General features: G+C 52.1%; 46 protein-coding genes (1 of these 46 only partly in view). 26 read left to right on the top strand and 20 right to left on the bottom strand.

Annotation, left to right across the window (positions count from 1 at the left end; translation table 11 throughout):
- From K7G70_RS14230 to K7G70_RS14215, 4 genes are all read left to right on the top strand, one after another.
- Positions 1-1,092, top strand: the 3' portion of a protein-coding gene (locus K7G70_RS14230) for an MBL fold metallo-hydrolase (protein WP_223789326.1). It extends 180 nt beyond the left edge of the window; only the last 1,092 of its 1,272 coding nucleotides appear in the window; its start codon lies beyond the left edge, outside the window; the stop codon is at positions 1,090-1,092.
- Positions 1,089-2,411, top strand: coding sequence for a virginiamycin B lyase family protein (locus tag K7G70_RS14225; RefSeq protein ID WP_223789325.1), 1,323 nt, complete (start codon positions 1,089-1,091; stop codon positions 2,409-2,411). The genes K7G70_RS14230 and K7G70_RS14225 overlap by 4 nt, the downstream gene beginning before the upstream one ends.
- A gap of 557 nt (positions 2,412-2,968) precedes the next feature.
- The gene (locus K7G70_RS14220; RefSeq protein ID WP_223789324.1) at positions 2,969-3,256 is read left to right on the top strand and encodes a GIY-YIG nuclease family protein; all 288 of its coding nucleotides are present in this window, start codon (positions 2,969-2,971) and stop codon (positions 3,254-3,256) included.
- Positions 3,257-3,512: 256 nt separating this feature from the next.
- Positions 3,513-4,061, top strand: a complete 549-nt coding sequence (locus tag K7G70_RS14215; RefSeq protein ID WP_223789323.1) for a hypothetical protein — start codon at positions 3,513-3,515, stop codon at positions 4,059-4,061.
- Positions 4,062-4,112: 51 nt separating this feature from the next.
- On the opposite strand, the gene K7G70_RS14210 is transcribed toward K7G70_RS14215, so the two are convergent.
- A complete protein-coding gene (locus tag K7G70_RS14210; protein WP_223789322.1) occupies positions 4,113-4,544 on the bottom strand; it encodes a SufE family protein in 432 nt (143 codons plus the stop codon).
- Complete coding sequence (gene cysS, locus K7G70_RS14205) at positions 4,541-5,920, bottom strand: cysteine--tRNA ligase (protein WP_223789321.1); 1,380 nt, start codon at positions 5,918-5,920, stop codon at positions 4,541-4,543. Before cysS ends, K7G70_RS14210 begins: the two co-directional genes overlap by 4 nt.
- 184 nt (positions 5,921-6,104) lie before the next feature.
- On the opposite strand from cysS, the gene K7G70_RS14200 reads away from it, so the two are divergent.
- Positions 6,105-7,031 carry a chorismate transformation FkbO/Hyg5 family protein gene (locus tag K7G70_RS14200; protein ID WP_223789320.1) on the top strand — a complete coding sequence of 309 codons (927 nt, stop codon included), beginning with the start codon at positions 6,105-6,107 and terminating at the stop codon, positions 7,029-7,031.
- Positions 7,032-7,134: 103 nt separating this feature from the next.
- Positions 7,135-7,863, top strand: a complete 729-nt coding sequence (crp, locus tag K7G70_RS14195) for a cAMP-activated global transcriptional regulator CRP (RefSeq protein WP_223789319.1) — start codon at positions 7,135-7,137, stop codon at positions 7,861-7,863.
- 73 nt (positions 7,864-7,936) lie between these two features.
- Here the strand turns inward: crp and K7G70_RS17955 are convergent, their stop codons facing one another.
- Positions 7,937-10,747 (bottom strand): Rne/Rng family ribonuclease, encoded by a 2,811-nt coding sequence (locus K7G70_RS17955; RefSeq protein ID WP_255590320.1) that lies wholly within the window; start codon positions 10,745-10,747, stop codon positions 7,937-7,939.
- A gap of 512 nt (positions 10,748-11,259) precedes the next feature.
- On the opposite strand from K7G70_RS17955, the gene K7G70_RS14180 reads away from it, so the two are divergent.
- Complete coding sequence (locus tag K7G70_RS14180) at positions 11,260-12,162, top strand: RluA family pseudouridine synthase (protein ID WP_223789318.1); 903 nt, start codon at positions 11,260-11,262, stop codon at positions 12,160-12,162.
- Positions 12,163-12,286: 124 nt separating this feature from the next.
- Entirely contained in the window at positions 12,287-14,872 is a 2,586-nt protein-coding gene (locus tag K7G70_RS14175) for a G8 domain-containing protein (protein ID WP_223789317.1), read from the top strand.
- Positions 14,873-14,882: 10 nt separating this feature from the next.
- Here the strand turns inward: K7G70_RS14175 and K7G70_RS14170 are convergent, their stop codons facing one another.
- Positions 14,883-16,340: a choice-of-anchor Q domain-containing protein gene (locus K7G70_RS14170; RefSeq protein ID WP_223789316.1), complete on the bottom strand. Its 1,458-nt coding sequence runs from the start codon at positions 16,338-16,340 to the stop codon at positions 14,883-14,885.
- Positions 16,341-16,611: 271 nt separating this feature from the next.
- On the opposite strand from K7G70_RS14170, the gene K7G70_RS14165 reads away from it, so the two are divergent.
- Positions 16,612-18,228, top strand: a complete 1,617-nt coding sequence (locus K7G70_RS14165; RefSeq protein ID WP_223789315.1) for a M28 family metallopeptidase — start codon at positions 16,612-16,614, stop codon at positions 18,226-18,228.
- A gap of 9 nt (positions 18,229-18,237) precedes the next feature.
- On the opposite strand, the gene K7G70_RS14160 is transcribed toward K7G70_RS14165, so the two are convergent.
- The 3 genes from K7G70_RS14160 to fabR form a co-directional block, all read right to left on the bottom strand.
- Positions 18,238-19,332, bottom strand: a complete 1,095-nt coding sequence (locus K7G70_RS14160) for a fatty acid desaturase family protein (RefSeq protein WP_223789314.1) — start codon at positions 19,330-19,332, stop codon at positions 18,238-18,240.
- Positions 19,332-20,435: a flavin reductase family protein gene (locus K7G70_RS14155; RefSeq protein WP_223789313.1), complete on the bottom strand. Its 1,104-nt coding sequence runs from the start codon at positions 20,433-20,435 to the stop codon at positions 19,332-19,334. Before K7G70_RS14155 ends, K7G70_RS14160 begins: the two co-directional genes overlap by 1 nt.
- 181 nt (positions 20,436-20,616) lie before the next feature.
- Positions 20,617-21,231, bottom strand: coding sequence for an HTH-type transcriptional repressor FabR (gene fabR / locus K7G70_RS14150; RefSeq protein ID WP_223789312.1), 615 nt, complete (start codon positions 21,229-21,231; stop codon positions 20,617-20,619).
- 396 nt (positions 21,232-21,627) lie between these two features.
- Between fabR and K7G70_RS14145 the strand changes: the two genes are divergently transcribed.
- The 9 genes from K7G70_RS14145 (at position 21,628) to K7G70_RS14105 (ending at position 30,480) form a co-directional block, all read left to right on the top strand.
- Positions 21,628-22,884, top strand: a complete 1,257-nt coding sequence (locus K7G70_RS14145; protein ID WP_223789311.1) for a M12 family metallo-peptidase — start codon at positions 21,628-21,630, stop codon at positions 22,882-22,884.
- Positions 22,885-23,032: 148 nt separating this feature from the next.
- Positions 23,033-24,049, top strand: coding sequence for an alpha/beta hydrolase (locus K7G70_RS14140; protein ID WP_223789310.1), 1,017 nt, complete (start codon positions 23,033-23,035; stop codon positions 24,047-24,049).
- On the top strand, positions 24,046-24,621 hold the full coding sequence (locus K7G70_RS14135) for a NifU family protein (RefSeq protein WP_223789309.1): 576 nt from the start codon (positions 24,046-24,048) through the stop codon (positions 24,619-24,621). Before K7G70_RS14140 ends, K7G70_RS14135 begins: the two co-directional genes overlap by 4 nt.
- A 14-nt stretch (positions 24,622-24,635) precedes the next feature.
- Entirely contained in the window at positions 24,636-25,463 is an 828-nt protein-coding gene (locus K7G70_RS14130; RefSeq protein WP_223789308.1) for a tetratricopeptide repeat protein, read from the top strand.
- A gap of 24 nt (positions 25,464-25,487) precedes the next feature.
- Positions 25,488-26,003: a protein tyrosine phosphatase family protein gene (locus K7G70_RS14125; RefSeq protein WP_223789307.1), complete on the top strand. Its 516-nt coding sequence runs from the start codon at positions 25,488-25,490 to the stop codon at positions 26,001-26,003.
- A 37-nt stretch (positions 26,004-26,040) separates the two neighbouring features.
- Positions 26,041-27,444, top strand: coding sequence for a glutamate--tRNA ligase (gene gltX / locus K7G70_RS14120; protein WP_223789306.1), 1,404 nt, complete (start codon positions 26,041-26,043; stop codon positions 27,442-27,444).
- Positions 27,445-27,455: 11 nt separating this feature from the next.
- Positions 27,456-27,938, top strand: coding sequence for an AAC(3)-I family aminoglycoside N-acetyltransferase (locus K7G70_RS14115; RefSeq protein ID WP_223789305.1), 483 nt, complete (start codon positions 27,456-27,458; stop codon positions 27,936-27,938).
- Positions 27,939-28,077: 139 nt separating this feature from the next.
- Entirely contained in the window at positions 28,078-28,818 is a 741-nt protein-coding gene (locus tag K7G70_RS14110; RefSeq protein WP_223789304.1) for an SOUL family heme-binding protein, read from the top strand.
- A 90-nt stretch (positions 28,819-28,908) separates the two neighbouring features.
- Positions 28,909-30,480, top strand: coding sequence for a winged helix-turn-helix transcriptional regulator (locus K7G70_RS14105; RefSeq protein WP_223789303.1), 1,572 nt, complete (start codon positions 28,909-28,911; stop codon positions 30,478-30,480).
- On the opposite strand, the gene K7G70_RS14100 is transcribed toward K7G70_RS14105, so the two are convergent.
- Positions 30,477-31,556 (bottom strand): serine hydrolase domain-containing protein, encoded by a 1,080-nt coding sequence (locus K7G70_RS14100; RefSeq protein WP_223789302.1) that lies wholly within the window; start codon positions 31,554-31,556, stop codon positions 30,477-30,479. The genes K7G70_RS14105 and K7G70_RS14100 overlap by 4 nt on opposite strands.
- 384 nt (positions 31,557-31,940) lie before the next feature.
- On the opposite strand from K7G70_RS14100, the gene K7G70_RS14095 reads away from it, so the two are divergent.
- The 3 genes from K7G70_RS14095 (at position 31,941) to K7G70_RS14085 (ending at position 37,047) form a co-directional block, all read left to right on the top strand.
- Entirely contained in the window at positions 31,941-34,001 is a 2,061-nt protein-coding gene (locus K7G70_RS14095; RefSeq protein WP_223789301.1) for a TonB-dependent receptor plug domain-containing protein, read from the top strand.
- A 108-nt stretch (positions 34,002-34,109) separates the two neighbouring features.
- Positions 34,110-34,574 (top strand): YfiR family protein, encoded by a 465-nt coding sequence (locus tag K7G70_RS14090; protein WP_223789409.1) that lies wholly within the window; start codon positions 34,110-34,112, stop codon positions 34,572-34,574.
- 37 nt (positions 34,575-34,611) lie between these two features.
- Positions 34,612-37,047 (top strand): bifunctional diguanylate cyclase/phosphodiesterase, encoded by a 2,436-nt coding sequence (locus K7G70_RS14085; RefSeq protein ID WP_223789300.1) that lies wholly within the window; start codon positions 34,612-34,614, stop codon positions 37,045-37,047.
- A 56-nt stretch (positions 37,048-37,103) separates the two neighbouring features.
- Here K7G70_RS14085 and K7G70_RS14080 read toward each other — a convergent pair whose 3' ends face one another.
- From K7G70_RS14080 to K7G70_RS14065, 4 genes are all read right to left on the bottom strand, one after another.
- The gene (locus K7G70_RS14080; RefSeq protein ID WP_223789299.1) at positions 37,104-37,592 is read right to left on the bottom strand and encodes a hypothetical protein; all 489 of its coding nucleotides are present in this window, start codon (positions 37,590-37,592) and stop codon (positions 37,104-37,106) included.
- Positions 37,589-38,638, bottom strand: coding sequence for a threonine aldolase family protein (locus K7G70_RS14075; protein WP_223789298.1), 1,050 nt, complete (start codon positions 38,636-38,638; stop codon positions 37,589-37,591). Before K7G70_RS14075 ends, K7G70_RS14080 begins: the two co-directional genes overlap by 4 nt.
- Positions 38,639-38,664: 26 nt before the next feature.
- Positions 38,665-40,128 (bottom strand): S8 family serine peptidase, encoded by a 1,464-nt coding sequence (locus K7G70_RS14070; protein WP_223789297.1) that lies wholly within the window; start codon positions 40,126-40,128, stop codon positions 38,665-38,667.
- A 126-nt stretch (positions 40,129-40,254) separates the two neighbouring features.
- Positions 40,255-40,542 carry an ion channel gene (locus K7G70_RS14065; RefSeq protein ID WP_223789296.1) on the bottom strand — a complete coding sequence of 96 codons (288 nt, stop codon included), beginning with the start codon at positions 40,540-40,542 and terminating at the stop codon, positions 40,255-40,257.
- A 294-nt stretch (positions 40,543-40,836) separates the two neighbouring features.
- Between K7G70_RS14065 and K7G70_RS14060 the strand changes: the two genes are divergently transcribed.
- Genes K7G70_RS14060 through K7G70_RS14050 form a run of 3 tightly spaced genes read left to right on the top strand, consistent with a single transcriptional unit; the run spans position 40,837 to position 47,427 of the window.
- Positions 40,837-43,206, top strand: a complete 2,370-nt coding sequence (locus K7G70_RS14060) for a TolC family protein (RefSeq protein ID WP_223789295.1) — start codon at positions 40,837-40,839, stop codon at positions 43,204-43,206.
- The gene (locus K7G70_RS14055; RefSeq protein ID WP_223789294.1) at positions 43,203-44,303 is read left to right on the top strand and encodes an efflux RND transporter periplasmic adaptor subunit; all 1,101 of its coding nucleotides are present in this window, start codon (positions 43,203-43,205) and stop codon (positions 44,301-44,303) included. The genes K7G70_RS14060 and K7G70_RS14055 overlap by 4 nt, the downstream gene beginning before the upstream one ends.
- 1 nt (position 44,304) lies before the next feature.
- The gene (locus K7G70_RS14050) at positions 44,305-47,427 is read left to right on the top strand and encodes an efflux RND transporter permease subunit (protein WP_223789293.1); all 3,123 of its coding nucleotides are present in this window, start codon (positions 44,305-44,307) and stop codon (positions 47,425-47,427) included.
- Positions 47,428-47,459: 32 nt separating this feature from the next.
- On the opposite strand, the gene K7G70_RS14045 is transcribed toward K7G70_RS14050, so the two are convergent.
- Together K7G70_RS14045 and K7G70_RS14040 are read right to left on the bottom strand one after the other, a co-directional pair.
- Positions 47,460-47,612, bottom strand: a complete 153-nt coding sequence (locus tag K7G70_RS14045; RefSeq protein ID WP_223789292.1) for a hypothetical protein — start codon at positions 47,610-47,612, stop codon at positions 47,460-47,462.
- 201 nt (positions 47,613-47,813) lie between these two features.
- On the bottom strand, positions 47,814-48,545 hold the full coding sequence (locus tag K7G70_RS14040) for a DNA-3-methyladenine glycosylase I (RefSeq protein WP_223789291.1): 732 nt from the start codon (positions 48,543-48,545) through the stop codon (positions 47,814-47,816).
- 93 nt (positions 48,546-48,638) lie between these two features.
- On the opposite strand from K7G70_RS14040, the gene K7G70_RS14035 reads away from it, so the two are divergent.
- Positions 48,639-49,049 (top strand): hypothetical protein, encoded by a 411-nt coding sequence (locus K7G70_RS14035; protein WP_223789290.1) that lies wholly within the window; start codon positions 48,639-48,641, stop codon positions 49,047-49,049.
- Here K7G70_RS14035 and K7G70_RS14030 read toward each other — a convergent pair whose 3' ends face one another.
- Together K7G70_RS14030 and K7G70_RS14025 are read right to left on the bottom strand one after the other, a co-directional pair.
- Positions 49,050-49,511, bottom strand: coding sequence for a DUF3429 domain-containing protein (locus tag K7G70_RS14030; protein ID WP_223789289.1), 462 nt, complete (start codon positions 49,509-49,511; stop codon positions 49,050-49,052).
- Positions 49,512-50,188: 677 nt separating this feature from the next.
- A complete protein-coding gene (locus K7G70_RS14025; protein WP_223789288.1) occupies positions 50,189-51,013 on the bottom strand; it encodes a hypothetical protein in 825 nt (274 codons plus the stop codon).
- A 206-nt stretch (positions 51,014-51,219) separates the two neighbouring features.
- Between K7G70_RS14025 and K7G70_RS14020 the strand changes: the two genes are divergently transcribed.
- Complete coding sequence (locus K7G70_RS14020; protein ID WP_223789287.1) at positions 51,220-51,747, top strand: tetratricopeptide repeat protein; 528 nt, start codon at positions 51,220-51,222, stop codon at positions 51,745-51,747.
- A gap of 21 nt (positions 51,748-51,768) precedes the next feature.
- Here the strand turns inward: K7G70_RS14020 and K7G70_RS14015 are convergent, their stop codons facing one another.
- The 4 genes from K7G70_RS14015 to K7G70_RS14000 all read right to left on the bottom strand — a co-directional run bounded on the left by K7G70_RS14015 (position 51,769) and on the right by K7G70_RS14000 (position 57,539).
- Positions 51,769-53,376, bottom strand: a complete 1,608-nt coding sequence (locus K7G70_RS14015) for a cation:proton antiporter domain-containing protein (RefSeq protein ID WP_223789286.1) — start codon at positions 53,374-53,376, stop codon at positions 51,769-51,771.
- Positions 53,377-53,385: 9 nt separating this feature from the next.
- Complete coding sequence (locus K7G70_RS14010; RefSeq protein ID WP_223789285.1) at positions 53,386-54,255, bottom strand: universal stress protein; 870 nt, start codon at positions 54,253-54,255, stop codon at positions 53,386-53,388.
- Between the two features lie 145 nt (positions 54,256-54,400).
- Positions 54,401-57,244 carry a golvesin C-terminal-like domain-containing protein gene (locus tag K7G70_RS14005; RefSeq protein WP_223789284.1) on the bottom strand — a complete coding sequence of 948 codons (2,844 nt, stop codon included), beginning with the start codon at positions 57,242-57,244 and terminating at the stop codon, positions 54,401-54,403.
- A gap of 61 nt (positions 57,245-57,305) precedes the next feature.
- On the bottom strand, positions 57,306-57,539 hold the full coding sequence (locus K7G70_RS14000; RefSeq protein ID WP_223789283.1) for a hypothetical protein: 234 nt from the start codon (positions 57,537-57,539) through the stop codon (positions 57,306-57,308).
- Between the last annotated feature and the right edge of the window lie 132 nt (positions 57,540-57,671).

Raw genomic sequence — 57,671 nt, 5'->3', positions numbered from 1 at the left:
TTCGACATCAATGATGATTTGGGTTTTGTGTTTGCTGCTTGGTTCACCTATGATCCAGAGCCAGCAAGCGCCTCGAAGTCAGTGGGGGCAGAGGAGCAATTTTGGCTCACTGTTTATGGCCCTTATGATGGGGTCAGCGCTGATTTAACAGTGGGACTCTCATCCGATGGTTTGTTTGCCAGTTCAGTGGCAACTGGGTTATCCGAAGTGGGTACCGCACAACTGTCATTCAGTGACTGTTTCAATGGTTCAATGAGCTACAGTTTCAGACTGCCCAATGGGGCAGAACAGTCCGGAGTCATGCAGTTGAGCCGATTGACTCCTGACAGTTTCTGCCAACCTTTTGTGGCATCGCAACCCATCACCGAAGTCAAAGTGCTGTATTTGGGTAACGAAGGGGTGCTGGTCACTGACGGCAATGAATCGGTTGTTTTGGATGGGATTGGAAATTATTCGAACCCCTGGATCAATGTGCCGGTGTCGACCCAAAACACCATCAGAGACATGAATGAGCCATTCGATCAGGTGGTGGCCGTCACCATTTCTCACCAGCACTCAGATCATTTCAACATCGCTCCAGTGGCTGACTTCATCAATCAGAACAGTGCCAGTACTTTGTTCGTGCCGGAAGACACAAGGTCTTTTTTCACGGCACTGGGCAGCCAAGTGGACGGCACCAGCCTGAATCGGTTTGAGTCCAGTTCCAGACAACTGGGTGGCATCAAAATCACCACCATCGAAACCCGGCATTTCAATCAGTTTGGGTTTGATTTTTCTGGGATCGAAAACAACGTCTATGTGGTGGAAATGGCAGGAAAGCGGATCATACATATGGGTGATGTGGATTATGCAGCGGATAACTTTCAAGCCATTGTTGACGCATTTGAAGGTCCTGTGGATGCGATCATATTACCCATGTTCAATACATTGGTGAGTCAAGCCAATGCGGCGTTGGTGGCCGAGTTTTTTCCCGACGCCTTGATCATCGCATCGCATATCAGGGCTGGCAACCAGTCGGATTTGAACAACATCCAAGTTCATTTCCCTGACGCCATTGTCTTTGACCAACCATTGATGGAGGTGACGTTATGAAGTTGATTTTAAACACGGTGGCCATGATTGGTTTGTGTGCTTTTGCCAGTTTTTCCTTGAAGGCCAGGCAAGTCAGTACCTTAACACCAACCATTCAAGCCAGCGGTGACATCGCTGTGGCGCCCAATGGAGATATTTTTGTGGCTGATTACGGCGTTCGACTGAACCAAGCCAATGGGGCCAATGTGTTGCGGGTGACACCCACTGGAGACGTCTCGGTTTTTGCCACCGGCTTTGCCAGTGCCACTGGCAACACTTTTGGGCCTGATGGGGCGCTGTATCAATCCAATGGCGGTGTGTTGGGGGTTGATCGCATTGACGCCAATGGCAACCGCACACCCTATGCGCGAAATGGCGGCATCGCTGTGCCCATCGGCTTGGCCTTTGACTCCAATGGCGATCTGTTCGTGAATAATTGCGGTAACAATTCGATTTCAAAAGTCACGCCCAATGGGGCCGTTTCTGTGTTCTCAGCCTCGTCGCTGTTCGCTTGTCCCAATGGTTTGACCATCGATGATGCCGACAACCTCTATGCCGTCAATTTTTCCAATGGCATCATCACCAAAATCACGCCAGACGGAAGCGCCACCTTTTTTGCCAGGACGCCAGGCAGTTCAAGCAAACCCGCAGGTGGCAACGGCCACATCACTTTTGGCAATGGTCAGTTGTATTTGGTCAGCAATGCCACCCATCAAGTGTTTTCATTGTCGCTGCAAGGCGAGTTGACTGTGATAGCAGGATCAGGCGAGCAGGGCAATGCCGACGGTGAGGCCCTTGAGGCAAGTTTCTCATTGCCCAATGGCATTGATTTGAGCCCAGATGGTGCTTTGCTGTATGTGAACGATTCTTTGACCATTGGTACCAACGATGAAATTTCTCCCAATGTGATAAGGGTGATTGAATTACCAGAACCTGTTGAGGTAGAACCTGGTATCGAGCCAAACGATGGCATGACCGGCGCTTGGCACAACCTTGATATTGCCAGTCAAGGGCTCATGGTTGACATCAAAACCGACATCAATTCGTTCTTTGCGGCCTGGTTCACCTATGATGATCAGATACCGGGTGAATTGCGGTGGTTGACCCTTCAAGGCGGGATTGATGATGACATGATCAATGCTGAAATCTTCAACACCACTGGCGGCCAATTCAATGAAATCAGTGTCACAGACACCCAGGCCATCGGCACGGCAATGCTGAAATTCACCACATGTTCCTCGGCCGAGTTCAGCTACGAAATTATTGGCGGACCGTCTGGTTCTTTCGAACTGGAGCGGAGTGTCCCCGATGTGTTTTGTCAGACTTTGATCGGTGAATGAAGTTTGGTTGGTAGTTACGGCAAGGATCATGGTGCAACTTGATTTCCCCTTCAGTTCATCGAAGTTCCTTGCCTAACTCCATACCTGAGTTTCATCATGTGATTGTGCTCAAGCAGTCTCACGCAAGCCAGCCCACCACCCCCTAAATGTCCAGTGTGCGCGGTACTTAAACACGTCCATTCAGTGCCATAGAAACAGCACTCAAAGCACCGATAACATCGATTCCTGGCGCATCGAATTCCAGTGATGAGATCAAACGTTAGGAGAATCAAAAGGGCACTCAGGTGCCCTTTTTTGTGGTTCCAATGAATGCTTAGACCGCCGGCGGCTCGTTGGCCAATTGATTCAGATGTGCCTTTGCCGGCGGGCCGCCGCCGATCCAAAGGTCATCGTTTCACACCGATAAGTGGTTAGCCATGACGAAGAGAATTGCATGTCAGCAGAATCAGAATAAATGGACTGCCTGTCCATTGAGCTTGATCTCATGATTTGTTTACCATCCATCTACCGTCATCCTCGGGCTTGCCCCGGGGATCCATTGTGATTTAGCCCAAAGGATGAAAACACCAGCAGTTTACATTTTAACGAACAAAGAACGAGGAACCCTTTACATCGGCGTCACCAGTGACTTGATCCAACTCGTTTACCAACAGCGCACGGATGTGGTGAAGGGTTTTTCAAATAAATACCAAACCCACCGATTGGTTTATTATGAATTGCATGGCGACATGTATGAAGCCATCAAGCGGGAAAAGCAATTGAAAAAATGGCAGCGGGTATGGAAGCTGGAATTGATCGAAAATTTCAATCCCAGTTGGCAAGACCTCTTTGAGGATTTTGTTTAACAGCTTCGAACTAAAATGGATCCCCGGGTCAAGATCTCCGATCCCGTCTCGATTCTAGGACTTACATCCATGTAAGCCAAGCCCGAGGATGACGAATATTAAAGATTTCAAGAATAGTCATGTCCCGTCATCCCGGACTTGATCCGGGATCCATTGTGATTGATACATATGAGAATTTGAATCCCGGCTGCTTGTACCAAATATTGAAATTTCATCCATCCCCCAATAAATTCAATGAAAAAAGATACTGGGATTGATGATGAAAATGCTGGTCACACTGATATTCATGCCCTTTGTATGGGGCTTTGTATTTGCGGATTCTTGGTACTTCGAGCAACAAAAACAGCAAGACTCATTTACCTTCGGACAAACCGAGGTGATCAGGGTGGTGGATGCCACAGAAAATAACCAGTATCCCGATTATTCAGTCATTATTTTGCATGATGGAAATCAAGAAGCGGTTCTGAAGGGTCTGACATTTGATCAAATCGTTGCGTTTGGTGAAGGTAAGTTTTTATTGGGTGTGTCGAACAGTGGACTGACTGACTTTGCCTTTTTTATAGTCAGATCAACCGGGGAACTGCTCAGAGCCAACCTTCATCATGACTACATTCATTATTGCAGTCAATCTGCCACACTTCGAAGGGAGTGGGTGACTGAAGAACCGTTGGTTCCTGAGGTTTCATATGTTCGCCAACACAACGAATTTAATGAAGATGAGCCTTATGTGTTTATCAATGGTTTGAAAATCAAAGGTTGTGACGGGAGCATGGTTGAAGTACTGCGTAAGCCTTCTCAAGAATAAAGTATAGAGACCTGCTTACTCGCTTTCGTCAGTCGTTCAATGCGGCTTGTCTCAAACATACGCCCGCCGGGCCGTGGCCTGGATTTTTTCGATCATGGCATTGAGGCCGTTGGAGCGGGTGGAAGACAGGTGGGAGGAGAGGCCGATCAGTTCGATGAAATCGGGTTCGGTTTTGATGATGGTGGCTGGGGTTTGTCCAGAGTAGATGGTCATCACCAGGTGGATCAAGCCTGAGACGATGGCGGCATCGGAGTTGGCTTGGAAGTGCAGTTTGCCGTCTTTGAATTCGTGTACCAACCACACCTGTGACTGGCAGCCGTGCAGGATGTTGGCGTCAATTTTCAGTGATTCATCCATGGGTTCCAGTTGTTTGCCCAGGTCAATGATGTACTGGTACTTTTCCAGCCAATCATCAAACATGTCAAAAGTGTCAACGATTTCCAGTTGTTCCGGACCCAACTGTTTGTTCATCTCGTAATTCATTTCATGCTCCAGCGGGTGCCTTCGGGTGAATCTTCCAACACCACGCCCATGGTGTCCAGTTGATCGCGGATTTCATCGGAGCGGGCCCAGTTTTTCTCGGCGCGGGCCTGGTCACGGTCTTGGATCAGTTGTTCAACCTGAGATTTGATGTCTTCACCACCGGCTTGTTTGTCGGCGAACCAGACCGTCGGATCGGTTTGCAGCACGCCCAACAAGGCGCTGCTGTGCAGCAAGGTGGATTTGAGCCGCGATTGCGTAGCGGCATCCTTGGCATTGGCCAGGGTTTTGGCCAGCTGGTTGATTCGAGCAAACGCAATGGGGGTGTTCAAATCATCGTCCAACGCGGCCAGCAACTCGGTATCGATGCCCACGGCATCATCCACGGCAAGGTGTTTTACATCTGACAAGGTGCGGTAGATGCGGTCGATGGTTTTTTCGGCCTGGGCCACGGTGTCTGGGGTCCAGTTGACCGATTGGCGGTAATGCGCACTGAGCAACACCCAGCGGGCCACTTCGCCTTTGATTTCGGCCAACACTTCGCGGATCAGTTGGATGTTGCCCAAGGATTTGGACATTTTCTGATCGCTCATGGTGATGAAGCCATTGTGCACCCAGTAGTTGGCAAAGTTGTGGGTGTCATTGGCACAACAGCTTTGTGCCACTTCGTTCTCATGGTGCGGAAAGATCAGGTCCTTGCCGCCACAATGGATGTCGATGGTGTCGGCCAAATGTTTGGCGGCCATGGCCGAACATTCGATGTGCCAACCGGGTCGACCACGGCCCCAAGGGCTGTCCCAACCGGGCAAAGTGGCATCAGAGGGCTTCCACAGCACAAAATCTCCAGGATTGCGTTTGTAGCTGGCCACTTCCACGCGGGCACCAGCCAACATGTCCTCCAGCGAGCGCTTGGACAATTCGCCATAACGGTCATAGGTGGTGACATCGAACAACACATGGCCGTCGGCGGCATAGGCATGGCCTTTTTCGATCAAGGTTTCGATCATGGTGATCATCTCGGCCACGTGATCGGTGGCATAGGGTTCCACATCCGGCATCAACACGCCCAATTGTTTGAGGTCTTCGTTGTAGGCCTGGGCATATTCTGCTGAGATGTCTTTGATCGAACGGCCGGTTGCTTTGGCCGAATTGTTGATTTTGTCGTCGATGTCGGTGATGTTGCGGGCGAACACCACATGCGGATAGTGGTGGCGCAGCAAGCGATTCAGTACATCAAACACCACAGCCGGGCGGGCGTTGCCGATGTGGGCGTAGTTATACACCGTCGGGCCACACAAATACATGGTCACGCGATTGGGGTCGATCGGGGTGAACAATTCTTTCTCGCCGGTGAGGCTGTTGTGTAAATGTAATGCCATGGGTTTGCTTGTTTGAACGAGTTGCGTATTTTAAATGAATGATAAAGCTTCGCGGGTGAAATTGTCCAACATGTGCTGAATATTTTCCAGTCGCCATTGTTAAATGGGGGTGAATTGACGATAATGGCAGCCCCGAAATACAGACAAGCGAAAGCGCCGCCAAAACAAGCACCCATTGTCAGACATGAGCCCCAAACAAGCCAGCCATTCATTGCAAGTCAGCAGCCAGCCACAGGCCGATCCGCTGTTGGTTTACCCACCGTCATCGGCGGGGCAAGATGAGGCTTGGGTGCAACGGGTGCCGCTGGCCATTTTGGCCCAATCAGAGGGCTATCAGGAGCAGTGGTTTGATGGCAGTCCTGTGACCGTGCTGGCCACGGGCAACCAAGCCACCATGCAAGTGTGTCAGAGCCAGGAACACCTGGTCATCAGCTACCAAGGCACGGCCTTGGCTTTGGCCGATGAGGTGAGTGCGGTGTATCGCGACGCCTACACCCAGGCCGCGGCTTTGGGTTACCCGCATTTACTGCGGACCTGGAATTTCATTGATCGCATCAACCAGATTGAAGGTGGTCAGGAACGGTACCAAACTTTCTGTGTGGCCCGTTATCAAGTGTTGGAGGATCTGGCTTTGTTGCAACAGCCCAACCCAGCCGCCACCGCCATCGGCGGTCACCAAGGACACAATGTGTTCACTTTTTTATTCAGCCAGCACGCTGGCCAGGTGGTGGAGAATCAACGGCAAGTATCGGCTTGGCAATACCCCAAACAATATTCACCGAAACAACCGCGATTCTCCCGCGCCATGCAATGCGGCTCCTTGCTGTTGTGCAGCGGCACGGCCAGTGTGGTTGGTCACCAAACCCAACACCCCGATGACTTGTTCTCCCAATTGAATGAGTGCTTGGCCAATGTGCAGGCGTTGCTGGGCCAAAGTGACTTGACCACCAAGTTGGGTGCGGGTTTGTTTCGATTTTATTTGCGGGACCGGGACCAGGTGGATGGTGTGATTCATCGCTTGCAAGCCCACCAGATCGATTCGTTCCTGATTTCTGAAGGCGACATTTGTCGAGAAAACCTGCTGATTGAATGTGAAGCAGTATTCCAATAAGCCAGGAAAACGGTTAGAATCATGAGCAAGGGGTAAGTGTAGTGTTCTTGCAACACCGGGGTGTTGTTGCTTCAGTGATGCAAGACAGAAAAGAGGAAACAACATGTCTGACGCATTTAACGAAGCCACATTTGATGAATTGTATTTAAGCGAACGCTTTCAAAACTCCAGTTTTTTTAAACTGAACGTGGAGTCTTTGAATCGATTTTTATCGATGTGTCATCGCCGCAAATTTCCCAACAAAACCACCATCATTCGTCCGGGTGATTTGGCCAACACCTTGTATTACATCGTCAGTGGCTCGGTCACCATTTCTTATGAAAACGATGAAGGCAAAGAGTTGGTGCTGGCTTATTTGAACAAGGGCGATTTCATTGGTGAAATGGGCTTGTTCATGAAAACCGAGCGCCGTGAGGTGATGGTCAAGTCGAAAGAAAAAACCGAAGTGGCTGAAATTGGTTACTTGCGTTTGGGCCAATTGTTTGAAACCGATTTGAAAGACGATGCCAAGCACATCTTGTATGCCATAGGCACCCAATTAACACATCGCTTGTTGCAAACTTCACGCAAAGTGCACCGTTTGGCGTTCTTGGACGTGACCGGTCGCATCGCGCGGACCTTGTTGGATTTGTGTAAAGAACCCAACGCGCTGTCGCATCCCGATGGCACCCAGATCAAGATCTCACGCCAGGAACTGTCCCGCATCGTGGGCTGTTCGCGGGAAATGGCTGGGCGGGTGCTGAAAGATTTGCAGGAGCAGGGTAATTTGGCCGTCAAAGGGCACACCATTGTGGTGTTGCACGACCGTCAGGACAAACCTGCCATCAACTGACCGCAAAAAACCAGATCCACAAAAAAGCCTGGCTCATGACCAGGCTTTTTTTGTGTCTGTGATGACCTCAGGGTCAGTCAGACTTTTGGGCTTTGTACAAACCCGGTTTGATCATCTGAGCGGTGATCGCCGAATCTGTTTTGGGCTTGTTGTCAACCGCTGGCTGCTTGTCGGCTGGCTTCTTGTCGGCTGGCTTCTTGTCGGCTGGCTGCTTGTCGGCTGGCTTCTTGTCGGCTGGCTTCTTGTCGGCTGGCTGCTTGTCGGCTGGCTGCTTGTCGGCTGGCTGCTTGTCGGCTGGCTGCTTGTCGGCTGGCTGCTTGTCGGCTGGCTGCTTATCAGCTGGCTTCTTGTCGACTGGCTTCTTGTCGACTGGCTTCTGATCGGCTGGCTTTTGATCGGCTGGCTTTTGATCGGCTGGCTTTTGATCGGCTGGCTTTTGATCGGCTGGCTTTTGATCAGCTGGCTTTTGATCAGCTGGCTGCTTATCAACGGGCTTTTGCTCAGCAGGTTTGTTATCGGCTGGCTGCTTGGCGACAACTTGCTTGTCAGCAGATTTGATTGCTGGCTGTTGATCGCTGTCTTTGCTTTGCGCCGCTTGCTGCACCTTGCTGTCCACATCAATTTGGTCGATGGGGCGGTTTTTCATGGCACCAGAAGGCACAATGGGATCCTTCTTGGCCGCCAAATCAGCCACGCTGCCCAATGGCCGGGTCATTTTCTTCGCTGTATTGGCGTCAATGTCTGCTTCAGCAGTGACTTTGTTGGGCTGTTGCTTGGGGCCTTTGTGCGGCTGTTTCTGGGCCGGTTGTTGCTTTTGTTGTGGTCCTTTTTGTGGCTTGTTGGTCGCCTGTTTTTGTTTCGGCTGCTGTTGGTCAGCGGACTGCTTGCCCTTGGCTTGCTGTGACTGCTGGTTTTTTTGACCTTTGTTCGGCTGTTGTTGGTTGCCGCCTTTGGGTCCTTTGCCTGCTTGATTTTGATTGGCCTTTTGGTTCTGCTTTTGCTTCTGTTGACCCTGTTTTTGTTGTTGATTGGCTTGCTTGCCTTGCTTTTGGTTGGGCTTTTGTGCCTGGCCTCTTTGGCCTTGTTTGGCGCCTTGTTGTTTGTGGTTTTGGTTGTTGGCCGGTTTTTGGCCTGGCTTTTGTCCCCGCTGGTTATTGTTGTGTGCGGGTTTTTTGCGTTGCTTGTTGTTGGCTGGGCGTTTATTTTTGGTTTGGTTGCCATTGTTTTTCGCAAACAAAGATTTGAACCAAGACGAGATGGCCAGGCTCAATGACCGTTTGGGTGCTTGTACATCGGGTTTGACCATGCGCAAGGCCGGTGATTCTTTGGTCGGCGCCGGTGGATCCAAGGCCACGGGTTTGTGGCAATCTTCCGGTTTGACCAATTCAATTTTATCGATGCTGATGTGCGATTCATTGGTGTTCAATCTTTGCACATGGAAATCAGGGAAGCTCAGGTTGTCATTGGAGATGACATTGACCTGGACCCCGTGTCGGGCTTCCATGTCGGACAGTTCGGTGCGCTTTTCGTTGAGGATTTTGTTGGTGGTTTCCACCGGTGCCTGGATCACCACGCGACCAGTTTTGGGTTTGATCATTTCTTCTTCGGTCAAGCGAATGATTGAGATGACCAGCGAATCCATGGAACGGATGAAGCCATGGCCGCCACAAGTCGGGCAGGTCACCTGACTGGAATCAGAAATGGATGAGCGCAGTCGTTGTCGCGACATTTCCAACAAACCGAATTTTGAAATCTTGCCGATTTGGACCCGAGCGCGGTCGGATTCGGCCGCATCTCGCATGCGGTTTTCCACTTCGCGCTGGTTTTTGTTGTTGCGCATGTCGATGAAATCAATCACCACCAAGCCACCCAAGTCACGGATTTTCAATTGGCGGGCAATTTCATCGGCGGCTTCCAGGTTGGTGTGTAGGGCGGTGGTCTCGACATCGATGCCTTTGGTGGCTTTGGCCGAGTTGATGTCAATTGACAACAAGGCTTCGGTTTGGTCGATTACCAGGGCACCACCGGAGGGCAGCTTCACTTCCCGTTCAAAGGCCGATTGAATTTGGCGTTCAATTTGGTAGCGGGAAAACAGTGGGGTGTTGTCATTGTAATAGGACAACTTTTTCAAATTGTGCGGCATCACCTGCTGCATGAATTCACGAGCCTTTTCATAAGACTCTCGGTCATCAATCAGAATCTCACCAATGTCAGGTTGCAGGTAGTCACGCAAGGCACGGATGAACAGGTCACTTTCCTGATAAATGAAAAACGGTCCTTTCTTCTGACTGGCAGTGGTTTGGATCGCTTCCCAAACTTGTTTCAGATAGTTGAAATCCCAGTGCAGTTCTTCGAAGGTGCGGCCCAAGCCTGCTGTGCGGATGATCACCCCATCGTTTTTGGGGATCTCCAGGCGCCGCATGATGTCTTGTAAGGTGGCACGTTTTTCGCCGCGAATTTGCCGTGAGATGCCACCGGCACGGTGGTTGCCTGGCATATAAACCAGGTAGCGACCGGCCAATGAAATGTAGGTGCTCAAGGCCGCCCCTTTGTTGCCGCGTTCTTCTTTGTTGACCTGCACGATGATTTCATCGCCCTCTTTCAGGGCTTCATTGATCGGCAAACGGGCTTTGCCTTTGGGGGCTTGTTTGCAATAAGCGGGGCTGATTTCCTTGTATGGTAAGAACCCATGTCTTTCGGAACCGTAGTTCACAAAACAGGCTTCCAGGGAGGGTTCAATGCGGGTGATTTTGGCTTTGTAGATGTTGCCTTTTTTGCGGTAGTGACCCGCTGAGTCGATGTCTAAATCGTAGAGTTTTTGTCCATCTGCAATGGCCACACGAATTTCATCCGTGTGCGTTGCATTGATTAACATTCTTTTCATCTGAGTTCCTTTTTAGCAGGAACGAAGAACGTTTCAGTGATGCCAAATAAGCATAAAACATGGCCCGCCAGCCCGGTTCAATGCCAGGACTGGTGGTGCTGAATGATCGATGTCGCGGTTTTTGAAGTGGCTCAAGTCAGTCGTTACCGAGTTGTGCCCAGTGTGTGTCTTCGAAACCACTCGCGGTGTTCGCAGTCGCTTATCGCGGGTGAGAGCAAGCTCACCTGATTCATGTTATTCTCAGGTCGGTGACTCTTGCACCAACCGCACTGAAATGGACTTGTTCCAATCAGTTGTGGTTTCTCATCAATCCAATGATTCTGCGTTCCACCATGACCAGCATGTCTTATCCTTGGAACCAAACCGTTTAAAATCTAACCGTTGGTCAGTGCGGGTCTTGGACCTTGGCACGACCGGTGTGTCATCTTCTTGTCAGCCACAGGCTGCAAGATCCGCGAGATTTTAACATTTTTTTCTCCGAAGCACAGGATTATCTGTTAAAACACCGCAATATGGACCACAAATCTGGCAAAAAACCCATCTACAGTGCGACCGCTGATGACGCGGGCCAGCGGCTGGATAATTATTTATTGAAGCAAGCCAAGTCGTGGCGCAAAAACGAGCTGTATAAATTGATCAGAAAAGGTCAGGTTCGCATCAATGGTAAACGCGTCAAACCCGATGCCCGCATCGCCGAGGGCGATCAAATTCGGGTGCCGCCACCGGTGTTCTATGCGGCCCGTCCGACCCCCGCAGTGTCTGCTCAACAGCGCCGATCATTGCAACAGCAGGTGCTGTATGAAGATGCCAATTATTTGGTGCTGAACAAACCGGCAGGCTGGCCGGTGCATGCTGGCTCGGGTCATCCAGTTGGGGTCATCGAAGTGGCCAACTCGTGGTCCAATGAGGCCTCATTGCAATTGGCCCACCGCTTGGACAAAGACACCAGTGGTTGTTTGTTGTTGACCAAATCCAGACAATCGCTGACCCGATTCCAGGCGGCTTTGCAACAACAGCAGGTCAAGAAGACTTACTTGGCGATCCTTAATGGGGTTTTGGACTCGGCCAAAACCGTTGACTTATCATTGGATACCGGACATCGGGTTGAGGGCATCAGAACCGTGATCCCCAGCACCGCAGGACAATCCGCCCACACCGAGTTCACCCCCCTCAGATGGGATGCTCAAATGACCCTGGTGCGGTGCCAGATCCGCAGCGGCAGAACCCACCAAATCCGGGTCCACGCCCAAACCTTGGGCGTACCGGTGTTGGGCGATGCTCATTATGGCACCGCGGCGCCACAGCTGCCACGGGCTTTGTACTTGCATGCGGCTGAATTGGCTTTTGATCAGCATGTCTGGCAAGCGCCCACACCACCAGAGTTTGATCGCTTGTTGCCACTTGACGAAGCCTGAAACTGATGGCGGCATGATGTTTCTCTGATCTTTGCCGTCGGGGCTTGTCAGCAGGCCATGATGGGATGACAATCACATATTCAATGGCTGAGATGGTCTAACATGTGGTACTGTGGTGAAACCAATGAAATTAAAAATGAAAGGCGCCCATTGGGGCTGGTGTTGTTTGTTGCTGATGAGCTGGTCGATCGCCATTGCGCAACAGCACCAACACGAAACCGCCATGCGTGGTTTGATTGACAACCAAGACATCACCCACACCGCGGTCAACAACGGCTCCTGGTTCGATCCCAACACCTGGTCAGGCGGACAAGTGCCAACGGCCGAGGCTTGGGTGCTGATACCAGCTGGCGTGCAGGTGTTGTATGACCAAATCAATGCCATGCCGCTGCGGGCGGTCCGGGTCGATGGCCAATTGCGTTTTGCCACCGACCAATCCAGTGAGATGCGGGTAGACACCTTGTTGATTGAAAGCAGTGGTCGCTTGTTGGTGGGCACAGCGCAGCAGCCGGTCGATGCGGGCGTGTCGGTGACGGTGTTGTTTCGTGATTTGGGCGATTTGGATGTGGTCAAAGACCCCGCTTTGATGGGCCGTGGTCTGTTGGCCAATGGACCGGTGCAGATACATGGCGCCCACAAAACCCCCCATTTGAAAGTCGCGGTTGATCCCTTGGCGGGACACAACCAGTTGGTGCTGGCCGCCGCACCGCACAATTGGTCAGTGGGCGACACCCTGGTGGTGGCAGGCACCAAATATTCAGGCTGGAAATGGGACAACAGCATCCAGTCGGTGCGCTACCACGGTACCCAGGATGAAGTGGTGACCATCGCCGCCATCAATGGCGCCACCATCACTTTGGACCAGGCCTTGGTGCATGACCACTTCACCCCCAGAGCTGACTTGAAAACCTCGGTGGCCAACATGAGCCGCAACGTCACCTTCGCCACCGAAGACCCTGAAAGCACCGCCACCCACCGCCGTGGTCATGTGATGTTCATGCAGGATGCCCCGGTGGATGTGCGTTATGCGTCATTCTGGCAATTGGGCCGCACCGACAAATCGTTCTTGACTTTGGAAGCAGCCGACTTCGATCCCATCACCCCAACCAGCAACGTGCGGGGCCGTTATGCTTTTCACTTGCACCGCAAAGGCATCGCCAATCCAGAACAACCGGCGATCGCCATTGGCAATGCGGTGTTTGGTTCGCCCGGGTGGGGATATGTGCACCATGACAGCAACGCCACCTTCCAAAACAACGTGTCGTTTGACACCTTTGGGGCGGGTTTTGTGGCCGAGACCGGCAATGAAATCGGTACCTGGACAGACAATTTGGCGATCAAAGCCGAGGGCAACAGTGCCTTCAATCCGAAAAACGGCAACGACCGTGAGTTGTTTGACATGGGGCGCACCGGCGACGGTTTTTGGTTCCAAGGCCGCATGGTGCGCAGCATCAACAACATCGCCGCCAGTGTCAACCACGGTTTTGTTTACTTGCATCGGGGCACCGGAATGCTGCCCTTTCCAGGATCGGCTTTCATGCTGCCAGAGGCATTGAATCGCAACGGCCTGACTGGGGTGGATGATGCGCCGGTGTTGTCATTCGATGGCAATGAAAGCTTTGCCTCAACGGTCGGCCTGTATGTGGTGAAGGCCAACCCCAACCAACAACACGATGTGCACAGCCATTTCAAAAATTTCACCGCCTGGGAAGTGCGGGCGGGATCGGCGATGGAGTACACCGCCCATTATTTGTTGGAAAATTTTGACGTCATTGGCAAAACCCCTGAGCCCTTCAGCAGCGCCGCTTTTGGCATCGAGTTTGGCACCAACACCAGCGACATGGTGATCAATGGCGCGCACATCCAGGACATGCCAGTGGGCGTGATCCTCAGCAAAGATTACACCAGCCCGACCCCGCCTGAGGCCAATCAATACGTATTGATTGATGTGACGTTCGATCAAGTGCCCCTGCCAATGGAGTTCTATGATCCGTCACTGGATCAAGTGTTAATGGCAGCGGATTTGGTGCCTGGTCAGTTCGATGTGAACATCAATGGTGGGGTGTATGAATTCCTGTCTCCAGCCACCAGTGCCGGCTCTGGTTTGCCTTGGGTGGGCAGCAAAACCGATCACATCGGAGCCACCCCGGTTCCGGCTGGTACCGATGATGTGGGGGTGCCGGTGATGGACATGATTGGCACCACCGAACAAGACGGCTATCGCCGCACCGCCGGTGGCACACCTTATGTGGTGGTCGAGGAATTTTTCACCGAACGGGCCACCGGCACGGTGCACAAATTGGGTCTGAAAACCTTGCTGGGTCCCGATGTCGACGCCATTTTGGGCAATCAGTTTCATGCTTGGCGTGATGCGTTTCAAGCCGGCATGATCGATTTGAGCAGCTTGCCACCGGTGCCAACAGATGATTGGGCCACTGCCAGCACCGCCCGTCCGGTGTTGATTGATTTGTTGCACAACGACCAGGACCCTGAGGCCGATGCCATGCGCATTGATGGCATTTTTCAACCGGGCCATGGGCACGTTTACCTGCGGGAAAACGGTCGCGTAGAATATGTGTCAGATTATGATTATGTGGGTACCGATCAATTCCGCTATTGGGTGACCGACGATCAGGGCAATTACAGCCCGGCCACCGTCCAGGTGAATGTGGTCAATGACTTGATCTTCGCCCATGACATGAGTCCATAAGGGCAGGGCATCAGTCGAAATCAAAGGCCCAGATCACATCGTTGGCCAGATTGTATTCGTAGGCACCGGCGTCGCAGTCACCGGCCACCGGGCGGTTGTTGCCAACTTGATCAGTGACCACCAAGGTGCCGCAGCCGGCATTACCGGCCATGTCGTCGACGTGGTTGTACAACAAACTGTCTGGTCCAAATGAATGAACGGCCACCCCGGCGTCATTGAATTCGATCAAAGGACTGAGCAGCAAGCCACCCACATTCAGGCTGTTGTTGTCGCCCAAGACATCGCTGCCCGCATAGGCTTCGATGATGGAATTGTTGATGATGTTGTTGTCATTAAGCACCGTCAACAAGGGGGAGAACACACTGGCTTCGATGATGATGTTGCCATTGGCGCCAACCCGATTGGCTTCGCTTTGATCGCCATTGAAGGCCGCCGTGACGAAGCGCAACAAGACGTTCTGTCCACTGTTTGAATTGATGTGTATGCCATCACCTTGGCTGCCTGCCAGGTTGTGGCTGATGGTGGTGTTTTCCAAAGTCACGTCATGGCCCAAGCCGCCAGCCACGCCAACCCCGCCACCATTCAGTCCAGCCTGATTGAAACTGATTTCTGAGTTGGTCAAGCTCAGTCCGGCATTGTTGACATACAAGCCACCCCCTGATGCGGCCGACACATTGCCACTGATTTTGACGTTTTCAATTTGGGTGTCGGTGGCCCCGTCGATCAACATGCCAGCGCCGGATTGACCGCCTTGGGTGCGGCCTTCGGTGAGGCTCAAGCCACTGAGAAAAAACCGCTCACTGTTGGCAGGGACCAACAACACCCGATGGCTGTCGTCACCGGACACGGCGATTTGGCCAGGGCCTGGTCCTTGTACCGTCAAGTCAATGGAGGTCACTTCCAAGGGAGCAGTTAAAGTGATGGTGCCGGTCAAGTCGCGCCGGAACTTCACGGTGGTGGGCTGACCGTCATTGGCGGCATAGCTGAAGGCTTCTCGCAGGGTGCATTCGGTGCCATCGCAGGTTTGGTTGCCGGCGTCTGACAGGGCATTGACTTCGATGAAATTAAGGGCAGCAGAGACTTCTGCTGAACCGGTGTTCATGGCGCTGTTTTGCATCACGTACTTGAAATCAAAAGTGGCGGCGGTGTTGCTGTTCGAGGTGAAGGAGACGTTGTTGTCATCACCGGCACCGTTGATGTTGACCGCGCCAGTGGCGTTGCTGTAGCTGTTGTTGGTACACATGGCGTCGGGTGTGCCAGTGGCGCAGACCGCGATCACTTCTTTGAAATTGTCACCGGTACCGGAGTCGTCGTTACCCAACACATCCAGCACCGAGCCGGCGCTGTTGATGGCGGTTTCGATGTTCAGATCGTCGTTGGTCAACGGAATGCCGCCACCGGCCATGGCTGGAGAGACGTTCACCAAGCCGGTGGCCAGGATCAATGTAAAGGGGGTCAAATGATTCATCAAAGACGCCTGCTGCAGAAAAAGTGGCCTGATTCTAACTGAATCCCGCTGGCTTTGCATGTCGCGACTTCACAAATTCAGGTGCCCATGAACATGACTTGTGTACTATTCTCTTTTGTGCGTTGGGCCGTTATGCTTTTGAAGCACCATGAGTCCGCCAGCCCGGGCATGCACTTGACCGCATGCCATACCAAGGTCCGCGGGATTACCCACCCATCGGCGTTGGTCCCAACAGGGAACATCGCTGAGCATCAATGACCCTGACCACACCATGAATAAATCACTGACCTTTTTGACTTTGAGCTGCTGTTGGCTGCTCAGCCAACCGGCCGTTGCCGACCACCCCAACACCGCGCAACGTTTTGCGGCGCACATGGACTTTCTGGCTTCTGACTTGTTGCGAGGCCGAGACACCGGCAGCGTTGGGCACGAAGTGGCCGCCCAATACATCGCCACTGAATTTGCCAAGATGGGCATCATGCCTGCCGGCGATGAGGGCTATATGCAGCGCATTGAATTCAAGTCGGCTTGGTTGGCTACCGACTCGCCGCAAATGACTTTATTGCGAGGTGATGAGGCGATTGAGTTGAGCTTTTTGGATGAATTCATGGTCGCTGCCAACATCAACCGCACCGAATCGGCCGTTGAAGGGGAGTTGGTGTTTGCCGGGTTTGGCATCGATGCGCCCTATTTGGAATACAGTGATTTTGATCAAGTGGATGTGGCCGGTAAAATCGCGGTGATTCTCAGTGGCAAGCCCAATCATTTTCCCAGTGAAGTGGGCGCGCATTACTCCCGCAAGAAAACCGAAGCTTTGGTCAAACGCGGCGCCATTGGGGTCGTTTCGGTGTGGACGCCAGTGACTGAGAAGGTGTTTGCTTTTGCCAAGGCCAAAGATTACATCGACAAACCCCGCATTCGCTGGGTGGATGATCAAGGCCAGGTACAAAATGGATTTCCTGAAATCCAAGGTTCGGCCTCTTTGAGCATGGATGCCGGTCAGCAGTTGTTCAAATTGGCAGGCATGGACTTGGACCGATTGTTTGTACAGATAGAAGCCGGTGAGAAACCGGTGGGTCAAGCCATGGGCATCCGCGCCAAAATCAGCTACCAATCAAGCCATTCTTCGGTCACCAGCCCCAATGTGATTGGCGTCTTGGAGGGCTCTGACCCGGTGTTGAAAAATGAATACGTGCTGCTCAGCGCGCACACCGATCACATTGGCGTGTCGGAACACATTGAGCTCGGTGACAAAATCAACAACGGCGCCATGGACAATGCCGCCGGGGTGGCCACCTTGTTGGAAATGGCCCATCTGATCACCCAAAGCCAAGATCGACCCAAACGATCGATCTTGTTGGCCATGGTCACGGCCGAAGAAAAGGGGCTGTTGGGCTCCGACTACTTTGCCCACAACCCGACCGTGCCATTGAACAACATCGTGGCCAATGTCAATTTGGACATGCCGGTGCTGACCAATGCCTTTGATCAGTTGATTGGTTTTGGTGCCCAGCACAGCAGTTTGTGGGGCGTGATTGAGTCGGCGGTGGCCAAGAACGACATGCATTTGATCCCAGATCCGATGCCGGAACAAAACATTTTTGTGCGCAGCGATCAATACAGTTTCGTCAAGCAAGGCATCCCGGCGGTGTTCTTGGTAACGGCCGATAAAGTGGGCATGAAATTTGAAGCGCATGAGATTTCCAGTCAGGAATTCATGGTCAAACATTACCACCAACCCTCAGACCAGTTGGATTTGCCGATCAATTATGAAGTGGCCGCCAAATTCGTTGAAATCAACCGGGCCATTGCCCTGGAAGTGGCCAATGATGCCGAGAGGCCGCAATGGAATCAAGACAGTTTCTTTGCCACCATCACCGAACAGTGACGCCGCCGGTCAGGCCGACGGCTGGCTGGGTTCTTTGACTGCTTTGTCTGGCCAAGAATAACGCCACAAGCGCTGCAACACGGCGCGGTATTGGGTCCAAAACGAACCGCTGTTGTACGGAATCCCGTGTTTGTTGGCCACCGCTTCAACTTGGGCCGCCATGGCGGGGTAGCGGCGGGCTGGGATGTCAGGAAACAAATGGTGTTCAATTTGGCAGCTCAGATGTCCGGTCATCAGGTGAAACCAGCGGCTGCCGGTGAGGTTGGATGAACCGAGCATCTGCCGGTGATACCACTGCCCTTGAGATTCGTTGGCGCAATCATCGGCGTGGAAGGTCTGCACATCCTCGGTGAAATGGCCACAAAAAATGATGGTTGAGGTCCACAGGTTGCGGATCAAATTGGCGCCCAGATTGGCCAGCAGCACCGGCACAAACAAGGGGCCGGCCAACAACGGGAAAAACACATAGTCTTTGAACAATTGCCGGGCCGCTTTGCTGAAAAACATGCGTTTCAAGGCGTCATCACTCAAGGCGCTGGTGCGGTTGGCTTTTTTGCGGCCTTTGAACACGCGTTCTGCAGCCAATTCGTGGTAGGCCACACCCCATTCAAACAGCAGGCTCAAATTCAGATAAGTGATGAATTGCCAACGGTTTTTGGGCCGCCAGGCCAAGTCATCACTCATGCGCAACAAGCCGTAGCCAAAATCCCGGTCTTTGCCGATGATGTTGGTATAGGTGTGGTGTTCGTGGTTGTGGATGCGGCGCCATGATCCGGCGTCTGCCGCAATGTCCCACTCATAAGTTTGGCTGTTGATCAGTGGGTCGTTCATCCAATCGTATTGGCCGTGCAGTACATTGTGGCCAATTTCCATGTTGTCGACAATTTTGGCCCAGGCCAACAACAGCATGCCTGGCAGCAACCACCACAGGCTGAAAAAGCCCAACATCAAGGTGATGCGACCGAGGATTTCGGCGCCGCGTTGCCAACGAATCAGCCGCCTGATGTATTGGGCATCGGCGGTGCCGACTTGTTGCCAGGTGGCCGCTTTGATGGCATTCAGGTCAGCGGCCAATTGTTGGTAATTGATGGTTTGTTGACTCATCACAGCTCCAGGGAAACCGGGCCAAGCGGGATCGACACACACAGCTGGATGTCTTCTGGTCCCGTGTCCGAATGTTGTTGGGTCAGCGTGTTGTAAACCAAGCCCTTGGTTTTGCGGCATTTGCATTGATGACAAATGCCCGCTCGACAACCGCTGTTGGGTAGGGTGTCGGCCTGTTCAGCCAATTGCAGCAAGGTGTGTGATCCGGTGCTGTTGATGGACTTGTTGGACTGGGAGAAGTGTACCGAAACCGGTTCCCCATCATGCCCTGCATTGGCAGGGATGACCGCTGCTTGGCCAAATGATTCCTGGTGCAGTTGTGCAGGGTCAAGCCCCAGCCCAAGCAATTGTTCGTGGGCTGCCTGCATCATTCCGGCTGGGCCACACATGAACACCTCGCGTTGCGATAAATCCGGGCAATGCGACAACAGTTGTTGGGGCTGGATCAAGCCGCTGGTTTCGGTGTCGATCATGACCGCCCGAAAATGGGGCATGGATTGTTCTAAGGCAGACCATTCAGCTTTGAACAAGGGCTCACGACCGGCGTTGTAGTACAGCAAGGTGATGTCATGTGTTGGGTTTTGATGGACCCATTGTTGCAACATGGAACGGATTGGGGTGATGCCACTGCCGCCGGCAATCATCAAGGCTTTGGCGGTGGTTTTGGGGGCAGTGAATCGCCCATGGGCTGGGGTGATGCGCAGCCGGGATCCTGCTGTCAGCAAAGTCGGTAATTGGGGTGTCACTGTGCCCTGTGGTTGGGTCTGGATGGTCAGCTCTATCAGGCCGGTTTGTTGCCAATGGCTGGGTGCCTGCGACAGGCTGAATGTGCGCCAGTAAAGGCGGCCATTGAGTTCGACTTGAACCGCGACGTGCTGTCCGGCGACAAAACCCGGCCAACGGCGGTCCGGTTGCAGCACATAGGTGTGTACCCGGTCGCTTTCGGCGCGCACCGACACCACCCGAGTGCCATGTAGATTGGCTGATTTTTGGGGTTGCCACCAGGGCCTGAACGGTGCCAGGTAATCGCCCCAGCGTCGCTGATTGGTTAAGGCTTGGCTCAACCATGATGACATGGATTTGGCCGACAATGATCGTGACATGTGGGTGTTTGAAACTGATGTTTGTTTAGCGTACAAGTGTACTCTTAAATTGTGAAATTTCAATGACTTCGGTATTAGAATTACTCATTAATTAGTTATCTAACTGAATTAAATGGATAAATTGAATTGAAATAATTGGAAGAAAAGTTACGCTTGTGCGCTTATTTTGGGTGAATTTACTTTATTTGGCAGGTTCGACCTGGTGCATGGCAGCCGCGCCGGCGGCGATGTAGCGCAATTGTTCGATCGCCCGCTGTTCCAATTCGGTGCGACGCACGGGTTTGCTGTCGATCGATTCGGCACCGGCATTGAAAATCACCGCCACCATGGCTTCGGCCTGGGCATGGGCCGATTCTTGATGAAAGCCGGCGGCCAGGATGTAGTCGGTCAACTCCACCACAAAATATTGAATCTCTCGGGCCACGGCATCGCGCAAGGCTCGGGTGGTGCCAGACCGTTCGTGAAACAAGATGCGGAAAATGTTGGGATTGGCCCGGGTGAATTCCATGAATGTTTTCACTGAGGTGGCAATGACGCTGCCTTTCTTCTTCATCCGTTGGCGGGCTTTGCGCATCACTTGGCGCAAGGCCAAACCCGATTCATCGACCAAAGTCAGCCCCAGTTCTTCCATGTCTTTGAAATGGCGGTAAAACGAAGTCGGGGCAATGCCGGCTTCACGCGCCACCTCACGCAGACTCAAGCTGGCAAAACTTTTGCTTTCACTGAGTTGCCCAATGGCCGCATCGATGATGGCGCGACGGGTGCGTTCTTTTTGTTGTGATCGAGAGGTGGCCAAAAATTTTTTGTGTTGAAAAGCAGTTAGGTTATCAACTCACGAAACCAGGCGCAAGTCTTGTGGTGCGGTATCGCTGTCATCTGTTTGTCATTAATGTGATGCCGTTAACATAAAGGGCTGCGTTTGGCTGTCACAATGACATTTGGTTTGTGCCTGAGGGTGCAAATCAACAGAGCGGTGTTGCGGAATCACACAACAATAATACAGATCCCAGCACCGATTGATTGGTTGAAACAGAGAACCAATCAATGGAGTGTCGCTTTACCCACAATCTTGGATGCTGACAACATCCAACCTTGAACACAGCCACCGTGTGCCTGTGTCGGTTATTGCGTCCCAAGACGGGACCTTCGCTGTTTTGACCTCCCAACCATAAAAATAATAGAGGAGTTCATCATGAATCACATGAAACAAATGGCGGCCATAGGCCTGCTGTCAAGTGCTGCCGCTTTTGCGGCCCAGGCCCAAGTGGATTTGTTTTACCCGACCACCAAAACCGTGGAGGGGCTGCAAGCCAAGTCCACGGTGATCCAGGCGATGCAAGCCAATGACAGCGTTGAGTACATCGAAACCATTGGTTTGAACGTGGCGGCTTTGCAAGCCGACAACCGTTCACTGACATTGAATTTTGCGGCGGACCTGCAATTGGACACCCAACAAATTGACACCTACGCCATCGACGACGAGGCCTATGCCTGGGTGGGTGAAATTGACTTGGGCATGAACAAAGCGTTGAAGCCGATTGACGATCCGAGTGTCATCAATCCCCACCAAGCGGTGTTCATGGTCCATGGTGACCGTGTTTTTGGACAAATCATCATTGACGATTTGGTTTACGAAATCCGCACCTTGGAAGCCGGTGGCGAATACCTGTTGATGAAGCGGGATTTCAGTGTCTTGAGTCACGCCGATGACACCCCTAAAGACCAGTTTCCCATCGACTGGGACAGCCCCAAATCCCTGGAGCCTTTGGCCCAAACCAAGGCGGCGTCTAATGTGGTGGATGTGATTCAGTTGATCACCGACCAAGCCATCGACGACGCCGGCGGGGTTTCCTCCGCGGTTGACGCCATGCGTTTTTTCATCACCCAATCCAATCAAGTGTACAGCAACAACCGCCTGGATTTGGAGATGCGCAACGCCGGCTTGTATCGGGCTGGGGCCGAGTTGAACACCTCGTCGACCAACATGTTGTCACGCTTGCGCCGCACCAATGACGGTTATTTGGACAATGTGCCCGGTTCTTTGCGCAACCAAACGGGTGCCGATTTGGTGGTGTTGGTGACCACCACCTTGCGCAACCAAGGCCTGTGTGGTCAAGCCGATGCCATCGGTGCATCGCAAGGGCGGGCTTTTTTCCTGGTGGATCATGACTGCACCAATTTCACCTTTGTGCATGAAGCTGGGCACTTGTTTGGGGCGCGGCATGACAACGACCCCAACACCACGCCCTTCAGTTACGGCCATGGTTTTGTCTCGGTACCCGGTAACTTCCGCACCGTGATGGCCGTCAGCTCGAACCCGCAACCGCGCATCGCCGGATTTTCCACGCCCAACCTGACTTTCGGCGGCCGGCCCATCGGCACCGCCAGTTTCAGTGACAATTCACGGGTCCACGCCGTGCGGGCGTCCACTGTGGCCGGTTTCCGGTAACCATCCTCTGCTCCAAATTGGCACCCATTGGGTGTTGGTAGAGTGGCCCCCAGGCAAGCGATTGTCTGGGGGTTTTTCATGGCGGTCGGTGGTGTAAGTTGTGCCCCGCATCGGTTAAAATGGCTGGCTTTGAATTCGGGCACAGGCCATGTCGATCCACAACCAGACCCAGTCATACCCTGCGGGGACCATTGATCATTTGGAAATCACTTCGGAATTGTTGAAAAACAACCCCTTGGGTGATCCCCGCCGACGCCGGGTGCCGGTGTATCTGCCACCCGGTTACGATGCCCAACAAGCCTATCCGGTGATGTATTATTTGGCGGCGTACACCAACAGCGGTCAAGGCATGGTCGCCTGGCGGGCTTTTGGTGAAAGCTTTCCCGAGCGGCTCAATCGATTGATCGCTGAAGGCCAGATGGGACCGACCATTGTGGTGTTTCCAGAATGTTTTACCCGACTGGGTGGTAACCAATACCTGGATGCGCCCGGCATGGGGGCCTATGCCAGCCACATCCACCAAGAGTTGATTCCGTTGGTGGAGCAGATGTATGCAGTGAAACCAGGGGCCGAGCACCGGGCGGTGTTGGGCAAATCCTCCGGTGGTTTTGCCGCGATCCGCTTTGCCATGGATTTTCCAGGACAGTGGGGGGCAGTGGCCAACCAATCGGGCGATGCCGGTTTCGATCTGTTGTACCAACGGGATTTCCCGGCGGTGGCCGATGTCTTGGCTCAATTCGATGGCGACGTGAAAAAATTGGTCAAGCGTTTCTGGAAGTCCAAAAAGATCATGGGTTCACACATCTTGGCCATGATGCACATCTGCATGGCCGCCACCTATGACGAGGCCAATGTGGATGACTGGGTGTTGCCCTTTGACCTGCAAACCTGTGCCTTGGATGAGGTCCGCTGGCAACGCTGGTTGGCCCACGATCCGGTGCAACGGGTGGACCAATCAATCCCAGCCTTACGGCAACTGAAGGGCTTGTTCATGGACTGCGGATTTCGTGATCAATATTTCATTCATTATGGCATGCGTCAGCTGTCGAAAAAGCTTGAAAAAGCAGACATCGAACACACATACAATGAATTCAACGGCACCCATTCCGGCATCGACTACCGCCTGGATGAGTCCTTACCCTTTTTGTACGAGAAGATCCAATGATTAAAGTCAGCGAATCGGCCATCGAGTTTTTGGCCGGCGTGATCAAGGAACAAGACATCGACAACCTGCACCTGAAGGTGGATGTGCAAAACCCCGGCACCCCAGCGGCCGATTGTCACCTGGGCTTTTGTGAAGCCGATGAGATGGATGACGGGTATGAGGTGCAAGACCTCGGCCCATTCAACTTGTATGTGGCCAAAGATGATCAGCCTTGGTTTGAAGAGGCCGCGATTGATTATGAAATTCAAGGTGCCAGTGGGCAATTGAACATCAAGGCCCCGAAACTCAAAGGTCAGGCGCCAGATGATGATGCGCCGCTGTTTGAACGGCTGTCTTATTTCATTGATGCCACCATCAATCCGATGCTGGCCTCGCACGGTGGCCATGCGTCACTGACGGCGGTGGAGGAAGACAAGGCCTACATTGAATTTGGGGGCGGCTGCCAGGGTTGTGGCATGGCCAAACAAACCCTGTCACAAGGCATGCAAACCCAAATCACCAGCACGTTTCCAGAAATCAATGAAGTGCTGGATGCCACCGACCATGCCCTGGGTGAAAACCCATATTATTGAGCGGAGGTATTGACATGTTAGACGCCGAACACGGGTCAATGGACCACGCCAACCCAGCCGACATCATCGATGTGACGGCCGAAACTTTCATGGCCGAAGTGATCGAAAAGTCCAAATCCGTGCCGGTGATTTTGGATTTTTGGGCAGACTGGTGTGAGCCCTGTAAGAACCTCACGCCGATACTGCATGGCATCATTGAAAAAAACCCGGGTGAGTTGCGACTGGCCAAAGTCAACACCGATCAGGAACAAATGCTGGCCCAGCAAATGGGCGTGCAAAGCCTGCCCACGGTGGCCTTGCTCATGGGCGGACAAATCGTTGATAATTTCATGGGGGTCAAACCCGAAAGTGAAATCATGGCCTGGTTGGAGCCCCATGTGGCCTTGACTGGCTCGGCCCCTGAGCCCGTGCTTGACAGCAAAGTGCAGGCCTTGATTGATGCCGGTGCTTATGAAGACGCCTTACAGGTTTTGGCGGCGATGCCTGCTGAACAGGCGGTGTGGCAGACCCTGGACGTGCATTTGTTGATGAACAACGTGGCCGCGGCCCAAGCGGTGTATGACTCTTTGAGCGATGCGCAACTGAAAATGCCCGAAGCGGACCAAGCCAAGGCCAAAATTCAATTGGCTCAGGTGGCAACCGAAGACGACCAATTGGCCACTTATCAACAGCAAATCGCCCAAGGCCAAGTGGAGCCAGCGATCCAAGGTTTGTTGGCGCTGTTGCAAAAAGACACCGCACAAGCCGAAGTCAAACAATTACTCATCGCTTCATTCAGCTTGTTGAACGACCCCAAACTGGCGGCTCAATACCGCCGCCGCATGGGTTCCATCCTCAATTGATGAAGCCTGCAATCGGAGCACAACATGGCAAGATTCTTTATGGCAAAATTCTTTTTTCTTACGTTGGTGTTGACGGCAACCCTGGTGGCTGCTGAAGACGCCACCAAGGGCTACCTGGACGGCGCCAAGCAAGTGGCGGACAACATTTGGATTGGTCCGCAGCCCAGCGCCGCTGATTTCAATGAACTGGCTGCCGAAGAAGTGACCGTGGTGGTCAACACCCGCACCGCGGCTGAAATGGACCAACTGGATTTTGCCGCCGATGCCCAAGCACAAAAGTTCAACATGAACTACGAGCTGATTGAAATCGGTCAAGGACACGCTTATTCACCGGTGCAATTGGCTCAGTTCAACGACTTCATGCAGGCCCATGAAGGGCAAAAAATGCTGTTGCATTGCCGCTCTGGCAACCGCGCCAGTCAACTCTATGCCGCTTGGTTGATCAAGCACCAGAACAAAACCGCCACCGAAGCCTTACAAGCCATTCAATCTGAAGAAACAGAATTGAATGATGCCATCAAAGCTTTGTTGGGCGAATGACCCCCATTAAATCAACACTGAGGACCTCACATACCGCATGAAAGTGATCACCCGATTTGCCCCCAGCCCAACGGGCTATTTGCATGTGGGCGGCGCCCGCACCGCATTGTTTTCCTATTTGTACGCCCGCCACCACGGCGGTCAATTCGAATTACGCATCGAAGACACCGACACCGAACGCTCCACCGAAGCGTCGGTGAATGCCATCTTTGAAGGCATGCAGTGGTTGGGTCTGGAGCATGATTCGGCGGTCAAGTTTCAAAGCAAAAACCTGGCCCGCTATCAGGAAAAAATCGAAGAATTGCTGGTAGCTGGGCAAGCCTATCACTGTGATTGCAGCAAAGAAAGGTTGGATAAAATCCGTGAACAGCAGATGAAAAACGGTGAAAAGCCTCGATATGACGGCAAATGTCGCGAACTTGGTTTGAATAAAACCGATCAAACCATCGTCCGATTCAAAACCCCAAAAAGTGGTTCGGTGACCTTCACCGATCACGTGCGCGGCACCATCACAGTGGCCAATGAGGAGTTGGATGACTTGGTCATTGCCCGGACCGACGGCATGCCAACTTACAATTTCAGTGTGGTGGTGGATGATGCCGACATGGGCATCACCCACGTGATCCGCGGTGACGATCACATCAACAACACCCCCCGACAAATCAACATCTACCATGCCTTGAACATGCCGGTGCCAGAATTTGCCCACGTGCCCATGATCCTGGGTGATGACGGCGCGCGCTTGTCCAAACGCCATGGTGCCGTCAGTGTCATGCAATACGCCGAAGACGGGTATTTGCCTGAAGCGGTGTTGAATTACCTGGTGCGCTTGGGCTGGTCGCATGGTGATCAAGAATTGTTCAGCAAAGTCGAAATGATCGAATTGTTTGACCTGTCAGGGGTGAATCGGGCTCCCAGTGCCTTCAACACGGAAAAATTGAACTGGATCAATCAACAATACCTGCAACAAGCCGACTCCTTGCGCTTGGTGGGCTTGGTCGAGCGTCGCCTGCAACACCTGGGGGTGAATTTACCCACCACGGTCAACACGGCAGCGGTGGTCGAGCTGTTCAAAGACCGGGCTCAAACCATCAATGAGCTGGTTGATATGGGCCTGTTCCTGTACCAACCCCTCAATGGCTATGACGACAAAGCCGAAGCCAAGGCCTTCAAAGAATCGGCCATTGAAGCGCTGCAAGCGGTGATCGCCGCCTGCCAAGCGGTGGCGGATTGGGCGCAGGCCGATTTGCATCAGTTGATCGCTGATGTGGTGGCTGATTTGGGTGTGGGATTTGGCAAAGTGGGCATGCCAGTGCGTCTGGCCTTGTCTGGTCAAGCCCAGGGTCCGGCCAATGACGCCATCATGCAGGTGTTGGGACAAAGCGAATCCATCAACCGCTTGCAAGCGGCTTTGGACCACGTCAACAACAAGTTCGCCTGAGCTTGGCGGTCATGACAGCAACGACCGATATCCAATCCGCCGCCTTTGAAATCCGGCCAATCACCGCCAACCGCATCGACTTGATGGACGGTTTGCTGGACTGTTTTGCGGTGAACTTTGCCGATCAGGCAACTTACAGCGCCCAACGGCCGAGCCGGGCTTACACCGAGTCTTTGTTGCACAGCGACACCTTCATGGCTTTGGTGGCTTGTGTGGGTCAACAGGTGGTGGGTGGTTTGGCGGCTTACGAACTGAAAAAATTCGAACAAGCCCGCAGTGAAATTTATATCTATGATTTGGCGGTCGATGCAGACTGGCGCCGTCAAGGCATCGCCACGGCCCTGATCAATGCCCTCAAGCCCATCGCCCAGGCGCGCGGTGCCTGGGTGATTTATGTGCAAGCCGACCAGGGCGATGAACCGCCCATCGCTTTGTACAACCGCCTCGGCGAGCAAGAAGCGGTGTTGCACTTTGACATTCCAGTCAAGCCTTGATGGGCTGTCGGTGATCGGTCATTGGGTCATGAAGCTGTAACATCCAATCGCTGCCATGCACACGTGATTTTCACCAGGCTTTGATCCGGTCTTGACAGGCGGGTGCCTATATTGAATGTTTTTCCCAAAAGTGATGCCCATGTCTGTCCCTACCCCAATTCGCTCATTAACCGCCTTTTTGTTGCTGTGGCTCAATGTCATGTGGGCCACAGCCTTGGCCATTGAAGAGCCCGTTTACGCAGTGCTCGAACGCTCAGGTAAGATGGAGTTGCGTGCTTATGAACCGATGATCATCGCCGAAGTGGAGGTCAATGGCGACATGAAACAGGCTTCAAATCGCGGTTTTCGCTTGATTGCTGATTTTATTTTTGGCAACAACACAGTTGCTTCTGGTGTGGCTTCTGGCGTGACTTCTGGCTCTGGGGGTACAGGGGGCAGTGAAAAAATCAGCATGACCGCCCCGGTGACCATGCAACAACAACCGGCGCGGGCAGAAAAAATTGCCATGACCACACCGGTGACCATGGCCCAGGCCAACAATGAAGCCAATGACCAGGCCAATGATCTGGCCAATGGGCAAAATGACAGCCAGTGGCGCATGCATTTTGTGATGCCTCGGGAATACACCATGGCCACGTTGCCCACCCCCAACAACCCCCGGGTGCAGCTGCGTGAAATCCCACCCAAGACCTATGCCGTGATTCGTTTCTCCGGGTTCACCGGGGACAAAAAGGTGCAGAAAAAAACCGCAGAACTGATGGCATGGTTGTCAGCACAAAACTTGAGCCCAACCGGGCCACCGGAACTGGCCCGCTACAACCCGCCGATCACCCCGCCTTTTTTCCGCCGCAATGAGGTGATGATTCCGGTGAGCCCATAAACCAGCCCCGCCGAATCATGCCCAAAGGCATTGGTTTTCAAGCGGCAGATGGGGCACAATAGCGATTTGTTTTGAGTGATTCAAGCTGCCATGCCAGACCAAGCTGCTTTGTGGGTGACCGGTGATTTGTGGTTGGATGAAGTGGCGCAACAAGCCACCACCAAAGGGCGTGAGGTCCCTTTGTCGCCCTTGTCATTCAAGGTGCTGTTGGCGGTGGCCAAAGCCCATCCGCAGGCGGTCGATCACCAAACATTGATCGATCAAGTGTGGGGTGATGTGGCGGTCAGCCCGGAAACCGTGACCCAGCGCATGGCTTTGATCCGCAAAGCCATGAGTACCGCTGGCCTGGATCCAGCCCAATACATCCAGGCAGCCCGTCATCAAGGCTATCGCTGGCGCCAACCCCTGTTGCTTCGTCATCCACACAATAAACCCTGGCGCCTGCTGGGCTGGTCCTTGGCGGCGGCCTTGTTGCTGGGCTTGTTGCTTGTTGGTTGGTTTAACAGACCACCTGTTCCAGACCCAGTGCCGCCGCTTGCGGTCACTCAGGTTTCGGCCAAGGTGTCGGCCCAAGAACTGACCGATCAAGCCTGGGATTACCTGGATCAACACACCCATCAGTCCAGTCAACTGGCCGCGGGCTTGTTCCGCCAAGCCTTGGAGCTGGATGCCTCTGAGGTCAATGCCTTGACCGGGTTGTCCATCGCCTTGTCACACCAAGTCACCAAATTCAATCAACCGGACCGCTTGTTACAAGAAGCCAAACAGCTGGCCCAAAGGGCCACCGAGCTCAATCCAAGCCACGCGCAAGCCTGGGCCGCCTTGGCCTTCACCGATGATGCCTACGGCCACATTGATCAAGCCATTGTGGGCTATGAAAAAGCCATTGAACTGGCCCCAACGAACAGTTCAACCATCAGTTCAGTGGCCTATTTGTACGGCAAAAAAGGCCGCTTGGCCGACGCCCTGAAACGTTGCGTGTCGGTGTTGCACACCGATCAATTGTATTTGCACCTGCAGGTGGCGCAAATCATGGAGTTGTTGGGTTTTGCGGTGTTGGCTGAACAGTGGTATCACAAGGCCGATGTGCTGTCACCAGACAATGTCTTTGCCACCCATCAGCGGGCTCGCTTTTACTTGGCCCAAAATCAACCCGACCAGGCCATTGCGGTGATTGATCAAGCCATGCAACGGGGAGTGAAGCGGCCTGAGTTGCCGGTTTTGTTGGGCTTGGTGGCTTGGCAGGCCGGTGACCTGAGCCAAGCCGCTGAGCACTTTCAGGCGGCGCTGGCCATGGATCCAGAGCACAGTCAGGCCCAGTGGTTGGTTTGGGCTTTGCAGGCGCCAGCTCAGCAGGATGAAGCGGCCATTGCAGCGGCCTTGGCAGAACCCCAACAATGGCCCGATCAATGGGTCTACCAAGCTCAGTTCCTGGCCCAGCAAGGTGAACTTGAGGCGGCCATGGCACGCTTGCAACTGGCCCATGATGCCGGCTATCGGCATGTGGCTTGGCTGCATTGGTTGCCGCCGCTGGAATCACTGCGCGACAAGCCGGCATGGGTGGACTTGCTGCAGGTGATGCAGCAGGATGTGGGGCAACAACGGGCTGCGGTGATGGGTGCCGCCTGGTTGCCCCCAGGGTTTCTGGATCCGCAGTCCTAACGACCCAGCAGCACGGGAATCACGTGCTTGGTCAGGATTTCTTGGGATTGTCGGTGCATGTATGGGGTGTTGTAGGCGGTGCTGGTGATCACGACCTGAGCCTTGAACTCTGGAATCATGAACAGGTAATTGCCGCCATTGCCGGCTGCGGCGAAGGTGGTGATGGTTTGATCATTGACCGTGAAGTCATTGATCCACCACAGGTAACCATATTCAATGTCACGTTCGGCATCGATCACCGCGCGGCGTTGGAACGAGGCGTTGATCCAAGCCGCATTGAGCACCGTTTGGCCATTGACTTGGCCTTGGTTCATCATCAATTGACCGATTTTGATCCAGTCTCTTGAGGTCATGCGCATGCCACCGCCGCCATTGGTCACGCCCAACGGGGTTTGGCTGAAGACCGGTGGCGCGATGCCCAGCGGCTGGAACAGCTTGGTTTGCAGGTAGCCAGACATGGGTTGTTTGGTGACCCGTTCCACCACATCAGCCAGCAGTTGGACACCGCCGGTGCAATAAGAAAATGCCCGGCCATACTTGCGCTCAGCTGCGGGTTGCTCCCACGGCGGTATGCCCCGAATTGGCAGGCCCAGGATGAAGGCGCTCCAGTCTTCGATCAAATACATGCGCTCTTCCTGGCCGCGAGAGGCCGAATTCCAATCGTTGCACTCCAGCACGCTGCTCATGGTCAACAAGTCTTCGATGCGCAGGGCCGTTTTTCTGGGGTCGGGGTTGCGCAGCGGTTGTTTGTCAGGGAACAAGGGCACGACCGTTTGTTCGACGCCGGTCAACAAGCCATCTTGGATGGCCAAGCCTATGGCCAAAGAGGTGATGGATTTACTGGCTGAGCGCATGTCATGTTGGGTGTTGGCATCGGCGCCATTGAAATACCGTTCATAGATCATTTGCCCTTGGTGGTTGACCACCACACTGGTCATTTGTTGATAAGTCTGGTCATTGATTTGCGCGGTCAGTTCATTGAAGGCTTCATTGGCTTGACCGGTGGACACACTGACCAAGAACATGGCGGATAACATCGTTTGGATGATGGGGGTATTGATGTAAGGGATTTTCATGATGGGCTCCTATTGAATGAACCCACAGCCTAAGTCAAAGGCCCAGGCACTGCATGAAATGGGCATGAAGAAATATAAAGATAAATAAAGGACTTGCCAGGCTGCCAGGATCGACAGGTTTGACGAGGACCCTGCCATGAAGCCATATGCTGCAGGGCTGATAGCCAGCGGATCAGCCAACTGCTGTTGATGAAATTTGTGTTAAACTGATGAGACAAGTGAGTGTTGGGCGCCGAAACATGCCTGCAATCGCCCCATTGGCTATCCAATAATGGGGTTCATTCATGCATGTCTTCGGTGATCGTATCTGTTTCAGGTATAGGGGGAAAGTGTGTGAAAGTGATAATGAATCGGTCTGGCCGCGTGCAGGCCATTGATGGCCTCATGATTCGAGCCTTCTTGTTGTGCTGGTTGGCCTGGATGGTCGCAGTGGCCAAGGCAGATGAAACCTCGATGGATGATCTGTTGAGCCTGAGTTTGGAAGAGTTGCTCAACTATGAAGTGTCGGCTCCCACCAAAGGCACCACTCGCTTGGCCGATGCGCCAGGTTCAGTATCGGTCATCACCTATGACCAAATCAGAAATTCGGGTGCCAACACCATTCCTGAATTGTTGCGGCAAATTCCTGGTGTACATGTGCGCTGGAATCCCATGGTCCAAAGCATCGAAATCAGAAGCTTCGGCTCCAACCCATTCACCAGTCGGGTGCTGTTGTTGATCGATGGCATTCCTTACAATTCTTGGAACAAGGGGGGCTTTCCACAGCATCCAGGCTTTGATTTTTTCAATTTAGAGAACGTCAAGCACTTGGAGGTGATCCGAGGCCCAGGCTCCGCTTTGTATGGTGAAAATGCGTTGAATGGTGTGATCAACATCGTGACCCTCACTGGCGAGGAGTATCGGCAAACCCGCTTCGCTTTGTTGGCCGGTGACCGTGACACCTTGTCGGCCAGTGTTTCGCATGGCTCCCTGTTGGGTGAAGCCGGCTCCTTATTCATTTCAGCCAGAACCGAAAGAACGCAATTACCCACCGCCTTCTGGGAAGGCAAAGAGGCCTCTGGAGAAGATTTTTTCATCAAAGCGATCTACCAAAATCTGCAGTTGTCTTATTACCGCAGACAAGATGATTTTGATGGATTCAGTGAATTGATTGTGCCACCCGATTTCAGTTTTTCCTCAACCACTGAAGTGGCACAAAAAATCAACATCATCACCGCCAGTTATGAACACACGGCAGACAATCAAGCCTGGTCTGTCAAAGCCAATGCCTCTTATGCCGATCGCGACGGCACCCATTGTGGTGGGTGCCACGCCGTGTCGCAAAATGAAGCATTCAATGGCACGATCGATCATGGTTATCAAAAGTTTTTCAATGCCCAGCTTGGCTGGCATGCCCTGGAAAACCATGATTTGACCATGGGCATTGAAAGTCGGCGGGTTTCATCAGGTGACAGTTTTGATCAAGTGATTGAAGCCCACATTGACGGGGCTGTTGACAGTTTCACCAAAAGTGCGGTCTTTGTCCAAGATCGCATGACCTTGAATGAAGACAAGACCCAGCTGGTGGCTGGGGTTCGATACGATGCCCAAACATCGCCTTCGTTGTTTGATGCCGAGTGGTTTCCAAGGATTGCGGTGGTGCACAAAGCGCTGGACGACTTGACCTTGCGGGCTGGTTGGAGCAGTGCCGCCAGGTACCCATCTTTTACCGAACTCTACCAGAACATTCGTTTTTTTGGCGCCCAATCACCCGCCGGTCAGTTTGCCTTTCCTCCCACCCATTTTCAGCCCAACCCAGACTTGATGCTGGAAAAGGTGGACAGCTTAGAAGTGGGACTGGAATATCGATTCAATGAACGATACCAGGGCAAGATTGACCTGTTTTACAACCAAGTCACAGATCCCATTGTGTTGACTTATGGTGCCGGGGTGATCGGTTTTGAAAATCACCCCAATGATGCCACAATCAAAGGACTTGAAGTTGAGTTTCGAGCCAAGCCCAGTTTGGCTTTGGACGCCTATGTCAATTGGTCTTACCAAAACAACACACAACAAGGCAATGCGTTGGACAGCAACGGCATGCCCATAGAGTTCACATATGCCCCAAAGCACAAAATCAACATGGGTTTGCAATATCAAATCACCGACAATTTGAAAACCATGGCCGAACTGAGTTGGCGAGATCGCAGCAGAGCCCCTCAGTTTTGGAGTGACATCGTGTTTGGTGATGGCTTACCCCATGATGTGGCTTCAAACACCCTGCTGAATGTCCGTCTCCGTTACCGCTTACCATTCGAGTTAAGTGGTACTCACCGGCCCTTGACTTTGAATGTGTACGTCAAAAACATGTTCGATGAAAAGCACACTGAAACCCTCACAGGTGTCGACGGTTCCGCCCTGGGTCGAGAATTTTTTGTGGGTTTTGATTATGAATGGTCTCATTAACCAGGTGCCAAGCACTTGATCACTTTTGACCCCAATCGATCATCGCTCATGCACCGTCAATCAGGCGGCAGATGGTGGCCTGTGTGTTTGTTTTGCATCTCTTGCTTGATGGTAAATCCGGCCGCAGCGGAAAATAATTTTGAAGCCAAACTCAAAGCCGCATACTTGGTCAACATTGCCAAATTCACCACTTGGGTTGATGCACCTGAATCCATTCACCTGTGTATTTTCAGCCAAGCCACGATCATCGATGAAGTGAGGAAATTGAATGGTTTTTCCGATGAACAATTGCGCGCCATTGAAGTGATTGAAGACCCAGTCAATTTGCAACAATGTCACATGTTGTATTTGGATGCCGCCACGTTCGATCCCAGTCAATCCAACCTCATTCAACAAGCCCATGGCGGCTTATTGACCATCAGTGACATGCGGGATGCGTTGAAAAACGATGTGGCGATTCAATTCTTTGTGCGCAACTTGAAACTGAGGTTTGCCATCAATCGAGCAGTGATCTCAAACAGTGAGTATAAGATCAGTTCAAAACTATTGCGTTTGTCGAAACAAATGGAGTGATGGGGTGTTTTCGAAACTAAAAATAAAACATAAATTGATGGTCATCAACATTTTTGCCACCCTATCTGTGGTGTTGGTGGTTGGGGTGTTTTGGGTGCAAGGTGGGGCCAGCAAAGCTGAGGAGTTTTTGTTGAACCGGATCAGCACTCAAGGTCAATTGGTGGCCAATAACAGCACTGCTGCGGTGATGTTTGAAGATTGGGAAGAAGTGGCGGTGATCATGTCGGCATTGGCAGAAGACCCAGCCATCACAGCGGTCCAAGTGATCCGAGGTGATCAGGTGTTATTCAACCGGATGTATCATCAACTGGATCCGATTGAAGGGTTCCATTTCTATGACTTGTTATGGCAGCACAATCACCACCGGTCATTGTCATTCCAAATTGACATGAGTCAGGTGTCAACCATTGTGATTCAGTTCCACGATGCGGAATTGCACGAAGCTTTGATTGATTCACTGCAAACCTTGTTGATGATGATGGCCTTGTCGGTTGCCATATCACTGGCACTTTCCATTTGGATGCAGTCGCATGTCACCAAACCGATTCAGCACCTGTCAGCCGTGGCCAAACAAGTCACCCAAACCAAAAGTTATGACACCCGAGGCATTTTTCACCACCCAGATGAAGTGGGACAGTTGACTGAGGATTTCAACGCCATGTTGGCTTTGGTGGCACAAAAAGATGCCCACATGGAAGACATCATCAGGCGCCGGACACAGTTATTGGAAGCGCGCAACAAAGAGTTGGGGATCCAAATTACTGAACGTGAAAAGTCAGAACAAGCCCGACAGGACAGCGAAGAGAAATTCAAACAGGCGTTTTTGAATGCGCCGATTGGGATGGCCTTGGTGAATGAAGACAAATCCATCATACAACACAACCGGGCTTTGGATCGAATGCTGGAAACCAATCAGCAGTCCATGATCCATCTTCAGGATATACTGGGTCCCAATTCGGCGCCCGATGTGGAACAAAACTTGGATCAATTGATACAAGGTGACATCGGCTTCTTTCAAAGGGAAGTGGAGTGCATGACCCCAACCGGCAAACTGTTGCATGCGGTGGTCAGCTTGTCAGCGGTGAAAAATTACCGGGGTGATTTTCTGTATGCAGTGTTGCAATTCCAGGACATCACTGAATCCAAGCGGTTGTCGGCAACCTTGGAATATCAGGCCAAACATGATGTGTTAACCGGCTTGGCCAATCGGCGTGTGTTGAAACAACACGTCAATGATGTCATTGCGCAAGATGGACCCAAATCGCATGCTTTGTGCTTGTTGGATTTGGATCAATTCAAAATCGTGAATGACACCTGTGGTCATGCGGCTGGTGATGAGTTGCTGCGGCAGTTGGGACAAGTGCTGAGCCAAGAAATGCGGCCCAATGATTTGGTGGTTCGTTTGGGTGGCGATGAATTTGCGGTGGTTTTCGCTGATTGCGACCACAGCATGTTGGTACAACTGGCAGAACGATTGCGGCAAGTCATTGAACATTGGGAGTTCAACTGGAACGGGCAGGTCTTCCGGGTTGGGGTCAGCATCGGTGCCGTGATCATCGATGAATTTGCCGCATCTTATTCAGTGCTGATGCAACAAGCCGATGCCGCCTGTTTCATCGCCAAAGACATGGGGCGCAACCAGGTTTACATCACCGCCGGCGAAACCGATCAAAACATCACTGACCGACAAGGAGAAATGCGGTGGGTGCAAAAAATTCATCAGGCCATTGAACAAGACCAATTCACCTTGTTCGTCCAGCCAGTGAATGACTTACAAACCCACAAGGCGATCAACAAACATGAAGTGTTGTTGCGCATGAACAATGGTGGAGAATCTGACTTGGTGCCGCCAGGTGCTTTCATTCCGGCCGCTGAAAGGTATGGATTGAGCGGTAAAATTGATCGTTGGGTGGTGGTTCACTTGATCCAAACATTACAACACAACCCGGAACTGCTGCCCGGCGAATACTGGGTGAATTTGTCAGGGCTCAGCCTGGGAGACTCTAATTTTTTGGCATTTTTGGAACAGGTGATCAACGATTCTGGATTGCCCCAAGGTACCATCAATTTCGAGATCACTGAAACCGCCGTGATGCAAAACATAGGCTTGGCCAGCACAGTCATGAATCGATTGATTAAGCTGGGGTGTCGGTTTGCCCTGGATGATTTTGGCAGCGGAATTTCTTCGTTTGGTTATTTGAAACAGTTGCCCGTCAGTGCCGTGAAAATTGATGGCATGTTCATTCGTGATGTGCTGACGGATGAAGTGGATTTGATCTTTGTGAAGTCTATCATCGACATCGCCAAAGTCATGGGCATCGAAACCGTGGCAGAATTCGTTGAGTCTGACGACATCAAATTCAAGCTGATTGAAATCGGGGCCGATTATGGACAAGGTTTTGCCATTGGAAAACCGCAGGAACTCAGTCAACTTTTGGACTCAGTAGCCAACACATCAGTTGACAAGCACTGATCCCATCTGATCATTTCATTCATGCAGAGAAATCGAACACAGTTCATGATTGGTTATCAACCATTCAAGCCCATGATGGTGAGCAGCATGGCCACCACCAGGGTGTTGATGCGCCATTTGAGTCGCCACAACCAGGCGGCTTGGGCTTCAGTTCTGGCCACTTGCCAGTCCAGTAAACTGGCGACCAACCAACAACAAGTCAACAAACCCACACCCAATAAATCGGCGTAGGACTGTTGGCTGAACCAGGCCACTGGCAGCAGCGAGAAATAAGCCAGTATCAGCCCGGCGGTGGGGCTGCGGTGCAGCAACCAGCCGATTTGTATGCCCACCGACAGGCACAGCAACATGGCACCATAACTGTGGGCATAGATGTAGGCATTGATGTGGGCAAAGCTCATGGGCATGCCGGTGAAGCCCGACCAGTCCCAATGCTTGTGCATGGCCAACAACACAGCCAACAACAAGGGCAAAGTGCTCAAGTAGGCCAGCCAACTCAGGGGGCGGGCATGTTCTTGGTCGGGCTGAAGGTTGGGCTGGTTCATGCGGGGCTCGAAGGGCTGGCCAATAATTCACGAAAGAAGGCCACCAGCTCAAAAGTTTTGATGGCCTGGTGTTCACGGCCGACCTGAATCTCGGTGAACAAGTCATCGCTGTCGGGCACCGGGGCAAAGGGTTTACACGGCTGCATGTCGTGTTCCCGACACAGGGCCTTGAGTTTGTTGTTGATCGGGTACAAGTCGCCTTGGGTGCGAATTTGAAAGCCATTGGTTTGGGGGCTGTCGACTGTCAGGGCATCAATGGCTTGTAAAGCCTGAGCGATCTCTTTGGCGCGCGCCACCCAATGGGTGATTTGTGGCAGGTTGTGATCAAAGCCCTCCAAGGCCGTGATCAAGGTCGGAAACGTGCACCACAGGTTGGAGCCCAGGCGGTCTCGCCACACCTGACAGCGTTGCAAAAAGTCACTGTCGGCGGCCAGCACCGCACCCGACAAGGCACCAATGCCTTTGTACATGGACACGTACACACTGTCGAACAAACGGGCGATGCCTGCCCAGGCATGGCCATAATGGGGCGATGACTCCCACAAACGGGCGCCGTCCATGTGCAGCATGACTTGGTTTTCGTCACACCATAGGCGTATTTTCAACAACTCATCCCAGGCCGTGAGTTTGAAGCCCGCACGCCGCAGTGGCAGCTCAATGACCAGCACCGCCACCGATTCGGGGTGCTGACTGATGTCTGCCAGGGTCAAAGGTCGGTCCGTTTCTCCCACCATCACCCCTTGCAAGCCCATCAAAGCCTGATAAGCGTCTTGTTCATCAAACACGATGTGTGATTGGGGGTGCAGCATCACCCGGTTGTTGTGTTGGGCTTCGCAATGGGCTTTCAAAGCCGCCATCTGACAGGTGGTGCCTTTGTTGAAATACATGGCATCGGGTTTGCCAAGCAAAGCCGCCACCCGGGTTTCCAGCTCATCCAACAAAGGACCTTCGTTGTAGCTGTCAGGATCATACTGACTGTACTTGGACTGGCTCATCAATTGTAACCAATGTTCATGGCTGTGTTTGTGCATGCCCAAGTAACGCATCAGATCCTCATGGCTTCATCCAGTGGTTATTCAAAATCGGTGATGAAGATCAGGTCCAGGGCATAATTGACCGCCGCCAAGGCATCAATGCGGCCGTGACCATAGGTGTTGTTGGGCACCGCTGAACCAGGGATGCCGCCACAACTTTGGTTGGTGGTTTTGGGCACCGCGGTGCGGGTCATGATGTGTTCCAAGAGTTTGGGGTTGCCGCCCAATTCGGGTTTGGCAGAGATCAACAAGGCGGCCACACCGGCGACATTGGGTGAGGCCATGCTGGTGCCGCTGAAAGTCGAGTAACCACCGCTGTTGTTGGCCGATCGGACCGAAGCACCGGGTGCGGTGATGTCGGGCTTGGGTCGGCCTGAGCCGTCAACGGTGACGTTGCCACGGCTGCTGGAAAAAGCGATTTCATCACCCGAGGTGGTGGAGCCCACCGTGAAGCTGGCGTCATAGATGGCCGCTGGGGTCGACACGCTGTTACAGCCTGATCCGCTGTTGCCGGCTGAGGTAACCACCAAAATGCCGGCGGCCACCACGTTCTCCACCACCGGCATCAGCACCGCTGGATCGGTGCAGCCTTCACTGCTGGGGCATCCCCAGGAATTGTTGATGATGTGCGGTGCCATGGCCGGATTGGGGTTGTTGTCCGTCAAGTCAGTGGGGGCCAAGAACCATTGAAAGCATTCGGTGTAAGTGGCGGGCGTGCCATCACCCACATTCATGTTGCGACAGCCGATCCATCGGGCATCTGGCGCCACGCCAATTTGATTGCCGTTGCCATCGTCGCCCAGCACCGTTCCCATGGTGTGGGAGCCATGGCTGTGATCATCACACGGTTCATTGCCACAAACCACTGTGGGGGAGCCGATGCTGTCATGCCAGTTGTAATTGTGGTCGGCATTTTGCCCGTCCCAACCCCGGTATTTGTTGATCAAGGCGGGGTGTTCCCAGTCGTAACCGGTGTCTTGTCCGGCGACCACCACGTTTTGGCCAGTGTGGCCCAAGGCCCACACGTCGGGGGCGTTGACCATGTTGACGTTCCATTCAATGGCAGTGGGGCTGTCCACGGCGGTGGCTGTAGGGGAGCCCGGTTGCGGCAAATCCATGGCAATGGGCTCATTGCTGAAGGCCTTGGCCACCGAATCAAAAGCCAAAATAGCGGGGATTTTGGCTGCTGGCGCGGTGATCAGCACATCGTTGCTGATCCAGAATGATTGGAAAGGAATGCCTTGTGCTTTGAGGTGGTCCAACAACGGTTGTTGTGATGTCTTGGCTACGGATTGCAACTGGTTAATGACTTGATTGATTTTTTCAATCCGGTCTTGGCTGGTGGGTTGGGTCAAAGGCGGGCTGTGTAAGCGCAGGATCAACTCCACTTCACCATCGCCATGAATTTGGCTGAGCAGTTTGCCCGATACCTTGTCCTGCCAGTCAGCGGCTTGCCCAGCCAAACTCCCCATCATCATGCCCACGGCCAATGTTTTTTTCATGGATTGTGATCCTCTTGTAAACGCGATTAATGATGATAACTGACCACAGTCTTGGCTGCAATCGATCCGAGTCAATTAGCGGCATAAATCGACTGACTTCCAAGCAAAACCAGCATGACTTAAATTCTAATTGAAGCGGTTGTGTGCCCCACGCTCGGTAAAAAAGATACCGATCAGTTTGATGAAAAATGCCGTGCTGACACCAAATAAAATCAATCCTCCGATGGCTTCGAAACCGCTGAGAAGTTGGTGTTCCGCAGACAAAGTTAGGTCGCCATAGCCGAGTGTGGTGGCGGTGACGGTAGAAAAATAGATGGCTAGGGAAATGTCATTGAATTCACCCAAACGCCAATAGGCCCATGCCCATAACACGATTTCAATGACATGAATCAATATGGTGTACAACACAGCCATGGCTTAAAGTGTGATTTTTTTCAGCATCAACCAATTGCCTGCATGGGCCTCAAACCATTGGGCTGCTTTTGTTAATAGGTGACTCAAGAGCATCAATGCCATCACATGAAAGACCACACATGCGGTTATCAACAAGGAGCCTACCAGGTATTGGTTAGAAAACATATGCGTTGCGTCTGATAGGGAATGGATTCATGAATGGTCAAAGGATCAGCGATGTCAATTTATTATGCCATAAATAAACATGCAGACTTGGCTATAATGTTGAGTCAATTACCAATTGAATACCGATCCATGATTAGACACATGATTCTCTTGCTGGTGATGATATCGACATCATTCAGCAGTTTGGCCAAAAACACTTACGACATCGGTTTCATGGTTGACAATCGTTCCAGTGAAACCGATGTGTTGTTGCAAAAGCTGCAAAATGAAATCACTGCAGTGGTTGGTGAAGATGCCAACATCCGCTTTCCTGCCGATCAAATGTATGTGAATAACTACCAGTTGTCACAGGCACAACAGCACTACCAGCAGTTGTTGGATTCACCGGTTGACATCATCATTGCTTTCGGGGTCATCACCAATGAGGTGGTCAGCAAACAGACCGTTCATCGTAAACCGACCATTTTGTTCGGTGCGATCAATCAGGACTACAATGACCTGGACATCACTCAGAAGACTTCTGGGATTAAAAACTTCACTTATTTGATCGAATCTGAGTCATTCAAAGAAGATTTGAGCAAGCTCAAACAACTGACTGACTTCAAAAACATTGGCATCGTGGTGGACGCCGGTATTGTGCAATTTTTACACCTAAAAGACACGTTTGGTCCGGTGTTGAATGATCTGAACTCTGATTATCAAATCATTGCCTACCAACAAGTCAATGACATCGTTGATCAGCTGGTCGGCATCGATGCCCTGTATCTGGCAGGTGGTTTTTTCTTAAAACAAGACGAAGTTCAATTGTTGGCCAATGCATTGGTTGAACACAAAATTCCTTCATTCACCATCAACGGGGTCGAACAAGTCAAACTGGGCATCATGGCCTCCCATCAGGCTGCTGGAGACATTGACCAATTTTTTCGTCGGATTGCCTTGACCGTTGATGACTATGTATCAGGCACGCCGCTGTCCCAAATGCCGGTGTTCATTGATTATACTTCACAACTGACCATCAATTACAACACCGCTGAAGCGATCGGCGTACCCATCAAATACAGTTTATTGGCAGACACAGATTTTGTGGGTGAGTTTCACAATGTGCTGTCAGAGTCCAATTACAATTTGATTCAAGTCATTGAACAAGTATTGGACAAGAATTTGTCGTTGGAAGCGGCCAGAATCAATGTGGATTTGGCAGCACAAAACTTGGTCACCTCCAGAAATAATTACAAACCCAACATCAGCACCTCTCTCAGTGGCACTTACATCGACCAGGACTTGGCCGCCATCAGCAACGGATCCAATCCCGAATATTCCAGTGCGGGTAATTTGACCATTTCTCAAACCCTGTATTCGAATGCGGCCAATGCCAACATTTCGATCCAAAAAAGCTTGTTGCAAGCCCAACAAGAACAATTCAACACCGAAGAATTGGACAGCATTTTTGCAGCCATCAATGCCTATTTCAATGTGTTGATTTTAAAAACCAATGCCCAGATTCAGTTGTTGAATTTAAGGTTGACCAAAGACAACCTCAAGCTGGCCCAGCAAAGCTTTGAAATCGGTCAATCCGGCAAGTCCGATACCCTGCGATTTCAAAGTGCCAAAGCACAAAACACCCAAGCGATGGTGGAAGCATCGAATCAACTGGAACAAGCTTACATCCAATTGAACCAACTGCTGAACAACCCGATTGACTTCGAAATAGACATCAAAGATGTGCAGTTGGATCAAGGTGTTTTTGAAAATTACAACTACAACCTCTTGACTGAATTGTTGGATGACCCAGCCCTCAGGAATCCATTCATTGAATTTGTCATCATGAAAGCCAAACAGAATGCCCCTGAGCTCAAAGCCTTGGCGCATAATTTGGCGGCGGCTGAAGCAGAAATTACGCTGAATGGTAAACGCCGGTTTTTGCCGACAGTGGCTTTGCAAGGGCAATACAACAAAACCTTTGACCGCAGTGGTGCTGGCAGCGAACCACCCATCGGTGGCTCGTTCCTGAATGACAATTACACCGTTGGCTTGTCAGTTTCTGTCCCCTTATTCAGTCGCAATCAATTCAACACCGATCTGCAAGCGGCGATCCTGCGACGAGATCAACTGGATGTGAATATAATCAACACCGAACAAAGCATCGATGTGAACATCAGAACCGGGGTGTTGCGTTTGGTCAATGAAATGTCCAACATCCAATTGTCCGAAGTGTCAGAACAAACAGCCAAAGAATCATTGGATTTGACCATGACCTCCTACACCAACGGTGCGGTGAATATCGTGCAACTGATCGATGCCCAAAACAACTACATCAATGCGCAATTGGCCAAAGCCAATGCGATTTACAACTTTTTACTGAATGCCTTACAACTCGAACGTTCATTGGGTTATTTCTTTTTCTTGAACAGCCAAGCGGAAAATGAGGCTTTCAAAGCAGAATTCTTTCAATACCTCAATCGAGACGCCACCCAATTAAGGGAGCCAAACCGACCATGAAGCACATACCACACACCCTCACAATCACCGCCATTACTTTGATGTTAACTGCATGTGGGGAGGAACCCATCAAAGAAGAGCCCGTCATTCGACCTGTGTTGTACCAGCAAGTTAATTTTGCCGGTGGAGACAAACAACGAACCATCAGTGGGACTTCCATATCAGACCAAGTCATCAAGCTCAGTTTTCGCAGCAACGGCATCTTGTCCGAGTTGAACATGACCTTGGGTCAAAAAGTGGCCAAAGGCGATTTGTTGGGCAAACTGGATAACATCCAAGCCCAACTGAATTATGAAAATTCTATCTCGGCCAAGAACGCTTCAGAGTCCAGAATGAAAACAGCCAAACTGAATCTGGATCGCATCAAAGCCCTGTATGAAAAAGGGGGGTCTTCATTGAGCGACTTGGAAGCGGCCAAAGATGTGTATCGAACCGCACAACAAGACTACAACTCGTCCTTGCGCAATGTGGACATCCAGAATGACCAAATCAATTACGGGTATTTGTACGCTTCTGCTGATGGCGAAGTGGCTTCGGTCAATGTTGAATTGAACGAGAATGTCAGTGCCGGTCAAGTGGTGGGTACTTTGAACTCTGGGACCCAAATGGACATTGCCTTGGGCGTTCCTGAAAGCATCATCAACGACATCCAAGTGGATATGCCCGTGGATGTCAGTTTTGTGTCCTTGGGAAACCAAACATTTGCCGGGGTGGTCAAAGAATTGTCCCCTTCGATTGATGCCAGCACCAGCACCTATCCTGTGGTGGTGAATGTACTGGAATCCAGTTCAGAGATTCGTTCAGGGATGGCCGCTAATGTGCGCTTTACCTTTGCATCTGACAACGCGTCCAATGTGGAACCCAAATTGTTGGTTCCGGCCAAAGCCGTTGGTGAAGATGCCAATGGTCAATTTGTGTTTTTACTCGAGCAGCAAGGCGAGAACCATGTGGCCCGCAAACAAGCCATCACCATCGGTGCCTTGACCGCTGAAGGATTTGAAGTCACTGCTGGGTTATCCAATGGTCAATTGATTGCCACAGCCGGGTTGCAAACCCTGCTGGATGGCCAAATGGTCAAACTCAAGGCTGGACAATAAGATGAACTTAGCGCAGCTGGCGATTGAGAAAAATCGCATCACTTTATTGGTGCTGTTCAGCATCATCATGATGGGCATGGCCATCTATTCAACCTTATCCAGAGACAGCATGCCACCGTATACGGTCAGGGTGGCTTCGGTGGTTTCGTCTTTTCCTGGTGCCAGCCCTGAACGGGTTGAACAGCTGGTGACCGATAAAATTGAACAAGTGGCGCAGGAACTGCCTGAACTCAAAGAGGTGAGCAGCACCTCAAGAACTGGATTGTCAGTGGTTTCGGTGTCGTTAAAAGATGAAGTGAATGCCAAGGATTTACAAGCGGTGTGGGACCGTTTGCGGCGTAAGTTAGAAAACATCGAAGGTTTACCCGAAGGCGTGGATCCTGATTTGAATGATGATGGTGTGGGTGATGTGTATGGCATTGTGGTGGGCCTGACATCTGATGGCTTCAGTTATGCGCAGATGAAAGAATATGCCGATGACATCCGTGATGACTTGATCAAAATTCCAGAGGCGGCCAAAGTAGAGTTGGGTGGTTTGCAAGAGGAGCGGGTTTTTGTTGAATTCAACAACGCCAAACTCAATGAATACGGTTTAACCGCCAACATGTTGAAGAATTTCATAGCGGCCACCAACATCGTCAGTTCGGGGGGGCAAATCAATCTGGGTGATGAGCGTGTCATTCTGGAACCCACCGGTAATTTCAATGACGTGGCAGACATCCGTGATCTATTGATCCCGGTCGGTGAGGGTGGTACCCAATTGATCCAATTGGGTGACATCGCTCAAGTCAGCCAGTCTTACATTGATCCACCGGTACAAATCGTTTCCTTCAACGGACAACGGGCTGTGACTTTGCATGTCAACCTCAAAGCCAATGCCAATGTGATTGATTTGGGGGTTCAGGTGGATGCCACCATTCGCCATTGGCAAACCCAACTGCCCATCGGTTTGGAGTTGTCGCGAGTTTCCTCAATGGATCATTACATTGATGTAAAGATAGATGATTTTGTGGTGAACTTGATCCAAGCCATTTCGATCGTATTGTTGGTGATGTTGTTGTTCTTGGGCATCCGAACCGGTTTGATCATCGCCAGCTTGATTCCGATCGTGACCATCATGACATTGATGTTGATGGGGGTGATGAACATTGGTTTGAATCAGGTGACCTTGGCGGCATTGATCATGGCCTTGGGGATGTTGGTCGACAATGCCATTGTGGTGGCCGAAACCATCATGGTCAAAATAGAAAATGGCAAGCAAGCCAAATCAGCAGCGGTTGAAGCTTGCAGTGAGTTGTTTTTGCCCTTGCTGATTTCAACCTTAACCACTTCAGCGGCCTTTTTGGCCTTTTACATGTCGCCCACCACCATGGGTGATATTGTTGGGCCGATTTTTGTGGTGATCAGCATTGCCTTGTTGTCATCATGGATCATTGCACTGACTGTGATTACCTTATTCTGTTACCTGTTTTTGAAAATCGATGCCAATCAACCCCAAGTGAGTTGGGTCGATCGCATCATCCTGCGCTTGAAAGGCCTATACAAGTCGGTCATCCTCGTTGCATTGAACCACAAAGTGACCGTGGTTGTGGTGGTTTTTGTGCTGTTCATTGGCGCATTGAATGGATTCAGATACATTCAATTCCTGTTTTTCCCTGACAGTGACCGCAACATGATCACCGTAGATGTGAATTTAGCGGCCGGAACCAAAATAGAATCCACTGCAGCGATTGTCAATGCCATCGAAGCCTACATTGCAGATGAATTGTTGGTCACAGAATCCCGAACGACCGGCATTGTGGACTGGTCCTCATACATCGGCAAAGGACCAGAATCCTATGATTTGGGCTATGCCCAAGAAGAGGCCGATTCCAGTTATGCCCACATCCTGATCAACACATCAACCTTCGAAGTGAACAATGTCATGATTGCTGCCCTGGATGATTTCAGCTTTGATGCGTTCCCTGATGCCGAAGTCAAGGTGGGAGTCTTGGCCGGTGGCGGTGGCGGTCTACCGATTGAAATCAAGGTGTCAGGAGATGACCCAGACCAATTGGCCATCATTGCAGAAAGCATCAAGCTGCAGTTGTCGAAAATTGCCGGTACCAAGAATGTCAAAGACGACTGGGGACCCAAAAGCAAAAAGTTTCTTATAGACATTGACCAAAACCGTGCCCAAGCGGCTGGCGTGACCAGTCAGGACATTGCCACGTCACTGAAAACGGTGTTGGATGGATTCAAAACCGGCGAATACCGTGAAGACAATAAAACCATCCCCATCATCATGCGCTCGGATGTCAATCAACAACAAAGTCTGGCATCTTTAGAGACCTTGAATGTGTATGCCCAATCATCGGGTCGCAGTGTGCCGCTGTTACAAGTGGCGCAAATCATTCCTCAGTGGCAGTATTCCAAAATCAAGCGATTGGATTTGGAACGCACCATCAACATCACCAGCAAACTGACTGCCTCCGGCAATGCTTCAGCCATCACCGCCGAGATCACCCCCTGGTTGGAACAACAACAAAATGATGTTTGGTCCGAAGGGTATGTCTTTAAGTTGGGTGGTGATGCCGAACAAACCGCCGAAAGCATGGGGTCTGTGATCAGTTACTTGCCTTTGTCAGGATTCATCATTGTGCTGTTGTTGATGATCCAATTCAATTCCTTTCGCCATGTGGGCATGGTCTTGTTGACCATTCCCCTGGGAATCATTGGGGTGACTGTTGGTTTGTTGATCTTCCAAGAACCGTTTGGGTTCATGCCGTTCTTGGGTGTGATCTCATTGGCAGGTATTGTGATCAACAATGCCATCGTGCTGTTGGATCGCATTGGCATTGAGCAAAAAGAGGCGGGAAGGACCGTCAATGACGCCATTGTGGTGGCTTGTCTACAACGCTTCAGACCGATCCTTTTGGCTACTTTCACCACGGTGCTTGGTTTGATTCCGTTGTACTTAAGCGGCGGTGAAATGTGGGAAGGCATGGCAGTGAGCATCATGGTGGGCTTGTTGTTTGGCACCTTGATTACCTTGATATTTATCCCGGTTTTGTACAGTTTGATGTATCGATTGAGTTTCGCCGGCTATGTATTCAATGAACAGTTATTGACTGATAATGATTGATCAATGATCAATGCAAAGGACTGATCTTCAGATCAGTCCTTTGCTGAAGGGTTGGTTGGTTTCTTTTTATCAAAAGTGATGGACAGAACGATCACCAACAGCATCACCACATGCACCGCGATGATGCTGAACATCAACATTTGTTGGGCATTTTGACGGTGTAAACCGACGATGTGCGCTATCACGGCATTGCCCTGGCAACAGACTTCGTCTTTGATGGCGTCAATTTGTTGGTAGATACTGCCTTAGAAAGTGGCTTGGGCTTTCATCATGTAGTAATTGATCAAGGCAAAGCCAGCATAAACCACCATGGCACCCGTCTTTTCTTTTTTGCTCAGCGGACGATCCACATAGATGATTCTTCCAATCTTGTCAGAAGTCTGTCATCAGGCACTTCCAGCCTTGAATTTGCTCATTTGCTCTTTGATGCCGGCAACTGGGTAGTTTTCCCCGCTTGAATAGGCCGCAATGCGGCTCAGGTGGGTGTAGGGCAGATTGGTTTCTTCGTGCCAGGTGTTGAAGGCCAATTGCACCTGGGTGAGGTCCCGTTTGGAGGTGGGATGGTCATGGGTTTCATAGCCCGCCCATTTGACTGCTTGGATGGTGTCGTGGGTGGTGGTGAAACAATCCTTACCGACGTATCGCAAGAACCAAAAGCCGGTGTTGCCGCCCAATCTGGAGCCGTGTTTTTTCAGGTAAGCCATCAAGCCGATTTGGTCCGAGCATGGCCACTCAGCGATGAATCGGGCAAAACTGCCGTGTTCTTGGGCGGTGAAGTGGACAAAACTGGCGTTTTCCATCAGGGCTTTGATTTTTGACCAGTTGCGCACCACACGGGTGTCCTGAACATAGGCTTCCCATGCTTCAGGTGGCTTGAATGCCAAGCGCTGTACATCAAATCCATGAAAGGCCTCTTCGAATTGGGGCCATTTGTTTTCGATCACGGTCCAATTGAACCCGGCTTGGTTGATGGCTTTGCACATCATGGCCAAAAACCGGTCATCGCCTTTTTGGGCCAACTGTTTGGCGCTGGGCACTTTGGGCAGCAGTGATTGTAAAACGGCATCCCCGCCTTTGCGGGCGGCGGCCATGGCGTGAATTTCGGCAAAAGGTTTCATGGTAAGATCAATGTGTTGATGATGGGTGGTCAGTAGATTATCGCACATCAGCCATGATTTTTGCCCCCATAATCCAGCCCATTGGAGTCATGCATGAAAAGTTGGACTGAAAAGTTGGCACAAGCAAAGGTGCCGCTGAAAAAGCACATTGACAAAGCGTTTGCCGGGATGCCAGCCGGTTGTTTGATGTACATCTCCACGCCGCAAGAAATCAATGCCTTTGTCAGGCAACTGCGTCCCGGTCAATTGATCTTGCCCAAACAGCTCAGGGCCCAACTGGCGAAGGACCATGCGGCCGATCACACCTGTCCGGTGACCACCGGTATTTTTTTGCGCATTGTGGCCGAAGCGGCCTTGGAGGAACTGGCCCAAACCCAGAACCTCAGCGCCATCACCCCATTTTGGCGCGCCATTGATGCCAATTCACCGTTGGCCAAAAAGCTCAGTTGTGGGCCTGAATTCATTGCCGATCTACAGATCGAGGAAGCAACGGCAGCCCATTGATCACTGGTTGAGCAGCATCAAGCCGACCAAAGTGGTCACCACCAGCACCGTGATGCGCAGCCGCAAGCGCCAGAACCAAGTGGGGATCATGCCCTGTTGGTGGGCGTGGCGATCGACCCACAGGGCCAACAAGAATGCCACGGTGATGAGCAGCATGCCCATCAGACTGGCGAAAGCAAACAGGCTGAACCAAGCCATCAAGGCCAGCACATTGCTGATGATGAAGTATTGTTGGTCGGTGGGTTGGTTCAGAGAAACGCCCCATTGGATGCCGGCCAAAAAGGCCACAATCACCGCACCATAGGTGTGTGCCACCATGTATGACTTGAAGCGGGCAAACCGCAGTTCGGTGCCCAGCACTGCGTTGAGGTCAAAAAATCCATAGGCAGCCACGGCCAAAGCATAGAGGAAGGGGAGGGCGCCCAGATAGGTCAGCCAAGTCGGTTTGCGGACGGTGTTCATGCCTTCAGATTAGCGACAGGGCTGTCAAAAAGGCGTCGTTTTGCCCGACTGGAAGTGGAATCAGTCAACAATCCACCCATTTGATGAGCGTGGCTGGTGGCCGGGGTGTGAAATAAACGATGAAAGTTATGTGCGAAAAAACCCAAATAAGTTCATGATTGGTTCATCTTTCCATGATAAAATTTGAGTGATTGAGGAGGATGGTGATGTTACACACTCTGATTACACACACCCTTCGTATCACTGTCCCCCTCAACGCTCTCTCAGGTCTCAATACTTAAATTTTGTAATAAGTATTTCAACTCAGAACCCATTGTCGCTGTTTATGACAAAAAAATCTACCGCAATTTCTTGCGGTAGAAATGTGCATATAAATATAAATTATTTTTTCATACAGGACAAATATTCCAGCCACTGTTCGGTGTTTGAATCTCCTCCAGAACCGTCTCCATTGCCTTCGGTTTGGTCTCCGCCGGAGCCATCACCATTGCCTTCGGTGGTGTTGTCGTCATCACCGTCGGAGCCATCTCCGTTACCAAAAATGGTCAGACACTGTGCTTGGATTAAGGGATTGTCTTGAAGGGGTTCGCCGCCAGAACCATCACCATTGCCGGCGAAAGAAGGGGAAGCGGTGGCTATGCAAAAAAAAGGCCTGTCAATTTTAAGTTTTTCATGGTTTATTCCTCATTCGGATTGATGTTATAGACAAAAGTCGAAACCCCGAGCTCAGCGCCCGTTTGTTCGACCCTATTTTTTTCAAATTCCGTTTTGACTTCGTGGCTGTCAATCAACTGTTGGACTTCCAGCCATTGTTTCCTTAACAATTTCTTCAATTCGGTGCGGACTTCATCGTGCTTATCTGGGTCGATGTGCCAGGATCGGTAGGTCTGTTGAAAGTTATCCTCGGCCGGACTGGAGGCTTGGTAATTGCGGATTAAGGTGTGGGTGAACCGTTCCATCACATTGGTGAACAAGCCCAACATCTTTTCCTTGGTGTTGATGTGGTTGGTCGGTACTGAACGAATGAACTTGATGGTGTTGTCTCCCACCCGCTCAATGATGCCCCGTTTGATCATGTAATCCAAAAAACTTTGCGAGGTCAGTTGTTTGGTGGACGGTTCCAAGCGATAAAACAAACCCGTGAATGAATTGTGGCTGCCCTTGATCTTCATGGTCATCTGTTCGTTGCGTGAACAGACTTTTTTCACGGCCTCGATCATTTCCCCAAAAAATGACTTGATGGCAAACTGGCGGTTCTTTTTCACCCCTTTCAACGTGTTCTCAATCACCGTTTTGGTGAACCCCGTGTTCATGATGATGTCACTGACCCGGTTGGTCTCGCCGTCAACGTATTTGATGTAGGCATCAACAAAACTTTCGATGAATCGCTGGCCATTGATGTCCATCTCGTAAAAGAAGCCGCTCAAGGCTTGAAAATACTGTTCGGCCAGTTGGTAGCCGTCATAGGTGTGGTTGAGTTTGGTTTGTTGGTCGTGTGTCATGGTGTTTACCGCAGGCTTTTACGGTAGTTTATCATGGCTGTTATTTCTGTGGTGAAAATGGTGCATGTGATTTGCTGAAAAAATCACAAAAAAACGAAAAAAACTCAGATGGTGTGCTGGGCAGGGTATCAGCTGACCGACAGCGGCTGCCAAGTGACCCACGATTGGCTTACAATGGTGTTTTCAGCAGCGCATGAGGTGCGGTGATGTGGCAGCAACAAATCAATCAAGCCTGGCAATGGCTCCAAGCGGGCCGCTTGTCAGCTGCGCATGACTTGTTGCGCTCCTTGTATGAGCAGGCCAAGCCAGCCGATGATCCGCCCAGGCTGTTGAGCGTGATCGGCAAATGGGCCCATGTGCTACTGGACATGGGCCAGTGCCAGGCCGCGATGGATTTGTACGCCGAGGCCATTGACTTGGCCCAGGACCAAAACGACGATGCACAGTTGGGGTATTATTTGCGGCACCAGGCAGACGCGATGCGCATCGATGATCCGGAAGCGGCCCTGGCTGTTTACCACGAAGCCTTGGCTTGCTTGGATTCCAAAGCCGAGCCGTTGGCTTGGGCCAATGCCTTGCGCGGCCGTGCCCTGTCACTGGAACACACCGGCCAATGGCAACTGGCGGTGGCTGACTGGCAACAGGCGCTGGCGGTGTATGCGGCATCGGGCATCGCTGAAGGGGTCAGCGAAGCAACTGATAAAATCAAGTCACTGCAAGCCCAGCGACCCTGAACAACCCTCAAGGCGAATACATCAAGATGAAAGGGGTTTGGTTTGGGCCATGGCATGCACCGCAAAACCGGCGCCGGCTTCGGTGTGCATGTTGAACACGGTGTCCACCCCGGCCGCTGTTAACTCGGCCATTTCGTCAGGAAATTTGGCGGTGGCAGCGATCTGTCCTTTGTAGCCGGATTCCTTGAGCAATTCAACCACCGTCAGCGTGCTGCTGAATTTGGGCAACGTCAGCAACACCAGTGTCAAATGATCGGCTTGGTTGACCCGGTCCCAAAAATCCGCATCACTGGGGTCACCCAAAATCACATGGCGGTCTTCGGCACATTGGTTGGCCACCGTGCGGGCATCGATGTCGATGCCCACCAACCGCCCTTGGTGGGTTTGTGAAAGTTGGTCATAGGTGCCGGTACCCACGGCGCCCATGCCGATCACCGCAATTTGGGCTTGGCCCAGATCCACCAGTTGGTCATTGGGCAAACGGTCGGCTTTTTGCCACCGTTTCAAATGCCGTCGATAGCGGGTGTACAGGTTATTGGCTTGACCGCTGAGCACCGCTGAGACAATGAACGAAACCGCAATGGTCAGGGCCATGGTGGTCAACCAGCTGGTGTTGACCCAACCATTGGCGACGCCAATGGCCACCACGATCAAACCAAACTCACTGAAATTACTCAGGTTGACGGTGGACAACAGCGCGGTTCTGGCCCGCAGTTTGAATTGCAAAAACAAGACATAAAACAGCCCACCCTTGAACAACAACAAAGGCGTCAACAACAGCGCCAGCAGCACGGTTTCGGTGTTGGGCGTGCCGCTCATGCCCACCGTCAAAAAGAAACCCAACAAGAACAGGTCTTTGAAGCCCAACATGATTTTGGCCAATTCTTCGGCTTTCGGGTGAGGGGCGATCATCACCCCCAAAATCAAAGCGCCCAAATCGCCTTTGACCCCCACCAGTTCGAACACTTCAGCACCGCCAATGGCCAGCAAAAAACCATACAGGATCAACAGTTCGCCACGTCCGACCCAGTCAAACAAGCGGATCAACAGGGGCCGCAGTGGTATCAGCAGCAACAGGGCCAAAGCCCAAATGGAAGGGATTTTACCGGTGGAAGCGGCCAAAAAGATCACCGCCAGGATGTCTTGGATGATCAAGATACCGATGGCAATTCGGCCATGGAATGAGTCCATTTCGCCTTTGTCTTCCATTGATTTCACCACAAACACGGTGCTGGAAAAGCTCAATGCGAACGCGATCAAGGCTGCTTGTTGCCAGGCAAATCCGGCCAAACTGTCCAAGCCCCAATAGGCCAACAACAGCAAGCCGGTGGTAACGGCCAACACCACCAACAGGGTGTGTATCAGGGTGACGCCCCAAACCTGCGGTCGCAGGATGTTGCGGATGTTGATTTTCAGACCAATGGTGAACAGCAACAAGGTGATGCCGAGATCGGCCATTTTTTGCAGCAGGTTTTCATCCACTTGGCCTTGGGTGCTGAGTAAAAAGCCGGCCACCAAGAAACCGACCATGGGCGGTAAGCCAACGCCTTTGCTGAGCAGGCCCAAAACAAAGGCCACGCCGATCCACAGCAAATCATTCAAGGCCAAAGCGACCCAGGCCACATCCATCGACCGGTCTCAGCGATGCAACATGAAAACCGGGATGTCCGCCTCGTCCAACATGTGTTGGGTGACGCCACCAAAGATTTGCTGGCGTAAGCGACTGCGGCTGTAAGCGCCCATCACCAACAAATCGGCGCCACTGGATTGGTACCCGGCCAATATGGCTTGCTGGTCATTGCCTTGCTTGACTGGGTGGTGGTCGGCGGTGATGCCCCAGTGGGCCAGGTAGGCCTGTAAATGTGCGGTTTTGGGCCCCAAGCGATCTTCTGGGCCGTGGGTGATGATGCAGACCTGCTTGGCCTGCAGCAGCAATGGCATGGCGGCTTTGAGTGCCGCGGCGGCTTCGGGGCTTTGGTTCCAGGCGATGGCGATGTGCTGACCGACTTGGGACATGGGGGTTTGTGGCAGCAACAACACCGGACAAGCCGATTTCAACACCGCATTGTCCATGAATGTTTTGGCCACACTGTGGCCTTTTTTATTGGGCCTGGACACCACAATCAAATCCGAAACCGGTCCCCAAATGGAAAACAACTTGTCCGGAGAACCCACTTTCTCAGTCCAAATCGCACAGGCTGCGCTGCGGGGTTTGCGGCTGACCTCGAAACCAGCTGCCTGGGCCATTTTTTCAAACAGGGCGCGGGCTTTGACCTGATCACCTTTGGCTGGATTTTGTTGCAATGTGGCCTCCCAGGCCAAGTCATATTCATCCGGGTGCAGCAAGGAATCGGCAGCGGACAAATCCAAATCGACGGCTGAGTCAGCATGTGGCCGGATGTGACAACCGGTGACGTGGGCATCAATGAGTTGACTTAATTTGAAGCCTTGTTCCAGTGCCAAGCCACACTCGGGCGTGTCACTGACCGGGATGAGGATGTTTTTCATGTGGTTTCCTGTGGTCGTGGTGAAAAATGCCTTTGTTATCCAACAAAAGTCCGAATGCGTTGAATCATAGCATGGACTGGATGACAGCTGATTGACGCCGATCAAACTGTGGTCAAAATGGTGGGCGCTGGGAACGGCTCAGGCCTCATTCAAAAGCAGAGGCAAAAATCAGGTCACTGAAATGGGGCACGGCAAAATAATCCAAGGCGGCAGCCATCAAGTCATGGCGGCCCGCTGCGGCGACGATGGTCTCAAAGGGAAAGCCCAGATGAATGACTTGGTAGGTCCCGGTGTCAACGTAAGTACAAGCGGTTTGCTGACCCAAATATTCAAGACAGGCACTGCTGCCATTGATCGGACTGATGACATCTGGAAACTCAACCCGATAAGTGGGCCCGGTGCCGTCATCAAACAACAGGTTGCTGAGGTGGGCAAAGGGGGAGCCTGGTAAGCCGTCAGCCGTGAAGGTGTTGGCGTCATCGGCGCTGTAGGTCGTTTTCAGGGTGTTGTGGTAAAAATCTTGATCGGCTGCATTGCCCAAGAAATCCAAATCCCAGGCGATTTCAGCACCACTGATGAACAGTTTACCGCCGGCTGACAGGTAATTGTTTAAGGCCAATTGTTCACTGGCATTGAGGGTTTCGCCGAGGCTGGACTCTTCGCCCAGGATCCAAAACACGGCGGCGTGTTCGGTGGGGTTCAACGCCCACAGGGCGTCTTCAATCAGTTCGTTGCTGATGCCATCAAAGCCGACACCCGATTCATCGATGGCCTCACCGTGTTGGATGATGTAATCAAAGGTGTTCATCTGGCTGAGGTACATGCGATCGACAAACCCACCGATGTCCGGCATGTTTTGATAGATTAATTGGCCCGAATTCAAGCGATCAAAGCCATTGACCACCAACACCCTGGATTCGTTGGCATGGGCCACCCGTGCCGCCAAAGTCTCGGTCGGTAACGACACGCCACCGGCATTGCGGGCTTTGACTTGGACATACTGCACCTGGCCCGGCGGCATGCCGGTCAGCTGTAAACCGTTGCTGGCTGCCGGGATGCCTGGCGCAAAATTTTTGCCATCGGTCGACAAGAACACCAGAAAATCATCGGCCGCATCACCGCCCAGATCCTGGTTGTCGGTGGCCGCTGCCTGCCAGTCGATGGTCAATTCACCGGGGGTGGTTGAGGTGACCTGCAAGTGGGTGGGCGGTTCCGGTAACAAGGTGTATGACAGGCCATCGCGGGTGGCAAAGTATTTCACAATGCCTTGATAGATGGCCCGGGCCGCGAGGCGTCTGAATTGTGGGTGGCGCAAGGCATCGGCGTCTTGGGCGTTGTCATGGAAGGCCATTTCCAACAACACCGCGGGCATTTCGTCGTTGTGTGAGGGATTGACCTCCCCAAAGTAGGCCGAACGTTTGCCGCGGTCGGTCCAATTGCTGTCCCAAGCGCCCCTGATGTCATTGATCAACTCCTCATGGATGGCGGTTTGCAGTTCTGCCGAGCCGGGGTGGGCTTGGGTGGTGTCATAGGTGCCATCGGGTGGATTGGCTGAATAGATGTAGGAACTGGTGCCTCGGGCATTGCCGGTGGCGGCATTTGAATGCCAGGAGACATACACCGAATCTTCGCTCGAGTAGTGCTCCCAGTCGGCAAAGCGTGACCGGGCCGAGACATCACCTCCGGCATACACCGAAGCGCTGGCGCCCTGGTACTGGGTCCAGGTGCGGGCCCCTTCTTCCCAGCGTGGGTGGCCACTGAGCACCGTGTGGTATTGGCCCAGGATGTCACCCATCCCACCACCAATGCGCACGGCATCGGCCGATACGGTGGTGCCGGCTGCAGCCGATTGATTGCTCAAGCGGATGGCATGATCACCACCGGCGGTGAAATAAAAATTGCCCAGGTGATTCCACACATAGCGGTGCTTGGTTTGGTCCACCAGCACGGTGGATTCAAGGCCGCCATGTCTGACGGTGTAGCGGGCGTCATGGGGCCGGTTACCGATGCCTGAATAGGACACGTACACGTCATAATGGCCAGACTCGGTGATCACCGGTGTCCACACCGCTTGGGCCGTTTCAGTCGGGTTGGTGGTGATCAGGCGGTCGCTGCCACCGTTGTCGCGGAAGGGGTCATTGCTGGCGCTGTATGGTGCCTGAAAATTGGCAAAACCATTGGCGCCGCTGTCGCTGAACCAACTGGCGTCACCGATTTCTTGGTAGCTGCCATTGGCTGGGAAACTGTTGCCATCGGCGTCATCGACGATGACCATTTGGGTGTTGAGGTCGCGTTCACGCAAAGTGAACACCTCGGCGCCAGCCCCAGCCAGGTACTGCAACAAATACTGGTTGATGCCTTCGGCGTTGACAAAATCCTCGACAATGTCGTGGGTGATGCCGCGCTGGGTCGACCATTGGCGAAAATCGTCATAATCGATCCAACCATGGGCTTGCGAAATGAACAGGGTTTTGTCACTGAGGTCAGTGGCGGTGCCGCTTGAGTGTACTCTGATGCTGGTGTCGTCGGGTTTGTTGGGCACCGGCTGGATGTTGAGGAAGTTAGACAAGGCCACTTTTTGGCCGCCATGCCACACATTGAGGTGTATCCGGCTGGCCGTTGGTGCCAGCCAATCCAAATTCAAATCCAACAAGCGACTCAATTGGTCCAAAGTGGCTTCATTCAAGCCCTCATCGAGCCAGTTTTTGGGTGGGGCCAAGGTGATGATCAGGTCCTCACCAAGCAAGGCGGCCGCGGTGACCCGGGTGCCGGCGGGCAGCAAGTCAGATTGGTCGCGAAGGCCGTGGTTTTCCAACAGCATTTGGGTTTGTTCAAGCAAAGTCGCAGAGGCCTGGTTGGTCTCTGGATGGTCTGAAAATTGGCCTTGTTGGGCAATGATTTGGGCCTGGACCGTCGCCGGTGTGGCCCACAGCAAGCAGCATGCGCAAATGCATGACCCAATGAATGCGGCTGGATGATTCGGCTTCATGTCAGCATTATACACACAACCCCATGGTCTTCAGATCACCGGGGTTCACGCTTGACTGGCCTTATTTGATCGGCTCACATTTGAAGGTTTGTCGAGGCTTGCCGGTTTTTTTGTCGTCATCGGTTGATTTGATCACAATCTCGGTGCTGTAAACCGGCTCATAACCGATGGGGCACTGGGGTTGCAGTTCCCGATTGTTGGCATTGGTCGGGTCCAGCGGATCGATGGGATCGCTGGCACAACCAGCCAGCAGCAGCGCCATCAAGGTGGCTTGTGTGGTGTTTTTTGGGTTCATGATTCCGCTCTTTTTGTGTGTTTTTTGGATTCTAACAGAGCGGAAATTATGATTGTGTGAATTCGTGCAAAAAAGTGTGGCTTTGAACAGCTGCTGATGAGGCAGCTTCTCATGTATTTTAAGCGCCATTGG

Origin of the sequence: Marinicella meishanensis, assembly GCF_019931145.1 — a bacterium.
Taxonomy (GTDB): Bacteria; Pseudomonadota; Gammaproteobacteria; order Xanthomonadales; family Marinicellaceae; genus Marinicella; species Marinicella meishanensis.
The sequence above is the reverse complement of the archived record's forward strand: the minus strand, read 5'-3'. Positions and strand labels throughout refer to the sequence as shown.

Coding starts and splice junctions, on each gene's coding strand:
- K7G70_RS14225 (WP_223789325.1), top strand. CDS start 1,089: ATGAAGTTGATTTTAAACACGGTGGCCATGATTGGTTTGTGTGCTTTT.
- K7G70_RS14220 (WP_223789324.1), top strand. CDS start 2,969: ATGAAAACACCAGCAGTTTACATTTTAACGAACAAAGAACGAGGAACC.
- K7G70_RS14215 (WP_223789323.1), top strand. CDS start 3,513: ATGATGAAAATGCTGGTCACACTGATATTCATGCCCTTTGTATGGGGC.
- K7G70_RS14210 (WP_223789322.1), bottom strand. CDS start 4,544: ATGAATTACGAGATGAACAAACAGTTGGGTCCGGAACAACTGGAAATC.
- cysS (WP_223789321.1), bottom strand. CDS start 5,920: ATGGCATTACATTTACACAACAGCCTCACCGGCGAGAAAGAATTGTTC.
- K7G70_RS14200 (WP_223789320.1), top strand. CDS start 6,105: ATGAGCCCCAAACAAGCCAGCCATTCATTGCAAGTCAGCAGCCAGCCA.
- crp (WP_223789319.1), top strand. CDS start 7,135: ATGTCTGACGCATTTAACGAAGCCACATTTGATGAATTGTATTTAAGC.
- K7G70_RS17955 (WP_255590320.1), bottom strand. CDS start 10,747: ATGAAAAGAATGTTAATCAATGCAACGCACACGGATGAAATTCGTGTG.
- K7G70_RS14180 (WP_223789318.1), top strand. CDS start 11,260: ATGGACCACAAATCTGGCAAAAAACCCATCTACAGTGCGACCGCTGAT.
- K7G70_RS14175 (WP_223789317.1), top strand. CDS start 12,287: ATGAAATTAAAAATGAAAGGCGCCCATTGGGGCTGGTGTTGTTTGTTG.
- K7G70_RS14170 (WP_223789316.1), bottom strand. CDS start 16,340: ATGAATCATTTGACCCCCTTTACATTGATCCTGGCCACCGGCTTGGTG.
- K7G70_RS14165 (WP_223789315.1), top strand. CDS start 16,612: ATGAATAAATCACTGACCTTTTTGACTTTGAGCTGCTGTTGGCTGCTC.
- K7G70_RS14160 (WP_223789314.1), bottom strand. CDS start 19,332: ATGAGTCAACAAACCATCAATTACCAACAATTGGCCGCTGACCTGAAT.
- K7G70_RS14155 (WP_223789313.1), bottom strand. CDS start 20,435: ATGTCACGATCATTGTCGGCCAAATCCATGTCATCATGGTTGAGCCAA.
- K7G70_RS14145 (WP_223789311.1), top strand. CDS start 21,628: ATGAATCACATGAAACAAATGGCGGCCATAGGCCTGCTGTCAAGTGCT.
- K7G70_RS14140 (WP_223789310.1), top strand. CDS start 23,033: ATGTCGATCCACAACCAGACCCAGTCATACCCTGCGGGGACCATTGAT.
- K7G70_RS14135 (WP_223789309.1), top strand. CDS start 24,046: ATGATTAAAGTCAGCGAATCGGCCATCGAGTTTTTGGCCGGCGTGATC.
- K7G70_RS14130 (WP_223789308.1), top strand. CDS start 24,636: ATGTTAGACGCCGAACACGGGTCAATGGACCACGCCAACCCAGCCGAC.
- K7G70_RS14125 (WP_223789307.1), top strand. CDS start 25,488: ATGGCAAGATTCTTTATGGCAAAATTCTTTTTTCTTACGTTGGTGTTG.
- gltX (WP_223789306.1), top strand. CDS start 26,041: ATGAAAGTGATCACCCGATTTGCCCCCAGCCCAACGGGCTATTTGCAT.
- K7G70_RS14115 (WP_223789305.1), top strand. CDS start 27,456: ATGACAGCAACGACCGATATCCAATCCGCCGCCTTTGAAATCCGGCCA.
- K7G70_RS14110 (WP_223789304.1), top strand. CDS start 28,078: ATGTCTGTCCCTACCCCAATTCGCTCATTAACCGCCTTTTTGTTGCTG.
- K7G70_RS14105 (WP_223789303.1), top strand. CDS start 28,909: ATGCCAGACCAAGCTGCTTTGTGGGTGACCGGTGATTTGTGGTTGGAT.
- K7G70_RS14100 (WP_223789302.1), bottom strand. CDS start 31,556: ATGAAAATCCCTTACATCAATACCCCCATCATCCAAACGATGTTATCC.
- K7G70_RS14095 (WP_223789301.1), top strand. CDS start 31,941: ATGATTCGAGCCTTCTTGTTGTGCTGGTTGGCCTGGATGGTCGCAGTG.
- K7G70_RS14090 (WP_223789409.1), top strand. CDS start 34,110: ATGGTAAATCCGGCCGCAGCGGAAAATAATTTTGAAGCCAAACTCAAA.
- K7G70_RS14085 (WP_223789300.1), top strand. CDS start 34,612: ATGGTCATCAACATTTTTGCCACCCTATCTGTGGTGTTGGTGGTTGGG.
- K7G70_RS14080 (WP_223789299.1), bottom strand. CDS start 37,592: ATGAACCAGCCCAACCTTCAGCCCGACCAAGAACATGCCCGCCCCCTG.
- K7G70_RS14075 (WP_223789298.1), bottom strand. CDS start 38,638: ATGCGTTACTTGGGCATGCACAAACACAGCCATGAACATTGGTTACAA.
- K7G70_RS14070 (WP_223789297.1), bottom strand. CDS start 40,128: ATGAAAAAAACATTGGCCGTGGGCATGATGATGGGGAGTTTGGCTGGG.
- K7G70_RS14065 (WP_223789296.1), bottom strand. CDS start 40,542: ATGGCTGTGTTGTACACCATATTGATTCATGTCATTGAAATCGTGTTA.
- K7G70_RS14060 (WP_223789295.1), top strand. CDS start 40,837: ATGATTAGACACATGATTCTCTTGCTGGTGATGATATCGACATCATTC.
- K7G70_RS14055 (WP_223789294.1), top strand. CDS start 43,203: ATGAAGCACATACCACACACCCTCACAATCACCGCCATTACTTTGATG.
- K7G70_RS14050 (WP_223789293.1), top strand. CDS start 44,305: ATGAACTTAGCGCAGCTGGCGATTGAGAAAAATCGCATCACTTTATTG.
- K7G70_RS14040 (WP_223789291.1), bottom strand. CDS start 48,545: ATGAAACCTTTTGCCGAAATTCACGCCATGGCCGCCGCCCGCAAAGGC.
- K7G70_RS14035 (WP_223789290.1), top strand. CDS start 48,639: ATGAAAAGTTGGACTGAAAAGTTGGCACAAGCAAAGGTGCCGCTGAAA.
- K7G70_RS14030 (WP_223789289.1), bottom strand. CDS start 49,511: ATGAACACCGTCCGCAAACCGACTTGGCTGACCTATCTGGGCGCCCTC.
- K7G70_RS14025 (WP_223789288.1), bottom strand. CDS start 51,013: ATGACACACGACCAACAAACCAAACTCAACCACACCTATGACGGCTAC.
- K7G70_RS14020 (WP_223789287.1), top strand. CDS start 51,220: ATGTGGCAGCAACAAATCAATCAAGCCTGGCAATGGCTCCAAGCGGGC.
- K7G70_RS14015 (WP_223789286.1), bottom strand. CDS start 53,376: ATGGATGTGGCCTGGGTCGCTTTGGCCTTGAATGATTTGCTGTGGATC.
- K7G70_RS14010 (WP_223789285.1), bottom strand. CDS start 54,255: ATGAAAAACATCCTCATCCCGGTCAGTGACACGCCCGAGTGTGGCTTG.
- K7G70_RS14005 (WP_223789284.1), bottom strand. CDS start 57,244: ATGAAGCCGAATCATCCAGCCGCATTCATTGGGTCATGCATTTGCGCA.
- K7G70_RS14000 (WP_223789283.1), bottom strand. CDS start 57,539: ATGAACCCAAAAAACACCACACAAGCCACCTTGATGGCGCTGCTGCTG.